The organism is Micromonospora sp. RV43, assembly GCF_001029515.1.
Taxonomy (GTDB): domain Bacteria; phylum Actinomycetota; class Actinomycetes; order Mycobacteriales; family Micromonosporaceae; genus Micromonospora; species Micromonospora aurantiaca.
In genome coordinates, this window is sequence record NZ_LEKG01000034.1 from 1 (window position 1) to 47,743 (window position 47,743).

At 74.5% G+C, this 47,743-nt stretch carries 11 protein-coding genes; 6 read left to right on the forward strand and 5 right to left on the reverse strand.

Annotated elements, in window-relative coordinates; genetic code table 11:
- Together ABD52_RS11415 and ABD52_RS11420 are read right to left on the reverse strand one after the other, a co-directional pair.
- Positions 1-2,377, reverse strand: a 2,377-nt coding sequence (locus ABD52_RS11415; protein ID WP_047891786.1) for an amino acid adenylation domain-containing protein, incomplete at its 3' end; no start/stop codon positions are given.
- Positions 2,378-2,504: 127 nt separating this feature from the next.
- A complete protein-coding gene (locus tag ABD52_RS11420; protein ID WP_304413818.1) occupies positions 2,505-6,113 on the reverse strand; it encodes an amino acid adenylation domain-containing protein in 3,609 nt (1,202 codons plus the stop codon).
- A gap of 896 nt (positions 6,114-7,009) precedes the next feature.
- On the opposite strand from ABD52_RS11420, the gene ABD52_RS11425 reads away from it, so the two are divergent.
- A complete protein-coding gene (locus ABD52_RS11425) occupies positions 7,010-8,200 on the forward strand; it encodes a hypothetical protein (RefSeq protein ID WP_047891788.1) in 1,191 nt (396 codons plus the stop codon).
- Positions 8,201-8,300: 100 nt separating this feature from the next.
- Here the strand turns inward: ABD52_RS11425 and ABD52_RS11430 are convergent, their stop codons facing one another.
- The gene (locus ABD52_RS11430; RefSeq protein ID WP_047891789.1) at positions 8,301-9,341 is read right to left on the reverse strand and encodes a 3-dehydroquinate synthase; all 1,041 of its coding nucleotides are present in this window, start codon (positions 9,339-9,341) and stop codon (positions 8,301-8,303) included.
- On the reverse strand, positions 9,322-10,155 hold the full coding sequence (locus ABD52_RS11435; RefSeq protein ID WP_225319709.1) for a hypothetical protein: 834 nt from the start codon (positions 10,153-10,155) through the stop codon (positions 9,322-9,324). Before ABD52_RS11435 ends, ABD52_RS11430 begins: the two co-directional genes overlap by 20 nt.
- Before the next feature lie 225 nt (positions 10,156-10,380).
- Here ABD52_RS11435 and ABD52_RS11440 point away from each other — a divergent pair, with 225 nt between their 5' ends.
- From ABD52_RS11440 to ABD52_RS11450, 3 genes are all read left to right on the forward strand, one after another.
- Positions 10,381-25,221 (forward strand): type I polyketide synthase, encoded by a 14,841-nt coding sequence (locus ABD52_RS11440; RefSeq protein WP_047891791.1) that lies wholly within the window; start codon positions 10,381-10,383, stop codon positions 25,219-25,221.
- 70 nt (positions 25,222-25,291) lie between these two features.
- On the forward strand, positions 25,292-26,854 hold the full coding sequence (locus tag ABD52_RS11445) for a bifunctional 3-(3-hydroxy-phenyl)propionate/3-hydroxycinnamic acid hydroxylase (RefSeq protein WP_047891792.1): 1,563 nt from the start codon (positions 25,292-25,294) through the stop codon (positions 26,852-26,854).
- Positions 26,855-26,883: 29 nt separating this feature from the next.
- A complete protein-coding gene (locus ABD52_RS11450) occupies positions 26,884-27,771 on the forward strand; it encodes a class I SAM-dependent methyltransferase (RefSeq protein ID WP_013285627.1) in 888 nt (295 codons plus the stop codon).
- A 67-nt stretch (positions 27,772-27,838) separates the two neighbouring features.
- On the opposite strand, the gene ABD52_RS11455 is transcribed toward ABD52_RS11450, so the two are convergent.
- Positions 27,839-28,600, reverse strand: coding sequence for a thioesterase II family protein (locus tag ABD52_RS11455; RefSeq protein ID WP_047891793.1), 762 nt, complete (start codon positions 28,598-28,600; stop codon positions 27,839-27,841).
- Positions 28,601-28,886: 286 nt separating this feature from the next.
- Here ABD52_RS11455 and ABD52_RS11460 point away from each other — a divergent pair, with 286 nt between their 5' ends.
- Together ABD52_RS11460 and ABD52_RS11465 are read left to right on the forward strand one after the other, a co-directional pair.
- Entirely contained in the window at positions 28,887-34,481 is a 5,595-nt protein-coding gene (locus tag ABD52_RS11460; protein WP_047891794.1) for a type I polyketide synthase, read from the forward strand.
- A 44-nt stretch (positions 34,482-34,525) separates the two neighbouring features.
- On the forward strand, positions 34,526-47,743 hold a 13,218-nt coding region (locus ABD52_RS11465), incomplete at its 3' end, for a type I polyketide synthase (RefSeq protein WP_053065364.1).

The following is a 47,743-nucleotide window of genomic DNA, read 5'->3' on the forward strand; positions in this document are numbered from 1 at the left end:
GGGCGGTGGCGAGCCAGCGGGCCAGCCCCTGCGGGGTGGGGGTGCGGTGGATCTGCGAGACGGGCACGGCGACGTCGGCGGCCTCGTCGAGGGCGACAGCGACGGCGGCGGACTGCAGGGAGGTGCCGCCGAGGTGGAAGAACCCGTCGAGTGCCCCGACCCGGTCCAGTCCGAGCACCGTCGCGAAGATCCCCGCGACGAGGTGTTCGGAGTCGGTGGCCGGTTCGGTGTATGGCACGTCGAGATCGGGACGGCGCGAGCCCGGCTCCGGTAGCGCCCGTCGGTCGATCTTGCCGGTGCCGCCGGTGGGGAACCGGTCCAGGACCATGATCACGGCGGGAACCATGTAGGGCGGGAGCACGGCGGCGGCGTGTGCCCGCAGGTCCGCGGTGACGGGGACGCGGCCGTCGCGTCCGGTGACGTAGCCGACGAGCCGGGCGGTGCCCTGGTCCTCGCGACGGGTGACGACGGCGGTGCCGACGTCCGGGTGCTGCTCGAGAGTCGCTTCGATCTCACCGAGTTCGATGCGGATGCCGTTGACCTTGACCTGGTGGTCCATCCGGCCGAGGATCTCCAGCGCTCCGGCGGCGTTCCACCGGCCGAGGTCGCCGGTGCGGTAGGCGGTCCCGCCGCCGTACGGGTCGGTGACGAACCGCTGGGCGGTCAGTTCGGGGCGGTTGAGGTAACCGTCGGCGACGCCGGCGCCGGTGATGAGGATCTCGCCGGGGACGCCCATGGGGACGAGGTCGAGATTGGCGTCGACGACGCGGATCTGCCGGTTGGGCATGGGCCGGCCGATGGGCACGTACGCGCCGGGCCAGCCCTTGGACGCGTCGAACCAGGTGCAGGCGACGGAGGCCTCCGCGGGCCCGTACGCGTTGATCAGGCGGGCACCGGCGGCCGTCCAGCGTTGCGCCATGCGGGGCGGAATGGGTTCCCCGGCGAGGGTCACGCACGTCAGGCTGGGGCAGTCGGCGGGATCGACGGCGGCGAGGTTCGTGGGTGGGCAGAACGCGTGGGTGGCCTGCTCCTTGGCGATCAGCTCCGTCAACCGGCGGGCGTCGAGCAGGTCGTCGCGGGAGCTGACGACGACGCGGGCGCCGGAGGTCAGCGCGGTGTAGATCTCGCCGAGGGCCACGTCGAAGACCGGGGAGCAGGAATGGAGCATGCGGCTGTCCGGGCCGACCGCGCACTCCTCCCGCATCCAGGTGACGAAGTTCGTCAGGTGCTCGTGGGTCAGCACGACACCCTTCGGTGTCCCGGTCGAGCCGGACGTGTAGATCACGAACGCCGGCCGGGACGGGGCCACCACCGGCAGGTCGGCCGCCTCGGCCGCCGCCAGGGTGGGCCAGTCGACATCGAGGGAGACGACCCGTACGCCGTCAGGTCTGGGGACACGCGGGGCGACCTCGCCGACGGTGAGGACGACCCGAGCGCCGTGGTCGGCCAGCAGCATCCGCATCCGGTCCGCCGGCCAGGACACGTCCATCGGCGTGTACGCCGCCCCGGCGCGCAGCACCGCCAGGGTGGCGACGAGGGTCCACATGCTGCGGTCCAACGCCAGCGACACCACGTCCCCGGGCCGTACGCCCATCGACCGTAGCTGCGCGGCCAGCGCCCCCGAGCGACGGGCCAGCTCCGCGTACGTCAGCACCTCCCCGGCGGCGACTCCGGCCACCGCGTCCGGCGTGCGTCGCGCCCACTCGAGCACCAGCTCGTGCAGCGGCTCACCCGGCACCGGGCGGGCCGGGCCCCGGCCCCACGCGAGCAGCCGCTCGCGCTCGGTCGCGCCCAGCAGCGGCAGCGCGCCCAGCGGCACCCCGGGTTCGCGGACCCCGGCCGACAGCAACGACACGGTCTGGTCCACCAGACCCCGCACCCAGTCCGCCGAGAAGCCGTCGGCTGCGTAGTCCACCCGGATCGCCGACCCGTCCCCCGCGACGGTCACCACGATGTCCACGTCCACCACGTCCGGCCCCACCTCGGCCACCGGGGCGTCCACCAGCCCGACCACCACCGGCCCCGCCGCGCCCGTGTCACGCGTGACCGGGCCGGTCAGCGCCGCGGCCACCCGCGACGTCAGCTCGCCGAAGCCCGGTTCATCCGCGACGTCGACCCGCAGCACGCCGCCCGACGACAGACCGACCGCCACCTCGGCCTGGCCGGTGTACCGGGCCAGCACCCCCAGCAGACCGGCCAGCAGCACCGCGCCGGGGGAGCGCGCCCCCGCCGGGACGGGTAGGTCGACCGGCCGGTACGCGGAGGCCGCCCGGGCCGGCCACGCGGCCGGCCGGCGCAGGTCCCCCATCAGGTCGAGGATCTCGAAGCCGGGCCCAGCGACATCCGTGGCCTGCGCACCGACGATTCCGACAGACATTGAGCCAGCCTCCGATCAGGGCCGGCGCCACCCAGAGGGGTGCGCCGGAGGGGACAACCACGAACTCTCGGGACAACGGGCCGCGTGCCACGCGACGACGAGCGGTCCGGTACGCAAAGGCGGACGGTCAGCCGGTGGTGGGTGTACCCGCCGGCCCGTCTTCGAGGAAGCGCAGCATGTGATGGTTCAGCTCCTCGGCGAAGCTGTACGGCAGGTAGTCGGTGCGGATGGTGACGCGCAGGAGAGCATGGTCGACGCGGGGCAGCACCTCGACCGTGAGCCCGTTGGGCACCTCCCGGGCGTACGGGTCGACGACCTCCTCGGCCCGGCAGCCGGGCAGCCCCAGCGGCACCACCACGTTGTCCTGGAACACGAACGTCGGCAGGCTCGCGACCACCTCGCCGGAGAGCCCGGCGGCGGGATCGTCGGCGGTCTCCGCGAAGGGAACGTCCTGGGCCCGCATGAGATCGCGGATCGTCTCGTCGACCCGCAGGACCAGCTTGTCGTCCTGCGGCCCGTCGAAGCGCACCCGCACGCAGTTGAGGTTGAGCCGGGTGGTGAACGCGGAGTCGAGGACGCGGCTGCCGCGCTTGGCCACCACCATCAGCAGGGCGATGTCGTCCTGCTGATGGATGGCGCGCAGCGCCGAGGCGAAGGCCGCCACGAAGTAGCTGGAGCGGCTGAAGCGGTGGTCGCGGGCGGCCCGGTCCCAGCGGTCGAGCACCTCGGGGGTGACGGTGACGGTGTGGCCCGCCTTCGGTCCCCAGGCGAGGGCCTGTTCCAGGGGCGCGGTAGCCGGGCCCCTGCCTTGGCGGGGCAGGTCGCGTAGTTGTTCGCGCCAGTAGGTTCGTTGGGTTTGCAGGTCGGCGGCGTCGCGTAGGCGGGTGTATTCGTCGTGGGACTGGTGCAGTGTGGGTGCGGGGTGTTTCCAGGTGGGTGTGTGGCCGGCTTGTCGTGCGGTGTAGGCGTGGCTGAGGTCTCGTACGAGTAGTCCGTATGACCAGCCGTCGAAGGCGATGTGGTGGATGCCGATGCCGAACAGGATTCGGTTGGTGGTTTTGTTTCGGATCAGGGCGGCGCGCCAGTTGCGGCCCTGGGTGTAGTCGAGTGGTTGCTGTACTGCTTCGGCGAGTTGGTCGAGGGCGTCGTGTTCGGTGGCGGCGTCGGCGAGTAGCCGTAGCTGGGGCATGCCGGGGTTGGGTGGGATGATTGCTGTTGGTGGGTCGGTGCGCCGGTAGCGGGCGTGCAGGGCCTGGTGGCGGTGGTGTAGGTCGCCGAGGGCGGCCATCAGGGCCCGTAGGTCCAGTTCACCCTCGATCCACCAGGTGACCGGGACGACGACCTCCAGCGGCGACATCAGGCACTTCGCCACCTGCTGCGCGAGCGGGACCGGTCCCGGGCGCTGCCGGGTCTGTCCGGCGGTCGAGCCGGTGTCCGTACGGCGGGGGGCGGTGGCGAGCCACCGGGCCAGCTCGTGCGGGGTGGGGGTGCGGTGGATCTGCGAGACGGGCACGACCACGTCGGCGGCCTCGTCGATGCCTGTGGCGACGGCTGCGGACTGCAACGACGTGCCGCCGAGGTGGAAGAAGCTGTCGCGGGCGCCGACCCGCTCGATGCCGAGCACGCTCGCGAACACCTCCGCGACGAGGCGCTCGCCCTCGGTGGCCGGCTCGACGTACGGCACACCGAGGTCGGGGCGTTGGGCGTCGGGTGCGGGAAGGGCATTCCGGTCGATCTTGCCGGTGCCGCCGAGAGGGAAGCGGTCGAGGGTGACGACGGCGGCGGGGACCATGTAGCTGGGCAGGTGGGCCGTGGCGTGGTCGCGCAGGTCGCCGGTGGCCGGGGTGCGGCCGTCGCGCCCGGTGACGTACGCGACGAGTCGGGCCACGCCCCGGTCCTCGCGGCGGACGACGACGGCGTTCTCCACCTCCGGGTGCTGGGCGAGGATGCTCTCGATCTCGCCCAGCTCGATGCGGATGCCGTTGACCTTCACCTGGTGGTCCATCCGGCCGAGGATCTCCAGTGCGCCGGCGCTGTTCCATCTCCCCAGGTCGCCGCTGCGGTAGGCGAGCCCGCCGCCGTACGGGTCGGTGACGAACCGCTGGGCGGTCAGTTCGGGACGGTTGAGGTAACCGTCGGCGACGCCGAAGCCGGCGATCAGGATCTCCCCGGGAACCCCGACCGGCATGAGGTCGAGGTTCGCGTCGACGACGCGGACCTGCCGGTTCGGCATCGGCCAGCCGATCGGTACGTACGCGCCACCCCACCCGGCCGACGCGTCGAACCAGGTGCACGCCACGGCGATCTCGGCCGGCCCGTACGCGTTGACCACCCGCGTGCCCGCCGTCAGCCACCGCTGGGCCAACCGCGGCGGGACGGCCTCGCCGCCGAAGATGATGCAGCGGAGGCCGGGACAGGCGGCCGGGTCGAGCGGGGCGATGTTGGTGGCCGGGCCGAACGTGTGCGTGACGCCGTGGCTGTTGACCAAATCGGTGAGCCGGCGCGCGTCGAGCAGATCGTCGCGCGGGCACACGACGACGCAACCCCCGCCGGTGAGCGCGGCGAACATCTCCCCGAACGCGGCGTCGAAGACCGGTGCCGCCGAGTGCAGCATCCGGCTGCCGGGGCCGATGGCGCACTCGTCGGTCATCCACGCCAGGAAGTTCGTCAGCCTCTCGTGCGACAGCACCACGCCCTTCGGCGTGCCTGTCGAACCCGACGTGTAGATGACGAACGCCGGAGCGTCCACCGGCACCACAGGCAGATCCGTCGCCGCACGGGCCGGTACCGCAGGCCAGCCGTCGTCCAGCGCCACCACCGTGACCCCGTCCCCGGCGGGGATCCGGGGCGCTACCGCACCGACCGTCAACACCACCCGCGCGCCGTGGTCGGCCAGCAGCACCCGCATCCGCTCCGCGGGCCACGACACGTCCATCGGCGTGTACGCGGCACCCGCCCGCAGCACGCCCATCGCGGCCACCAGCGACCACAACCCGCGCTCCAGCGCCACGGACACCACGTCACCGGCACGGACACCCACCGACCGCAGGTACGCCGCCAGCAGTCCTGACCGGCGATCCAGTTCCCCGTACGTCAGCACCTCGTCACCCGCGACACCCGCCACCGCCTCCGGCGACCGTTGCGCCCAGCCCAGCACGAGCTCGTGGATCGGCTCACCCGGGATCTCCCGCACCGGGCCGCGTCCCCACGTCAGCAACCGCTCCCGTTCCGCGGCGTCCAGCAACGGCAACCTCGACAGGGCTACCTGCGGCGCCGCCGTCCCGGCGGAGACGAGCACGACGACCTGATCCACGAGTCCCTGTACGAACTGCGCGGAGAATCCCTCCACCGCGTAGTCCACCCGCAGCACGGACCCGTCCGCCGCCACGCGTACCACCATGTCGACGTCCACCGCGGCCGGTCCCGTCTCCGCCACCGGGCCGTCGGCCAACTCCACCGCCACCGGGTCCGGCCGGTCCGGAACCGCCACCGCCACCGGCGCCGTCCACGCCAGTCCCACCCGCGCCGCCAACTCCCCGAATCCCGGGTCGCCCGAGACGTCCACCCGCACCACCACCCCGCCGGCCGGGGCCAGCCCGAGCACCACCTCGTCCTGGCCGGTCCAGCGGGCCAGGACCGCCACGAGCCCCGCCACCACGACGTGCCCGGCCGGTGTCACGCGCGACGGCCAGGCGGGCAGTACCCGGTGCACCGAGGCCGCCCGCGCGGGCCACACCGCCGGCCTCCGCAGGTCCCCCACGAGCTCCAGAGCAACCGCGCCGTCCGCGGCCTGGGCGCCATCGAACCCGACAGACAACAGCTCGACCTCCGATCGAAAGGGGACGACCGAAAGGCGCAGGGCCGCGACGATCGGTCAGCCGGGATGCCGCACGCCGGACGGCGGGGGTGGCGCGAGGCGCGTTGACGGGCGGCACCGCTCGCGGGCCACCCGATCCGGTGCGCTGAGAGTGGGAACGACGAGCCGATGGGGCCCGACCATACGAAGCGCTGTGGAGTGGCGTACACCCCTAGAGATCGGCACGTCGACCCCTAGCACATCAGCCGGAGATCTCCTCCCCGGGCAGGCCTGGGACGTGTCGGCGATGCCCGCCGGCCGCGTCGAGGCCGGTCCGGCGATGTGAGCTGGCAGGGGGCGTGGCCGTCCGGATCCGGGCACTCGACAGCGCGGGCTGCGACAGCGCCGTCCGGCGACTCCAGCCCTTCTGAAGAACAGCTTTTCGGTCAGCCCGAGTCGATGGCCCCGCTAGGAGTATCGGCGGCCTCGGCGGCGAAAGAGCCGTTCGCGTTCGCCTGTCTGGCCCATCCCGGGGCAATGCATAGTGACTATGATCTTTCGATCATGACGCCTGTCGGGGGCTGGAAACTCAGCCGCTGACCGGCGGTGTGCACCTCGCCGCCGCAACGCTGGCCATAAGCCAGCCGGCTTCCCGGCCGGTCCAGCTCACGACCGTCCGGTCGGTGCACGCGGCACGCCCGGCTCTCGCGGCCGAGCGGCCGGATCAGGACCGGGAGCGCACCCCTTCGGCCACGTTCTCCGCTGTTCGTGGCCGTGGCGCACCCGTTTCACCGCCACCCCGAGGCCCGCACCGGGCCGGCATGTCAGGAGACTAAATGCAGGTGCCCATCCAGGTACAGGTGTTCGCACACGACGGGGTGGTCCTGGCCCGGCCGCCCGACCCGTCGGCCACCGCCGACAGCCCCTATCTCGCCGGCGCGGGCGCCGCTCTCTACAACGGCCTGGACATGATCACGGGTCTGCACCTGACCCTTCCGCACCAGTCGGCGGCGATCTGCAGCACCGGCTCCAGCGCGGACAAGTCGCTGCGTCTGCTCAGCCGGAGTGGTCTGAAGACGCCCAGCGACCTGCGGGAATTCCGTTCCGGCGCGCAGGCGGTGCGGTACGCGCGGGAAGCCGTCGAGCGGGGCGAGATGCTGGAGTTCCAGTTTCCTCCGCATGACCCGCGACTGCGGGCCGCTCGCGCCCGGGTGCCCGCAGATCTGCTCGCCCGCCTCAACAACAAGACCGTGCTGGAGACTCTGGTCGCGCCGGAGTATCTGCCCCGCCGGCAGGTCGCCACCCCCGCCGAAGTGCGCCGTATCGTGGCGCGCGACCGCCGGCCGGCGGTCATCAAACCGGCCGGGGTCGAGGTGTCCAGCGGAATTGCGATCTTCACCCGTCGGTTGCGGGACCGGCGGAACCGTTCCCTGTTCAACCAGTTGGAACAGGTGAGCGAGCAGTGGATCGTCGAAGAGGAGGTGCCCTTCCAGACCATCTGGGGTATCCAGTTCGGCGTGACCGACAGCGGAGCGGTGCACTACTTCGGTTCGTCCGTACACCTGCCGCAGCCCACCTCGACGTGGGTCGGTTGTGTGATGGACGACGACCAGCCCCCGGAGGAGCTGGTCGAAGCGCTGACCGTAGGGGTCCGGAAGGCCAGTGAGCTCGGGTACCGGGGCTACTGCTCCTTCGACGCCGGGATCGGCCGCGACGGCGCCCTGCGGGTCATCGACCCGAACTTCCGGGTCAGCGGGGCCACCACCTCGCTGCTGCACCGCGGTTCGCTGATGGACCAGCATCCATGCGCCATGACCACGTTCTTCTCACTGGCCCCCGGCGTCGACGCCGAACCGATCCTCGCACCGTTCATCGACCGGGGGCAGTTCGTCGTGTTCATGCATCACGACCCGGCGGAGACGGACAACGGCCCGCTGCCGGCGACCATTGTCGGCATGGTCGGGGCCGCGGACCGGTACGCCTGCGGTGTGCTGGTGGCGCAGATCCAGCGGGCCCTGGGTAGCTGACGCGCCGATCCGGGGCTCGGCTCCGGCGGCTCGTCATCCGTTCGCCGGCCCGGCCGTCCCGCGACGCCGGCCGGCGAACGGGCACCGGGCGGTGTCGGCCTCACATGCCGGCGAGTGCGGTACGCACAGCGGCCTCGGGGACGTGGGTGACCAGCTCGACTCCGACCGGTCCGTCCAGGACGAAGGACAGGCCCGAGGTGGCCTTCTTGTCCCGGCGCATCAGCGCGATCAGCTCGTCGTGGTCGACGCCGGCGGGCAGCGTGGTGTCGAGTCCGTAGCCCGCCACCACGTCGTGGTGCTCGGCCACCCGCTCGGCCGGTACCCGGCCGAGGACGCCGGCCAGCCGGCCCGCGAAGACCGTGCCGACGCCGACCGCCTCGCCGTGGCGCAGGCCGAAGTCGGTGGCCCGCTCCAACGCGTGCCCGAGCGTGTGGCCGTAGTTGAGGATGTGCCGCAGGCCGGAGTCCCGCTCGTCCGCGGCCACCACCCGGGCCTTCAACGCCACTGACGCGGCGATCTGCTCCGCCACCGGCCGGTCACGCAGATCGCCGGCGCCGATGAAGTGCGCCCGGGCGATCTCCCCGTACCCGTTGCGCCACTCCCGCTGCGGCAGCGTCCCCAGGTGCTCGGTGTCGCAGAGCACAGCCCGGGGCTGCCAGTACACGCCCACGAGGTTCTTGCCCTGCGGAAGGTTGACGGCGGTCTTCCCACCGACGCTGGCGTCCACCTGGGCCAGCAGCGAGGTCGGCAAGTGGATCACCGGGACGCCCCGGTGGTACAGACCGGCGGCCAGCCCGACCACGTCCGTGGTGGTGCCGCCGCCGCAGGAGACCACCGCGTCCGTCCGGGTCAGCCCGAACTCGGCGAACGCTCGGCAGAGCTGTTCCACAGTGGTCAGGTTCTTGTCGTGCTCGCCGTCGCGGGCCGGCACCACCCGGTGCGGCACGCCCGGGTCGGGCGTCCACTCCGGTGGCCGGGCCGAGACCACCACGACCCGTCGGGCGCCGGTCCGCGCCACCTCCGCCGGGAGCCGGTGGCGCACGCCGGGACCGATCAGCACCGGGTACGACCGTTCCCCGAGCGCCACCTCGACGTGGGCCGGCTCGCCGGCGGCGGGACGGTCAGGTACCGGCGCGTGCATGTGGTTGCTGCCTCCTCTGCGGAACGCGGACCGGCGCGGTCGCGGCCGGGCGGCCCCGCACCATCGACAGGCGCAGCGCCAGCGCGGCCAGCGAGTCGACCTCCGGCCGGATGCCCCACCGATCGTGGGTGAGCTGCGCGTGGTGCGCCAGCAGGAAACCGGACGGCGCGGTCGGGTGGTCGTGGCCCACCACGTCGGTCACCCGGTCCAGGTAGCGCTGCCACGCCACTGCCACATCCCCGCCCAGCGGTAGGTCACCGGCCGACAGGACGATCTTCTCCGCCCCGTCGTCGGCCTGCGCGGCCAGGTCCCGCCGCTGTGCGCCGGTGAGCCGCTGGCTGCGCTCCTGCCAGTGCAGGAAGAGGAACGCCAGGCGGTCGGCCGCCGGCATCAGCCCGGTCAGGTGTCGCAGGTGCGCCACGGCCAGCGGCAGCTCGCCGCCGGCCAGCCAGGGCACGTCCCCGCCGAGCAGGGTGAGGGCCAGTTCGCTGCCCGCGAACGCGAGCGGGCCGCCCCGGGCAGGGTCGCGCACGACGCGCTGGTCGCTGGCGAGGGACGCTCCCGGGTCGTACGCGAGCAGCCCCGCCCGTACCGCGTCGAGCGCGGCGGGGACGGCATGGAAGCCGAGGCTCAGACGCTCGGCGGGGGAGCCCTCCGGGTCGAAGAACCAGTTCATGCCGGGATCGGCCCGGCGGGCGGCGGCGACCAGACCGGTCAGGACGGTGCCGACCAGCTCGGTCAGCCGCGTGCCCGGGCAGCCGTCGGCCGGTACGGCCGAACGGGCGAACAACCAGCAGCGTTCCAACGACGGCACCTCGGCTGACGGGCGGGTGGAGCACGGGGACTCGACGGTCTGCGGGGTCGCCCCATCATCGGCCCGCAGGCCCGCTCCACCACCCGATCGGCGCTCCGAACTGGGGACGACTTAGGGGGTGACAGGGGTAGGACGTCGGCAGGGTGCTCGGAAGACTTGGGCCGCTACGGCGAGCGAGGTCTACGCCGCGGATGAGGAGTCTCGCCGACGGATGGATGTGGTGACATGCTTCGGAGCGACCTGATCCAGCCGTTGTCCGATCTGATCGAGGCGCACGCCGCCAGGTTGGGGAACAAGGTCGCATTCCGCGACGACCGCCGGGCGGTCGGATACGCCGACCTGGCGGCGCGGACCCGTCGGCTGGCCGGTCACCTGGCGGCAGCCGGGGTCGCCCGGGGCGACCGGGTGGCCTTCTGCCTCGGCAACCGCGTGGAGACGGTGGAGACCTGGCTGGCCGTCACGCGGGCCGCCGCGGTCGGCGTGCCGGTGAACCCGCACAGCACCGACGCGGAACTGGCCCATCTGCTGGACGACTCCGGTGCGGTGCTGGTGGTCACCGACCCGCGCCACCTCGACCAGATGCTGCGGCTGCGTACCTCCCGGCCGGCCCTGCGGATCGTGGTCACCGGGGACAGCCCGGTTCCGGACGAGGTCGTCGCCTGGCGCGACCTGGTCGATACCGAGCCGGCCGTGGGCGCCCGCGACGACCTGGGCCTCGACGAGGTGGCCTGGATGCTCTACACCTCCGGCACCACCGGCCGGCCCAAGGGTGTGCTCTCCACCCAGCGCACCTGCCTCTGGTCGGTCGCCGCCTGCTACGTGCCGATCCCCGGGCTCACCGCCGTCGACCGGGTGGTCTGGCCACTGCCGCTGTTTCACAGCCTCTCCCACATCGGGTGCGTGCTCAGCGTGACGGCGGTCGGGGCCACGGCCCGGCTCATCGACGGCTTCTCCGCCGACGACGTGCTGCGCGCGGTCGACGAGGACGAGGCCACAGTGCTCGCCGGTGTACCGGCCATGTACCACCACCTGGTCACCGCCGCCCGGGAGACCGGCTTCCGCGCCCCGGCCCTGCGGGTCTGCCTGGTCGGCGGGGCGATCACCACCGGCGCGCTGCGGCGGGCGTTCGACGAGGTCTTCGACGCGCCGCTGCTCGACGCGTACGGCAGCACGGAGACCTGCGGCTCGATCGCCGTCACCCGGCCGGAGCAGCCCCGGGCCGAGGGCTCCTGTGGGCGCGCGGTGCCTGGCGTCGAGGTGCGCCTGGTCAGCCCGCAGACGGGTCTGGACGTGCCGACCGGCGCCGAGGGGGAGGTCTGGGTCAGCGGTCCGAGCGTCATGCTCGGCTACCACAACCTGCCGGCGGTCACCGCCGCCGCACTGCGCGACGGCTGGTACCGCACCGGCGACCTGGCCCGCCGCGACGCCGACGGCAACATCTTCGTCACCGGCCGCCACCAGGAGCTGATCATCCGGGGCGGGGAGAAGATCCACCCGGCCGAGGTGGAGGAGGTGCTGCGCGCGGTGCCCGGCGTCGCCGACGTGGCGGTGACCGGCCGGCCGCATGAGGTGCTCGGCGAGGTGCCGGTGGCGTTCGTGGTGCCGGGGCCGGAGGGCTTCGACCCCGCCGCGGGGTTCGCAGCCTGCCGGGAGAGGCTCAGCTACCACAAGGTTCCCGAAGCGCTGTACGAGATCGGGCAGGTGCCCCGCACCCCGTCCGGCAAGGTCACCCGCCGGCTCCTGTCCGACGGGCCGGCGCGGCTGCGGGCGGTCAACGGCAGCCACCACGAGGCGCTCAGCCTGCTCGCCTGGCGACCGCTGGACCTGGCCGCCGTACCGCAGGTGGCGGCGCCCGTCCCGGCGGCCGCGCAGGACGCCGCCGGCCCGGCCCGCCGCTGGGCGCTTGTCGGCGCCGGGAGCGAGCCGCTGGTGGAGCCGCTGCGCGCGGCGTCGCCGGGGGAGCGGTTCCGGGCCCACCGGGACCTGGTCACCCTGCGGGCGGCCCCCGACGCCCCCGACGTGACGGTGCTGCTGGCCGGGCCGGCCGACGCCGACGCGGCGGATCTCGCCGGCCGGCTGCGTGGCTGGCTCGACGACGACGGCTTCGCCGGCACCCGGCTGGTGCTCTTGACCGGCCCGGCCAGCGACGGGGCGACCCGGCCCGGCGCGCACGGCCTGTCCGGCGACGCGGCCACCGGGGCAGGCGACGCCGCCGGGTGGGCCGGGCCGGATCCGGCGGCCGGTGCCGTCTGGGCGGTCGGGCGCAGCCTGCAGGCCGCATACCCGGACCGGATCGTGCTGGTCGACCACGACGCTTCGGCCCGCTCGCTCGCCCTGCTGCCCGCCGTCGTGGACGCCGGTGCCGCGCAGGTCGCCCTGCGGGGCGGGGCAGCCCGGCACGCGGCCCTCGTGCCCGCACCGGCGACCGCGCCGGCACGGCCGGCGACCGTGGCCGACCCGGAGCGCCCGGTGCTGGTCACCGGTGCCGACGGACCGACCGGCGCCGCGCTGGCCCGGCACCTCGTCGCCGCGCACCGCGTCCGCCGGCTGCGGCTGCTGTCCACCGGCGCGACGCCCGCCCCGGCCGTGGCGGACCTGGCCGCCGAACTCACCGCCACCGGTGCGGAAGCCGTCGTGCTGCCCGCCGAGCGGGTGGGCGACGAGGCGTTCGGCGCGGTCTTCCTCGGCCCGTGCGGCGACGACCTGGCCGACGCCGAGGGCGCCGCCCGGCTGCTCCGGCTCGCCGCGACGCTGGACGCGGCGAGCCGGCACCCGGGGGCGACGTTCACCGTCCTCGTGCCGTCCGCCCTGCTGCTGGGCGCCGCGGGCCCGGAGCGGGCCGCCTCGGCCGTCGGGGCCCTGCACGCCCTGGTCGCCCGCCGTCGGGCCGCCGGTCATCCGGCCCGGCTCGTCGGCACGACCGGGCCCGCCGAGGGCGGGTCGTTGCCCGGCGTCCCGGCGGCGACCGGACCCGGAGCGGGCACCGTGCCGGCGGCCGTGCGCGCCGACCTCGCCGCGTTCGACGTGGCCCACGACGGCAACGACCTGGTCGTGCTCGCCCGCCCGGCGGGCCACGTCGACGCCGCCCACCCGGCCTGGCGTGGGCCCGTCGCGGAGCCCGGCGACGCCACGGACGACCGGGACGCCGCCGAGCTGCGCCGCCGGCTGGCCGGGCTCACCACCGCCGAGGGGGACCGGCTCCTGCTCGACCTGGTCCGCACCGCCACCGCCCAGGTGGCCGGGCTGCCCGGCCCGGCCGCGGTCCGCCCCGGCCGCGCGTTCAAGGAACTCGGCTTCACCTCGGTCGCCGCGGTCGCCCTGCGCGACCGGCTGGCCCGGGCCACCGGGGTACGGCTCTCCGCCACTGTCGCGTTCGACCGGCCCAGCCCGCAGGCCCTCGCCCGGCACCTCGCCGCCCGCCTGCGGGGTGCCGCCGCGCAGGCCGCTCCCACGACGGACCCGGCGGCGGTGCCGTCCACGGGCGACGACCCGGTGGTCGTCGTGGCCATGGCCTGCCGGCTCCCCGGCGGCGTCGCCTCCCCCGAGGAGCTGTGGGATCTGGTCGACCAGGGCCGGGAAGGACTCACGGAGTTCCCCACGGACCGGGGCTGGGACCTGGCGAACCTCTTCTCCGACGACCCCGACCGCCCCGGCACCTCGTACGCCCGGGTCGGTGGCTTCCTCACCGGCGCCGCGGAGTTCGACGCCACCCTGTTCGCGATCAGCCCGCGCGAGGCGCTCGCCATGGACCCGCAGCAGCGGCTGCTGCTGGAGACCGCCTGGGAGCTGTTCGAGCGGGCCGGCATCGACCCCACCTCGCTGCGTGGCAGCGCCACGGGCGTCTTCACCGGCGTCATGCACCACGACTACGCCGCGAACCTGCGCCAGGCGCCGCCCGGCACCGAGGGCTACCTCGGCGTCGGCACCGCCGGCAGCGTCGTCTCCGGCCGGGTCGCCTACGCGCTGGGGCTGGAGGGGCCGGCGGTCACCGTCGACACGGCGTGCTCCTCGTCGCTGGTGGCGCTGCACCTGGCGGCCCAGGCGCTGCGCGCCGGGGACTGCTCCCTCGCCGTGGCCGGCGGCGTGGCGGTGATGGGTACCCCGCAGGCGTTCGTGGAGTTCAGCCGGCAGCGCGGGCTCGCCCCGGACGGCCGGTGCAAGGCGTTCGCCGACGGCGCCGACGGCACCGGCTGGTCCGAGGGCGTCGCGGTGCTGCTGCTGGAACGGCTCTCCGACGCCCGCCGGCACGGGCACCCCGTCCTCGCCGTGCTGCGGGCCTCCGCCGTCAACTCCGACGGCGCATCCAACGGGCTGACCGCCCCCAACGGGCCCGCCCAGGAGCGGGTCATCCGCCGGGCGCTGGAGGCGGCCGGGCTCTCCGCCGCCGACGTGGACGTGGTCGAGGCCCACGGCACCGGCACGTCGCTCGGCGACCCCATCGAGGCCCAGGCGCTGCTCGCCACGTACGGAGTGGGACGCGGCGACGCGGAACCGCTGCGGCTGGGGTCGCTGAAGTCCAACCTCGGCCACACCCAGGCCGCCGCCGGTGCCGCCGGGGTGATCAAGATGGTGCTCGCCATGCGGCACGGGACGCTGCCGCGCACCCTGCACGTGGACGCCCCGACGTCCGAGGTGGACTGGTCGGCCGGCGCGGTCGAGGTGCTCACCGAGGCCCGCTCGTGGCCCGACGTACGCCGGCCCCGCCGAGCCGGCATCTCGTCGTTCGGCATCAGCGGCACCAACGCGCACGTCATCGTCGAGGCGCCCGCCGACCCGCCGGCCACCGCCGAGGACGCCGCCGGGCCGCCGTCGCCCGGCACCGTCCGGCCGCCCGTGCCGTGGCTGCTCTCGGCGGCCTCCGACGAGGCGCTGCGTGGTCAGGCGGCCCGTTTGCTGGCGTGGTTCGACGGGCCGGGGGCGCACGCCGACCCGGTCGACGTCGGGCACGCCCTCGCCACCACGCGCGCGGCCCTCGAACACCGGGCCGTGGTGTTGGTCGGCGACGCGGAGTCCGCCCGGACGGGGCTCGGTGCGCTGGTCCGCAGCGGCCCGGACCCGGACCTGCCGAGCGTGTCGACCGGCCGGGTCGTCGACGGCCGACTCGGCCTGCTCTTCGGCGGGCAGGGCGGCCAGCGCCCCGGCATGGGCCGCGAGCTGTGCGCGGCGTACCCCGTCTTCGCCACCGCCTTCGACGCCGCCTGCGCCGAACTCGATCGCTGCCTGGCCGGCCACGCCCCGTACCCCGTCGCGGACGTCGTCCTCGCCGCCGAGGGCACCGAACCGGCCGGCCTGCTCGACGAGACCCTGTACACCCAGCCCGGGCTGTTCGCCTTCGAGGTGGCGCTCTACCGCCTCCTGGAGTCCTGGGGTGTGAGCCCCGATGCGGTGCTCGGCCACTCCGTCGGCGAGCTGGCCGCCGCGCACGTCGCCGGGGTGTTCTCCCTCGCCGATGCGGCGGCGCTGGTCGCCGCCCGTGCCCGGCTGATGCAGCAGCTGCCCGCCGGGGGCGCGATGGTCGCCGTCGAGGCCGACGAGGCCGAGGTAGCCGCGTACCTCACCGACCGGGTGGGCCTGGCCGCCGTCAACGGCCCCACCAGCGTCGTCCTCTCCGGCGACACCGACGCGGTGCTGGCCGTCGCGGACACGCTGCGCGCGGCCGGGCGCCGCACCAGCCGGCTGCGGGTGTCGCACGCGTTCCACTCGCCGCGCATGGACCCGATGCTCGACGAGTTCCGCGCGGTGGCCGCCGGCCTCACGTACCGCACCCCGCACCTGCCGGTGGTGTCCAACCTGACCGGTCACCCCGTCGACCCGGCTCGTCTCTGCTCGCCCGAGCACTGGGTGGCGCACGTGCGGGGCACCGTCCGCTTCCACGACGGGGTACGGGCCCTGCACGGGCAAGGCGTCACCACCTTCCTGGAGATCGGCCCGGCCGGCGTACTCACCGCCATGGCCCAGGACTGCCTCGTCGCCGAGGCCGACGAACTGGCCTTCGTCCCCGCCGTACGGGGCACCGCCGGGGAGGCCGAGGCGCTGCTCGCCGCCGTGGCGCGGCTGTACGTGCGGGGCGTCGCCGTGGACCGTGCCGTCCTCGCCGGCCCCGGCCCGCACCGCCGCGTCGACCTGCCCACGTACGCCTTCCAGCGCCGGCACTACTGGCTGCCCGCTCCCACCGGTGTCGGCGGTCCCGGCGGCGCCGGGCTGGCCGACGTCGGGCACCCGCTGCTCGGCGGGCTGCTGGCGGTCGCCGGCACCGCGCAGGTGGTCTGCACCGGGCAGGTGTCAACGGCCACCTCACCGTGGCTGGCCGCACCCGGCGACGGCACGGCCCCGCTGCTGCCCGCCTCCGCCCTGCTGGACATGTTCGCCCACCTCGGCGACCAGCTCGGCGCCCCGAGCGTGCGGCGGCTGCACATCCCCGAGCCGGTGCCGCTGCCCACCGAGGCGACCCTCGACGTGCAGATCGGTGTCGGCGCGCCGGACGGGCACGGACACCGGGTGGCGCACTGCCACGTCCGGGCCGGCGAAGGGCTGCCCTGGCGTGAGGTCGCCGAGGCCGTGCTCGCGCCCGTCGACCCGGGGAGCGGTCGGGGTGCCTTCGCCCCCGTCTGGCCGCCCACCGGGGCCCGGCCGGTGGATCTGAGCGCACCACAGCACCGCGCGCTGGCCGGGGAGCTGGTCCGGGGCGCCTGGGTCACCGCCGACCGGCTCTTCGTCGACGTACGCCTGCCGGAGGACGCCCGCGACCCGGACGCCGAGCGGTACGGCGTGCACCCGCTGGTGCTGGAGGCGGCGCTGCGCCTGCTCCCGCTCGCCGACTTCGCGCCCGTCGCCGACGCCGGGCCCACCGCTCGGCTGCTGCCCACCGAGTGGGCGGGCGTGCGCCGCCACGCCGTCGGAGCGCACGCGCTGCGTGTCTGCCTGGCCCCCGGCGGGGCGGACGCGGTGACGCTGAGCGCCGTCGACGACGCGGGCAGGCCCGTGCTCGATGCCGACCGGGTGGTGCTGCGGGCGGTGGACCTGCCGCCCGCCGGCCCGCCGACGACGGCGGCCACCCCCGCCGGACTGTATGTCGTCGACTGGCTGCCCGCGGCGTTCCCGGCGACCCCGGCGCCCTCCTGGACGATCGCCGACGACACGCCCCCGGACGGGCCGTTGCCGCCGCTGCTCGTGCTGCGGGTCGGCGACGGCGAGCCGGGCCGGCCGGTGCCCGACCGGGCGCACGCCGTGAGCCTCGCCGTGCTGGGCGTCCTCCAGACCTGGCTGGCCGACCCCCGCGCGGAGACCACCCGCCTGGCCCTCGCCCTGCGCGACGGCGACCCGGTGCACGCCCCGGTGGCCGGGCTGCTCCGCGTCGCCCAGGCCGAGCAACCCGACCGCTTCCTCCTGCTCAGCCTCGACACCACCGACGACGCCGCCGTCCGCTCGGCGCTGGCCGCCGCCGAGGACGAACCCGAGGTGGCCGTCCGCGACGGGCGTGCGCTGCTGCCCCGCCTCCGCCCCGTGGCGCAGACCCCGGCCGGCACGCCGCGGGCGGCTCTGGCCGGTGGCACCGTACTCGTCACCGGCGGCACCGGCGGGATCGGCCGGCAGGTCGCCACCCACCTCGCCACTGCGCACGGCGTCACCGAACTGGTGCTCGTCAGCCGCAGCGGCCGGTCCGGCGACTGGACGACAGCGCTGACCGACGCCGGCGTCACAGTCCGGGTGGTCGCGGCCGACGTCGCCGACCGGGCGGCGCTCGCCGAGGTGATCGCCCCACTGGCCGGCCGGCTCGTCGCCGTCGTGCACGCAGCCGGGGCCACCGATGACGCCCTGATCACCGACCTCGATCCCGCCCGCTGGGCACGGGCTCTGCGCTCCAAGGTGCACGGTGCCTGGCACCTGCACGAACTCACCGCCGGCCTCGACCTGGCCGCGTTCGTGCTCTTCTCCTCGGCCGCCGCCACCTTCGGCAGCCCCGGCCAGGGCAACTACGCCGCCGGCAACGCGTTCCTCGACGCGCTCGCCGCGCACCGCCGTGCCCAGGGCCTGCCGGGCAGCGCCCTGGCCTGGGGGCTGTGGGCCGCCCGGGACGGGATGGCGGGCCGGCTCAGCCCGGCCGACCTGGCCCGGCTCGCCCGCGGCGGCACCCGCCCCCTCGACACGGCTGCCGGACTGGCGCTGTTCGACGCCGCCCTGGACGTGGACCGGCCGGCGCTCGTGCCGATCGGGCTCGACCTGGCTGCCGTACGGACCTCCGGCGAGGTGCCCGCCCTGCTGCGGGCACTGCTGCCCCCGCCGCCCCGCCGGGCGGTCAACGCCGCCTCCGCGCCCGCCGCCGCTAAGGGCTTCGCCGACCGGCTGGCCGAACTCGCCGAGCCCGAGCGCGCCGAGCTGCTGCTGGACCTCGTCCGTACCCGGTGCGCCACAGTGGTCGGGCACGCCGGCCCCGAGCAGGTCGAGCCGCGCCGCCCGTTCAAGGACCTCGGCTTCGACTCGCTGATGGCAGTGGAGCTGAGCAACCGGCTCACCGCCGTCACCGGTGTCCGGCTCGCCCCGCACGCCGTGTTCAACCACCCCACTCCCGAGCTGCTCGCCGCGCACCTGCACGCCCGGCTGCTCGGCACCGCGGCCACCGGGGTCACCGACGCGAGCACCGTCGCCCTGGACGAGCCGGTCGCCGTCGTCGCGATGGCCTGCCGTTTCCCTGGCGGTATCGGCTCCCCGGAGGAGCTGTGGCGGCTGCTCGACGCGGGCGCCGACGTCATCGGCGACCTGCCCGACGACCGGGGCTGGCCGCTGGCCGACCTCTACGACCCGGTGCCCGGCACGCCCGGCCGGTCGTACGTGCGTTCCGGTGGGTTCCTCACCGGCATCGCCGACTTCGACGCCGAGTTCTTCGGCATCAGCCCCCGCGAGGCCCTCGCCATGGACCCGCAACACCGGCTGCTGCTGGAGACCTCCTGGGAGGCGCTGGAGCGCGGCGGCATCGACCCGGCCACCCTGCGGGGCAGCCGGACCGGTGTCTTCGCCGGCACCCACGGGCAGGACTACGCCGGCCGGGTCGCCCCCGGCGTCGTCTCCGACGACGGCGAGGTCACCGCCGACGAGGGGCACCTGCTCACCGGCACCGCCGGCAGCGTCCTCTCCGGCCGGGTCGCCTACGCGCTCGGGCTGGAGGGACCAGCCATCACCGTGGACACCGCCTGCTCCGCCTCCCTGGTGGCGCTGCACCTGGCCGTGCAGGCGCTGCGCCAGGGCGACTGCGACCTGGCCCTGGCCGGTGGCGTGTCCGTGATGGCCACCCCGGCCGGGCTGACCGGTTTCAGCCGCCAGCGGGGCCTCGCCGCCGACGGGCGGTGCAAGGCGTTCGCCGAGGACGCCGACGGCTTCGGCATGTCCGAGGGCGTGGGGATGCTGGTGGTCGAGCGGCTCTCCGACGCCCGCCGCCGGGGCCACCCGGTCCTGGCCGTCGTACGCGGCTCGGCGGTCAACTCCGACGGCGCGTCCAATGGGCTGACCGCCCCGAACGGGCCGTCGCAGGAACGGGTCATCAAGGCCGCGCTCGCCGCCGCCGGGCTGACCGCCGCCGAGGTGGACGTGGTGGAGGCCCACGGCACCGGCACGTCGCTCGGCGACCCCATCGAGGCCGAGGCGATCCTCGCCACGTACGGGCAGCGTCCGCCCGGCGCACCGCCGGTGCTGCTCGGCTCGGTCAAGTCCAACCTCGGGCACACCCAGGCCGCGGCCGGCGTCGCCGGCGTGCTCAAGATGGTCATGGCGATGCGTCACGGCGTCCTGCCGCGCACCCTGCACGCCGAGCGCCGCAGCTCGCGGATCGACTGGGACTCGGGCGCGGTGGAGCTGCTCACCGAGGCCCGCCCGTGGCCGGCGGCGGACCGGCCGGTGCGCGCCGGCGTCTCGTCGTTCGGCATCAGCGGCACCAACGCCCACGTGATCGTCGAGTCGGTCGCCGAAACGATGCCGGAGGCCGCCGGATCCGAGCCGCCGCAGGAGCGTGCGCTGCCATGGCTGCTGTCGGCGCGTACCCCGCAGGCGCTCATCGGCCAGGCGCGCCGGCTGCGGGCGGACCTCGCCGCCCGGCCCGGCCGGCGGCCCCTCGACGTGGCCTGGTCGCTGGCCACCACCCGAGGCACCTTCGACTCCCGGGCGGTGCTGGTCGCCGCTTCGGCGCAGCGGGCCGCCGACGCCCTCGACGCGCTCGTCGAGGGCCGGCCCGACCCGGCGGTCACGCGCGGCGAGGCCCGTCCCGCGGGCCGCTGCGTCTTCGTCTTCCCCGGGCAGGGCGCACAGTGGCTCGGCATGGGGTTGGACCTGCTCGACCAGGCCCCCGTGTTCGCCGAACGCATGGCGGCCTGCGACGCGGCGCTGCGACCGTACCTGGACTGGTCGCTGGTGGACGTGCTGCGCCAGGCGCCCGGCGCGCCCGGCCTCGACGAGGTCGACGTCGTGCAGCCCGCCCTGTTCGCGATGATGGTGTCGCTGGCCGAGCTGTGGCGCTCGTACGGTGTGCAGCCGGCCGCCGTGGTCGGCCACTCCCAGGGCGAGATCGCTGCCGCCTGCGTCGCGGGGGTGCTGTCCCTGCCCGACGCGGCCCGGGTGGTGGCGCTGCGCAGCCGCGCGCTGCGGGCTCTGGCCGGGCACGGGGCGATGGCCTCCGTCGCGCTGCCCGCCGACACGGTCCGCGACCGGATCGCCCGTTTCGGCGAGCGGATCTCGGTCGCCGCCGTGAACGGGCCGGCCGCCGTCGTGGTGTCCGGCGAGCCGGAGGCGGTCGAGGAACTGCTCGCCGAGTTGGCCGGCGAGCAGACCCGGGTGCGTCGGATCGCCGTCGACTACGCCTCCCACTCCGCCCAGGTGGAACGCATCCGCGACGAGCTGGCCGAGGTGCTGGCCGGCATCACCCCCGGTCCGGCCGCCGTGCCGCTGTTCTCCACCACCGACCTGCGCTGGCTCGACGGCGAGGAGATGGGGCCCGACTACTGGTACCGCAACCTGCGCCGGCCCGTCGAGCTGGAACGGGCGATCCGCTCGCTGGCCGCCGAGGGCCACGACGCGTACGTCGAGTGCAGCCCGCACCCGGTGCTCACCGTCGGCGTCGAGGAGACCCTCGCCGACCACGACGGCGATGCCGTGGTGGTCGGCTCGGTGCAACGCGACCAGGGCGGCCTTGAGCGGTTCCTGCTCTCCCTGGCCCAGCTCCACGTGTCCGGGGTCGCGGTGGACTGGCGGCCCGCACTGGCCGGCGGCCGGCGCGTCGACCTGCCCACGTACGCGTTCGCCCACCGCCGCTACTGGCCCCGGCCGATCTCCGGCCCCGGCGACGTCGGCGCCGCCGGTCTGGACACCGCCGGTCATCCGCTGCTCGGCGCGTCGGTCGTGCTGGCCGAGACGAGGGGCCACCTGTTCACCGGGCGGCTGTCGGCCGACGCGCAGCCGTGGCTGGCCGATCACCGGGTCACCGGCAGCGTGCTGGTGCCCGGCACCGGCCTGGTGGAGTTCTGCCTGCGCGCCGGCGACGAGGTCGGCCACCCGTTCCTCGACGAGATGGTCATCGAGGCGCCGCTGACCCTGCCCGCCGGCGGAGCGACGCAGGTTCAGGTGGTGGTCGGCGCGGGCGCCGGCGACGGACGCCGCCCGGTGACCGTGCACTCCCGGCCCGCCGACGCGCCGGCGGGACAGCCGTGGACCCGGCACGCCAGCGCCACCCTCCGCGCCGATCAGCCCGCGGTGTCTCCGCAGCTCACCGTCTGGCCGCCGCCCGACACCCGGCCCGTGGACCTGACCGGCTTCTACGCCGGCCTGGAAGCCGACGGGTACGAGTACGGGCCGGCGTTCCAGGGCCTGCGCGCGGTGTGGACCAGCGGCGATGAGGTCTACGCCGAGGTGGAGCTGCCGGCGGCCCAGCGGGTCGACGCCGACCGGTACGGCCTGCATCCCGCCCTGTTCGACGCCGCCCTGCACGCCGCGCACTTCGGCGGGCTCGCCGGGGCCGGGGCCGGCCAGCTCCTGCTGCCGTTCGCCTGGAGCGGCGTGAGCCTGCACGCCACCGGGGCGACCGCCCTGCGGGTACGGCTGAACCGGGTCGGGCCGCACGCCATCGCGCTGACCGTCGCCGATCCGACCGGCGCCCCGGTGGCCGAGGTGGCCGCCCTGACGATGCGCCCGATCTCCGCCACCGAGCTGGCCGTCGCCGACGACCGCGCCACCCGCGACGCCCTGTTCCGCGTCGACTGGACGCCGCTGCCGCCCGTCGAGTCGGCCACTCCGGTCGACGCCGTGACCGTCGCCCCCGGTCTGGACGGGTTCCCGCTGCACCATGGGTTGGACGGGCTCGCCGACGCCGTGGACGCGGGACTGGCTCTGCCCGCGGCGGTGCTCGTGCCGCTCGACGCGGACCCCGCGCAGCCCGCCGCCCGCGCGGCACGCCATGCCGCCGTACAGGCCCTCGACCTGGTCCGGCGTTGGCTCACCGAGCCCCGCTGGGCGGCGTCGCGGCTGCTGCTGGTGACCCGAGGCGCGGTGGCCGTGCACCACGCCGGCGAGGTGACCGACCCGGCCGCCGCGGCGGCGTGGGGTCTGGTGCGCTCCGCCCAGTCGGAGAACCCGGGCCAGATCGTCGTCGTCGACGTCGACCACGACGGGATCGGCCCCGATGAGGTGGCCGCCCTGCTGGCGGCGGACGAGCCGCAGGCCGCGATCCGGGTCGGCGCGGCGTACGTGCCGCGGTTGGCGCGGGCCGGGTCGGCCGGTGAGCTGCCCGCACCACCCGCCGCCGCGTGGCGGCTGGACGCGCCGGTGCGGGGCAGCCTGGAGAACCTCACTCTGGTCGCCACCGACGCCGCCGACGCCGCGCTCGGCCCCCGCGAGGTCCGGGTACGCGTCCGCGCCGCCGGCCTCAACTTCCGCGACGTGCTCAACGCACTCGGCCTCTACCCTGGCGACGCGGGACCGCTCGGCGGCGAGGGCGCCGGCGAGGTCGTCGAGGTGGGCGCCGAGGTGACCGACCTGCGGCCCGGCGACCACGTGTTCGGGGTCTTCGTGGGCTGCTTCGGGCCCGTCGCGGTCACCGACCGCCGCCTGCTGGCCCCGATGCCGGTCGGCTGGTCGTATGTGGAGGCCGCCTCCGTGCCGGTGGTCTTCCTGACCGCCTACCACGGGCTGATCAACCTGGCCGGGCTCACCCGCGGCGAGTCGGTGCTGGTGCACGCGGCGGCCGGTGGCGTCGGCATGGCCGCCGTGCAGCTCGCCCGCCACCTCGGGGCCGAGGTGTACGCCACCGCCAGTCCCGGCAAGTGGGGCGCCCTGCGCGCGCTCGGTCTCGACGACGAACACCTGGCCTCGTCCCGGACCCTCGACTTCGAGACCCGCTTCGCCGCCACCACCGGCGGCCGGGGTGTCGACGTCGTCCTGGACTCGCTGGCCCGCGAGTTCGTCGACGCCTCGCTGCGGCTGCTGCCGCGCGGCGGGCGGTTCGTCGAGATGGGCAAGACCGACATCCGCGATGCCGACCGCGTCGCCGCCGACCACCCGGGGGTGGCCTACACCGCCTTCGACCTGACCTTGGAGGAGCCCGACGAGGTGCAGCGCATGCTCGTCGTGCTGCTGGAGCTCTTCGAACGCGGGGTACTCACCCCGCTGCCCACCCAGGTGTGGGACGTCCGCCAGGCACCGGAGGCGTTCCGGCACGTCAGCCAGGCCCGGCACGTCGGCAAGGTGGTGCTCACCATGCCCCGGGAGTGGGATCCCGACGGCACGGTGCTGCTGACCGGAGGTACCGGAACCCTGGGCCGGCTGGTCGCCCGGCGGCTGGTCGAGACGCACGGCGTCCGGCGGCTGCTGCTGGTCAGCCGCCGCGGCGAGCGGGCCCCCGGTGCGGCCGAGGCGGTCGACGAGCTGCGGGCCCTGGGTGCCGAGGCCACGGTGGTGGCAGCCGACGTGTCCGACCGGGACGACCTCGCCGGGGTGCTGGCGGCGGTACCGGATCGGCACCCGCTGACCGCCGTCGTGCACCTCGCCGGAGTGCTCGACGACGGGGTGGTCACCGCCCTCACCCCGCAGCGCGTCGACACGGTCTTCGCGCCGAAGCTCGACGCCGCGTGGCACCTCCACGAGCTCACCCGTCACCTCGACCTCGCCGGGTTCGTGCTCTTCTCCTCCGGCGCCGGCGTCTTCGGCGTACCCGGTCAGGCGAACTACGCCGCGGCGAACGCGTTCCTCGACGCGCTCGCCCTGGCCCGCCGCGCCGAGGGGCTGCCGGGCCGGTCGTTCGCCTGGGGGCTGTGGGAGCAGGCCAGTGAGATGACCGCCAAGCTGGACCGCACCGATCCCCGGATCACCGCCCGCGACGGGCAGCTCGCCATCCCGTCCGAGCTGGGGATGGCCCTGTTCGACGCGGGCCTGCGGCTGGCCGAGCCGGTGCTGGTGCCGACGAGGATCGACGTCGCCGCGCTCGGCGAGCGGGTCGAGCGGCCACCGGCGCTGCTGCGTGGGCTGCTGCGCCGGGAGCGGCCGACCGCGCGGGCGGCCACCCCGACCGGCGGCGGGCGTACGCTCGCCGACCAGCTGGCGGCGCTGGACGGGCCTGAGCGCCACACCCTGGTGGTCGACCTGGTACGCGAGCAGGCGGCGAGCGTGCTCGGGCACGGCAGCCGGGCGGCGGTGGCCCCGGGCCGGGCGTTCAGTCAGATCGGCTTCGACTCGCTGACCGCCGTCGAGCTGCGCAACCGGCTGACCACGGCCACCGGCCTTCGCCTGCCGGCCACGCTGATCTTCGACTACCCGGACCCTAACGAGCTGGCCACGTACCTGGTGTCCGAGCTGGCGCCGGACACCGGACCGGCGGTCCCGCCGGTCCTCGCGGACCTGGAGAACCTGGAGCGCTCGCTGACCGAGGCCACTGTGGAACCGGAGCTGCACGACCAGATCGGGTCCCGCCTGGAGGTGCTGATCGCCAAGTGGCGGACGATGCGCGCCGGCTCGGGCGGCGATCCCGACCTCGACCTCGAACTGGCCAGCGACGACGACCTGTTCGACCTCATCGACTCCGAACTCGGTATCTGATGGCCGTCCGGCCGCCCCGCACGCCACAAGCCGACCCCGTGTCCGACCGACCCCCGAGGAACCGATACCGATGCTGACGACCGACGTCCTGATCGTGGGCTACGGCCCCGTCGGTGAGATGCTCACGATCCTGCTGGCGCAGCGAGGGCTCACCGTCACGGCGGTCGAGCGGTGGGCCACCCCGTACAACTTCCCCCGCGCGGTGTCGTACGACGGGGAGGCGAGCCGTGTCCTGGCCGCCGCCGGCGTCGCCGACCGCCTCGGCCCGGTGGTGGAGTCGTCGGGCGAGTACACCTTCAAGAACGGCTTCGGCCGGACCCTGCTGCACGTCAAGGTCACCGGCGACGGGCCGATGGGCTGGCCCGACTCGGTCTCCTTCTACCAGCCGGGACTGGAGGCGCTGCTCGCCGAGCGGGGCGCGGAGTTGCCGGGTGTCACGGTGCTGCGCCCGTACCAGGTGACGGGCCTGGTCGAGCACGCCGACGGGGTCGAGGTGACCATCGCCGGCCCGGACGGCGAGGAGGTCCGCGCGGCCCGCTGGGTCATCGGCTGCGACGGGGCCAACAGCTTCGTGCGGGAGCACCTGGGCAGCGGCGTCACCGACCTCGGCTTCACGTACGACTGGCTGGTCTGCGACGTGGTCCCGCACGAGGCCCGCGAGTTCAAGCCGAACAACCTGCAGGTCTGCGACCCGGCGCGGCCCCGCACGGCCGTGTCGGCCGGCCCGGGACACCGGCGGTGGGAGTTCATGCGGGTGCCGGGGGAGAGCCGGGAGGAGTTCGAGAGCGCCGAGAGTGTGTGGCGGCTGCTCGGCCTCTTCGACATCACCCCGGACAACGCCACCCTGGAGCGGTACGGCGTCTACACCACCCAGGCATGCTCGGCCGAGCGCTGGCGTTCCGGGCGGATCCTGCTCGCCGGCGACGCGGCGCACGTGATGCCGCCGTTCATGGGGCAGGGGATGAGTTCGGGCTTCCGCGACGCCCTCAACCTCGCCTGGAAGCTCGACCTGGTGCACCGCGGCCTGGCCGACGAGGCTCTGCTGGACACCTACCAGGAGGAGCGCTGCGCGCACGTGCAGCACGCCATCCGGATGTCCATCGACTCGGGCACTGTGATCTGCGAGACCGACCGCGCCGCCGCGGCCGGCCGCGACGCCGCGATGCTCGCCGAGCTGCGCCGGCGTACCGCCCGCCCGCGCACCCGGTCCCTGCTGGAGCCCCTGTCCGGCGGGGTCCGGCACAGCGGCTGCGAGGCCGCCGGCGCCCCGATGCCGCAGGGTCGCGTCGAGGTCGACGGCCGCGCCGGGCTCTTCGACGAGGTCGTCGGCACCGGCTTCGTCCTGCTCTGCGCCGAGGACCCCGACGACCTGCTCGACGCCGACGCCCGGGCCTTCCTGGACGCGCTCGGCGCGCGGGTCGTCCGGATCGTTCCCGCCGGTGCGCCCGCACCCGGATCCGGCGCCGCGCCGACCGCCTTCGACCTCGACGACGTGTACCTGGCCCACCTCAAGCGGTACGACGCGGTGGCGGTCCTCGTCCGGCCCGACTTCTACGTCTTCGGCACCGCCGCCGACCCGGCCGCTGTGCCCGCGCTCGTCGAGGATCTGCGCCGGCAGATCCGGCGCGGCTGATCGGCATCCACCCACCGGAAGGAACCGACATGTTCGAGAACCTGAAGATCGCCGGCCGGGCGATCCGCACGGTCTTCACCGCCGACCCCATCACCCGGGTCCGGCGCTTCTACGAGATCCAGTCACCCGACGTGGAGTTCGCGGCCCGCCGTACCCACTACATGAACGTGGGCTACTGGTCCGACGGGGTCACCGACATCGACACGGCCGCCGACGCGCTGGCCGACAAGCTGGCCGACGCCGCCGGGCTCAAGCCGGACGACACCGTGCTCGACGTCGGCTTCGGCTACGGGGACCAGGACTTCAAGTGGCTGCGCGAGCGCCAGGTCGCCAAGGTGTACGGCCTGAACATCACCCCGCATCACGTCGAGGCGGCGCAGCGCCGGGCGCAGGAGGAGGGGCTCGCCGACCGGACCGACTTCCGGCTCGGCAGCGCCACCGAACTGCCCTTCGAGGACAACACCTTCGACCGGGTCGTCGCCCTGGAGTCCGCCTTCCACTTCTACCCGCGCAGCGCGTTCTTCGCCGAGGCGCTGCGGGTGCTGCGCCCGGGCGGCGTGCTCGCCACTGCCGACATCATCCCGGTCAGCGGCGACGTCGTCCGCGCGGCCATCCAGTCCGGCCCGCTGAGTTTCGTCAAGTTCAGCATTCCCAAGGAGAACTGGCACGACCGGGACACGTACCGGCAGGAGCTGGTCGAGGCCGGCTTCGCCAACCCGGAGGTCCGCTCGATCAAGGACCGGACGTGGGAGGGCTGGCGGGCGTACATGGCCGAGCGGACCAATGACCCCGCGTTCCGGGCCGTCGTCAAGCCGGCCGTCCGCAAGAGCATGGCGGCCCACTGGAAGAACCAGGACCTCATGAAGCGTGAGCTGGCGCAGCTCGACTACGTGATCGCGGTCGGCCACAAGCGGTGACAGCGCGTACCGAGGGGCCCGTCCACCGGTCGTCACGACCGGTGGACGGGCCCCCGTCGGCGTGAGATCAGACCGCCGGTGCCGCGCTCAGGGTTGCCGAGACGGCCCGCAGGATCGCCGGCTGGTGCTCGGCCAGGAAGAAGTGCCCGCCCGGGTAGACCTTCAGGTCGAACGCTCCAGTGGTGTGGTCCGACCACGCCCGAGCCTCGTCGACAGTCGTCTTCGGGTCGTCGTCGCCGGTGAGGACGGTGATCGGGCAGCTCAGCGGCGGCCCCGGCCGGTAGGTGTACCGCTCGGCGGCCCGGTAGTCGTTGCGGATCGCCGGTAACGCGGCGCGCAGCATCTCCGGATCCCCGAGGACGGCGGAGTTGGTGCCGCTCAGCTTCCGGACGTCGGCCAGCAGCCCCTCGTCGTCGAGCAGGTGCACCGTCTCGTGCCGTGACTTCGACGGCGCCCGGCGCCCGGACGCGAACAGATGCGCGACGCTGCCGCCGTCCTGCTCGATGAGCCGGGCGAGTTCGAAGCCGAGGCTGGCCCCCATGCTGTGCCCGAAGATGGCCAGCGGCTCGTCCCGCCAGGGCCGCAGCACGGTGAACACCTCGCGCGCGAGGTCGTGGATGTCGCCGATGCACTTCTCGTGGCGCCGGTCCTGCCGCCCCGGGTACTGGATCGACAGCACCTCCACGGCGGGGGAGAGAGCGCGGGACACCGGGAAGTAGAAGCTTGCCGACCCGCCGGCGTGGGGCAGGCACACCAGGCGCCTCGCGCCGCCCGGGGCGGGGTGGAAGCGTCGCACCCACAAGCCGTTGTCGGTCTCTGGCGTGGTCATCCTCTGGTGGTCCTTCCGGCGGCTGCGGTTGCCGACCGGATCGGGCGTGGACCCGGTCGAGGCGACGCTAGTGCGGCGGGTCGGGACCGGACACCCCTAGCTGGTCGGTTGCCTGGTTAGGGGTTGTCCGCGCTCGCGCGTAACCAATAACTTCTCCCGGCAGATGGGGATCTGCGTGGCTCTCGGCCGAGCGAGCCGAACGACAGATACAGGTGTCGCCTGAGACTTCTGCGCATTCGTACCGTCGCTTACGTCGAGTCTCCGCCGTGAATCGCGATGGGCTGGGTTGATGGACACCGAAGAGAAGCTCCGGGAGTACCTGAAGAGAGTCACCGCCGACCTGCGGCGGACCCGGCAACGGCTCCGGGACGTCGAGGCCGACGCGCAGCAGCCCATCGCGATCGTCGGTATCGGCTGCCGGTTCCCCGGCGGGGTGCGCACGGCCGAGGAACTGTGGGATCTCGTCGCGTCCGGCGGTGACGCGATCGCCTCCTTCCCCACCGACCGTGGCTGGGATCTCGACGCGCTCTACGACCCGGAGCGGTCCCGGCCGGGCACCTCCTCGGTCCGCGAGGGCGGATTCGTGGCCGACGCCGCCGAGTTCGACTCCCGGCTGTTCGAGGTCTCGCCGCGTGAGGCGCTCGCCATGGACCCGCAGCAGCGGCTGCTGCTGGAGACCTCGTGGGAGGCCGTCGAGTCGGCGGGAATCGACCCCACCAGCCTGAAGAACGCCCGGGCCGGAGTCTTCGCCGGCATGACCCACAGCGGGTACGCGCATCCGCCGGAGACCCCGCCGGCGGGTGTGGAGGACTACCTCGGTCTCGGCAACGCGGGCAGCATCGCCTCGGGTCGGGTGGCGTATTCGTTCGGGTTCGAGGGTCCGGCGGTGACTGTGGACACGGCGTGTTCGTCGTCGCTTGTGGCGTTGCATCTGGCGGTGCAGGCGCTGCGGTCGGGGGAGTGCGATCTCGCGCTGGCCGGCGGCGTCACGGTCATGCCCACCCCTGCAGTGTTCATCGATTTCACCAGGCAGGGAAACCTGTCCCCGGTGGCCCGGTGCCGGGCGTTCGCCGACGCGGCGGACGGCACAGCGCTCGCCGAGGGTGTCGGGATGTTGCTGGTGCAGCGGTTGTCGGATGCGCGGCGTGAGGGGCGTCGGGTCCTTGCGGTGGTGCGGGGCACGGCGGTGAATCAGGACGGTGCGTCGAATGGTTTGACGGCGCCGAACGGTCCGTCGCAGCAGCGGGTGATCCGGCAGGCGCTCGCCAACGCGGGGTTGGGTGTGGCGGACGTCGACGTGGTGGAGGCGCACGGTACGGGTACGACGTTGGGTGATCCGATCGAGGCGCAGGCGTTGCTGGCGACGTACGGGCAGGGCCGGGATGTGCCGTTGTTGTTGGGGTCGGTGAAGTCGAACATCGGTCACACGCAGGCCGCTGCCGGGGTGGCTGGGATCATCAAGATGATTTTGGCGATGCGGTATGGGGTGGTGCCGGCGTCGTTGCATGTGGATGTGCCGTCGTCGCATGTGGACTGGTCGTCGGGTGCGGTGGAGTTGGTGACCGAGTCGCGGCAGTGGCCGGGCGTGGGGCGTCCTCGGCGTGCGGGTGTGTCGTCGTTCGGTATCTCGGGGACGAACGCGCACGTGATCCTGGAGCAGCCGGAGGCTGAAGCCGTCGCCGAGGTGGCGGCGGAGCCGGAGTCTTCCCCGGCATCTGCCGGGGGCGCTTCCGTGGCTTTGCCGGTGCCGTGGGTGGTGTCGGGTCGTTCGGAGCGGGGTTTGTCGGGTCAGGCCGGGCGGTTGGCGTCGTTCGTGCGTGGTCGTGGTCTGTCGCCGGTGGATGTGTCGTGGTCGTTGGTGACGTCGCGGGCGGCGTTGGAACATCGCGCGGTGGTGTGGGGTTCGTCGGTGGACGAGTTGGTTGCTGGTCTGTCGGCGGTGGCCGAGGGCCGGTCGGCGGGTGTGGTGTCGGCGGGTCGTCGGGCGGTGTTGTTCACGGGTCAGGGTTCGCAGCGTGCGGGTATGGGCCGGGAGCTGTACGAGACGTTTCCGGTGTTCGCGTCGGCGTTCGACGAGGTGTGCGCCTGTTTCGATGGTGTGTTGCCGCGTGCGTTGCGGGATGTGGTGTTCGCGCAGGCGGGGTCGGATGAGGCTGCCCTGGTGGATCAGACCGTCTTTGCCCAGGCTGGTCTGTTCGCGGTCGAGGTGGCGTTGTGGGAGTTGCTGTCGTCGTGGGGTGTGCGGGCGGATTTTGTGGCGGGTCATTCGATCGGTGAGGTGACGGCCGCGTATGTGGCGGGGATGCTCTCCCTCGCGGATGCGTGTGTGCTGGTGGCGGCGCGGGGCCGGTTGATGCAGGCCCTGCCCAGCGGTGGGGTGATGGCGGCGGTGGGCGCGTCGGAGGAGGCTGTCGCCGAGCTGATCGGCGTGACCGGTGCGGGCGTGGATATCGCGGCGGTGAACGGTCCGGCGTCGGTGGTGGTGTCGGGTGCCGCCGGCGAGGTCGCTTCGGTGGTGGCGGCCTCGCGTGAGCGGGGTTGGCGGGTCAAGGAGTTGTCGGTCAGTCACGCGTTTCATTCGCGGTTGATGGATCCGATGTCGGATGAGTTCCGGTCGGTGGTGTCCGGGTTGGATTGGCGGGTGCCGCGGGTGCCGGTCGTGTCGAACGTGACGGGCGCGGTGGCGGAGGCGGACGAGCTCACCGACCCGGGCTACTGGGTCCGGCACGTACGCCAGCCCGTGCGGTTCGCCGACGCGGTGCGCACGCTCCACCAGCAGGACGTCGTGCAGTTCCTCGAGATCGGCCCCGACGCCGTACTCACCGCCATGGCGCAGGACTGTGTGGAGGCGGCCGGCGACGTGCGGTACGTCGCCACGATGCGTGCCGGCCACTCCGAGGCCGACACGCTGCGCGCCGCCCTCGCCGAGTGGTACGTCACCGGCGGCCACGTCGACTGGACCGGATACCTCACCGCCCTCGACGGGTCCGGCCCCGAGCGGGCGGCCGGGGCACGTCCCCGCACCATCGCCCTGCCCACGTACGCCTTCGACCATCAGCGCTACTGGCTCAACACCACTACGGGGGCTGAGGCGGCGCCCGGGCTCGGCGTCCGCCCCGTCGACCACACGCTGCTCGACGCCGCCGTACGCGTGGCCGACGACGACGTACGGGTCTTCGGCACCGAACTCTCCGTACTGACACACCCGTGGCTCGCCGAACATGTCGTCTGGGACTCGGTGGTGGTGCCCGGCGCCGCCCTGGTCGAGATGGTCCTGCACGCGGGCGCGCAGGTCGGCTGCGACACCCTCGACGAGCTGACCCTCCAGGCCCCGCTGGCGCTCGCCGAGGACGGCACCCGGGCGATGCAGGTGAAGCTGGGCGCGGTGGACGAGGACGGTCGCCGGACGGTCACCATCCACTCCCGAGCCGCCGCCGACGCGGACGGCGAGTGGGACCGTCACGCGGCGGGCATCCTCGCCCCGGCCGTACCGCAGCCCGACAGGTCCGATCCGGCGCCGTGGCCGCCCAGCGCCGCCACCGCCGTCGCAGTCGACGGCATCTACACCGAACTGTCCCGTCTGGGCGTCGAGTACGGTCCGCTCTTCCGTGGCCTGCGCGCCGTCTGGCGCACCGACGACGAGGTGTGCGCCGAGGTGGCGGTGCCCGACGGCACCGAGGTCGCCGGCTTCGGCCTGCATCCCGCCCTGCTGGACGCGGCGCTGCACATCGTCGGTCTGCTCGACTCCGACGGGGAGGATGCCTCCGGCGTACGCCTGCCCTTCGCCTGGACCGGCGTCACCCTCTCGGCGGTCGGCGCGACCGCGCTGCGGGTACGCGCCCGGCGCAGCGGCGGCGGCGTGACCCTGACCCTGACCGACCCGGCCGGCGCACCCGTCGCCCGGATAGACTCCCTGGTCTCTCGCCCCGTCACCGCCGACCAGGTGCGCGCCGGTGACTCCGCCGCCGACTCGCTGTACGCCGTCAGCTGGCAGAGCGTGCGGCCGGGCACCCCGGCGACCGTTCGGGTGGTGCTCCTCGGCGACGCACCGTCCGACCTGTCCGAGATCGCCAGGTACAGGCTCGCCGAGCTGGCGGAGGCGGTCGACTCCGGCCGGATCGACCCCGAACTGGTGCTGCTCGCCGCGTACGCCGACGACGAGCACGCCCCGGTCCCCGCCGCGACGCGCAGCCGGCTCACCGCAGTGCTGACCGCCGTCCAGGGCTGGCTCGCCGACGACCGGCTGGCGGCGCGGCGGCTGGTCGTGCTGACCCGCGGGGCCGTCTCCGCCGGCGACACCTGCCGTGCGGGCGACCTGCCCGGCGCGGCGGTCTGGGGCCTGCTGCGTTCGGCCCAGGCCGAGCACCCCGACCGCTTCGTGCTCGTGGACCTCGACGAGGCGCGGCAGCCGGAGTCCTGCACGGTGGACCTGGTGGCCCGTGCGGTCGCCACCGGCGAACCCCAACTGGCGGTCCGGGACGAGCAGGTCCTGACGCCCCGGCTCGCGCCAGCCGTCCTCGAACCGGTCCCGGCCGCCGTCCTCGACCCCGACGGGACGGTCCTGGTCACCGGAGCCACCGGCGCCCTCGGCGGTCTGCTGGCCCGGCACCTGGTCAGTACGCACAAGGTGCGCCATCTGCTGCTGGTCAGCCGCCGCGGAACCGACGCCCCCGGCGCCGCGGAGCTGCTCGCCGAGCTGACCGCGCTGGGTGCGCAGGCCCGCCTGGTCGCCGCCGATGTGGCGGACCGGGACCGCCTGGCCGCGGTGCTGGACGACGTTCCCGCCGAGCACCCGCTCACCGGCGTGGTGCACGCCGCCGGCGTCCTCGACGACGCGGTGATCTCGGCGCTGACCCCCGGCCGGCTGTCAGCCGTCCTCTCCGCCAAGGCCGACGCCGCCTGGCACCTGCACGAGCTGACCCGATCGCGGCCGCTGGCGATGTTCGTCCTCTTCTCGTCGGTCGCCGGCGTCCTCGGCGGCCCCGGGCAGGGCAACTACGCCGCCGCGAACGCGTTCCTCGACGGCCTCGCCGGGCACCGGCACGCCTCCGGCCTCGCCGCCACGTCCCTGGCCTGGGGCCTCTGGGCCGCGGACAGCGGCATGACGGGCGCACTCGACGCCGCCCAGCGGCAGCGGATGAGCCGCAACGGCCTCAGCCCGCTCGACACCGGCCAGGCGCTGCGCCTCTTCGACGCCGGCCTGCACGGTGGACGCCCCCACCTGGTGCCGGCGCTGCTCGACCTCGCCGCGCTGCGCCGCCAGGCCGACGCCGGCCAGCTCCCGGCGCCGCTGCGCGGCCTGGTCCGGGCCCGGCGACGCGTCGTCGAGGGCGGTGGCGACGGCGGTCCGTCCTTCGCGCAGCGCCTCGCCGGCACGCCCGAGGCGGAACGCGGCCGGCTGGTGGAGGAACTGGTCAAGGCGCAGGTCATCGAGGTGCTCGGCTACCCGCCGGCCACCGTCGTACCGTCCGGGCAGACGTTCACCGGCCTCGGCTTCGACTCGCTGACGGCCGTGGAGCTGCGCAATCGGCTGACCGCCCTCACCGGCATCCGGCTGCCGGCGAGCCTGATCTTCGACTGCCCCACGCCCGCCGCCCTCGCCGACTTCTTGCTGGTCGACGCCGTCCCGCCGGAGCCCGAACCGGGCCTGCTCGCCGAGCTGGACCGGCTGGAGGCCGCATTCGCCGCGACCGCGCCGGAAGAGCTGGAGCGGCTGGCCGCCGACGACGAGACGCGTACCGCCGTGGCGGTCCGCCTCCGGACGCTGGTCACCCGGTGGAGCGACGCCACCGCCCGGCCCGACGACGTCAGCCAGGCCCTCGATGACGCCTCGGACGACGAGCTGTTCGACTTCATCGATCAGAAGTTCGGCCGATCCTGAGCACGAGTCCGCCGCTTGCCCCTTAGCGACAGGTGATCAACCCGATGGCGAACGAAGCCAAGCTCCGCGAGTACCTCAAGCGCGTCACCGCTGACCTGCACGAGACCAGCGAACGCCTGCGGGCAGTCGACGAGCAGAATCACGAGCCGATCGCGATCGTGGGGATGGGCTGCCGCTACCCGGGCGGGGTGCGGACTCCGGAGGCGCTGTGGCGGCTGGTCGAGTCCGGCGTCGACGCCGTCACACCCTTCCCGGCGGACCGGGGCTGGGACGTGGAGAACCTCTACGACCCCGACCCGGACGCGCACGGCAAGTCGTACACCCGCGAGGGCGGATTCCTGCACGACGCCGGCGAGTTCGACGGCGGGTTCTTCGGCATCTCGCCCCGCGAGGCGCTGGCCATGGACCCGCAGCAGCGCCTCCTGCTGGAGGTCGCCTGGGAGACGGTCGAGCGGGCCGGCCTCGCCGTGGACTCGCTCAAGGGCAGCCGCACCGGCGTCTTCACGGGCGTCATGTACCACGACTACGTCTCCCGGCTCAACGGCGTACCGCAGGAGGTGGAGGCGTTCGTCGGCACGGGCAACCACGGCAGCGTCGTCTCCGGCCGGATCTCGTACACCTTCGGGTTCGAGGGCCCGGCCGTCACCGTCGACACCGCCTGCTCGTCCTCACTGGTGGCGCTGCACCTCGCCGTGCAGGCGCTGCGCTCCGGCGAGTGCATTCTCGCGTTGGCCGGCGGCGTCACCGTCATGTCCAGCCCCGACACGTTCATCGGCTTCAGCCGGCAGCGCGGCCTGTCCCCGGACGGGCGGTGCAAGTCCTTCGCGGCCACCGCCGACGGCACCGGCTGGAGCGAGGGTGCCGGGCTGCTGCTGCTGGAGCGGCTCTCCGACGCCCAGCGCAACGGCCACCGGGTGCTCGCCGTGGTGCGCGGCAGCGCGGTCAACCAGGACGGCGCGTCCAACGGCCTCACCGCGCCGCACGGCCCGTCGCAGCAACGCGTGATCCGCCAGGCCCTCGCCAACGCCCGGCTCGCCCCGGCTGACGTGGACGCCGTCGAGGCCCACGGTACCGGCACCCGCCTCGGCGACCCCATCGAGGCGCAGGCCCTGCTCGCCACGTACGGCCGGGACCGGGCCGACGACCAGCCCCTGTGGCTCGGGTCGATCAAGTCGAACCTCGGGCACACCCAGGCCGCCGCCGGCGTCGCCGGCGTCATCAAGATGGTCATGGCGATGCGTCACGGCGTCCTGCCGCGCACCCTGCACGTCGACGAGCCGTCCCCGCACGTCGACTGGTCGGCCGGCGCGGTGAGCCTGCTCCGCGAGCCGCGCCCATGGCCGAGCGCGACGAGGCCCATGCGCGCCGGCGTCTCCTCGTTCGGCGTCAGTGGCACCAACGCCCACGTCATCGTCGAGGCCGCCCCGCCCGCGCCGCAGCCGGCCACCGACGCCGTCACCGGCCCCGACCCGCTGCCGTGGGTCGTCTCCGCGCGCAGCGCCGCAGCGCTCGGTGCTCAGGCCGACCGGCTGCGCTCCTGGCTCGCCGAGCACCCCGATGCCACGCCGGCCGCCGTGGGCCGGGCCCTGGCCACCGGCCGGTCCGTCCTGGAACACCGGGCCGTGCTGCTCGGTGCCGACCGGGACGAGCTGCTCGCCGGGCTCGGCGCGCTGGCCGACGGGGTCCCGGCGGCGTCCGTGCGGCGCGGGGTCGCCGGCCCCACCCGCGTCGCGGTGCTCTGCACCGGCCAGGGCGCCCAGCGCGTCGGCATGGGCCAGCGGTTGTACGCCGCCTTCCCGGCCTTCGCCGAGGCCTTCGACGCCGCCTGCGCGGAGCTCGACAAGCACCTCGACCGGCCGCTGCGCGGCGTGCTCGACGGCCCCGCCGACGTTCTCGACCGCACCGGGTACGCCCAGGCGGCGCTCTTCGCCGTCGAGGTCGCCGCCTACCGGCTCGTCGAGTCCTGGGGTGTCGTGCCGGACTTCGTGGCCGGGCACTCGGTCGGCGAGGTGGCCGCCGCGCACATCGCCGGCGTCCTGTCGCTGCCCGACGCCGCCCGCCTGGTGGCCGCCCGGGGCACCCTGATGCAGGCGCTGCCCACCGGTGGCGCCATGGTGTCGATCCGTGCCACCGAGGCGGAGGTGCACGCGCACCTGGCCACCGTCGCCGGGACGGCCGGCGCCCGGCTGGCCGCCGTCAACGGCCCGGAGTCCGTCGTCGTCTCCGGCGACGAGGACGCCGTGCTGGCGGTCGCCGCGCACTTCGCGGCCCTCGGCCGCAGCACCAGGCGGCTGCGGGTCAGCCACGCGTTCCACTCCGCCCGCATGGACCCGATGCTCGACGCGTTCGGCGACGTGCTCGGGCAACTGGCCTTCGCCGCGCCCCGCATCCCCGTGGTCTCCACGGTGACCGGAGCGGTGCTCGACCCCGAAGAGGTGTGCTCCCCGGCGTACTGGCTGCGCAACGTCCGCGACACGGTCCGCTTCGACGCCGCCGTGACCGCCCTGCGTGAGCTGGGTGTGGGCGCGTACGTCGAGGTGGGACCGGGCGGGGTGCTCTGCGCGCTCACCCAGGAGATCGTCGGTGCGGACCAGGCGGTCTGCGTCCCCGTGCTGCGCGCCGAGCACGACGAGGCGACGAGCGCCCTGGCCGCCGCGGCCACCCTGTGGACCCGGGGCGTGCCGGTGAACTGGGCGGCCCTGTTCGCCGGCCCGCCCGTGCCGGTCGACCTGCCCACGTACGCGTTCCAGCGCGAACGCTACTGGCTGCTGCCCCTGCCGCAGCCCGCCGACGTGACCGCCGCCGGGCTGACCCCGACCGGCCACCCGCTGCTCGGCGCGGTGTTCCGCTCGGCCGACGGCGACGAGGTGACGCTCACCGGCAGGTTGTCCGTGGAGACCCAGCCCTGGCTGGCCGACCACGCCCTGCGCGACGTCGTGCTCCTGCCCGGCACCGGGTTCGTGGAGCTGGCGCTGCAGGCCGGCGCGGAGGTCGGCGCCGAACGGCTCGCCGAGCTGACCCTCCAGGCGCCGCTGGTGCTGCCCGAGACCGGCGGCGTCGACGTGCAGGTCGCCGCCGAACGCGCCGGTGGCGGAGCGTGGCAGCTCACCGTCCACGCCCGCCGCGCCGGCACCGACGACATCTGGGTGCGACACGCCACCGGCCTGCTCACCCCGGAGCCGGATGAGGACATCGGCACGCCGGCGCAGTGGCCGCCGAGCGACGCCACCTCCCTGGACGTGTCGGAGCTGACCGGGCGGGCGGCGCGGGCCGGTTTCGCGTACGGCCCGGCCTTCTCCGGGCTGCGCGCCGCCTGGCGGGTCGGCACCGACGTGTACGCCGAGGTGGCGCTGCCCGACCCGGAGGCCGGCGACGCCGGTGGGTACGGGCTGCACCCGGCGCTGCTCGACGCCGCCGTGCAGGCGGTCGGGTTCGGCATCGTCGACCCCGGCGAGGCCCGGATGCCGTTCGCCTGGTCCGACGTGACCCTGTCCGCCCACGGTGCCGACACGCTGCGGGTACGGCTGACCCCCACCGGTGCGGACACGGTGTCCATGCTGGTCGCCGACGCGACCGGTGCGCCCGTCGCCCGGATCGGCTCCCTGGTGCTGCGGCCCCTGCCGGCGGGGGAGCTCACCGCCGGCGGATCCCCGTGGCGCCGCGCGCTGTTCCGCCTCGACTGGCCCCGGCACGCCGGCGGCGTGGGCGCGCCCGACCGCACGACCTGGGCGGTGCTCGGCGACCGCCCCGCGCCGCTGCCGGCCGGCGTGACCGCCGACCGGCACGCCGAGCTCGCCGCGCTCTGCGACGCGGGGGTGCCCGACGTCGTGCTGTACCAGGCGGCCGGCGCTGCCGCGACCGGCCCCGGCCCGGTCCACGACCTGCTCGCCGAGGTCCTCGCCGTGCTCCAGGGCTGGCTCGCCGCCGAGCGCCACACCGGCGGATCCCGGCTGGTGGTCCTCACCCGCGGCGCCGTCGCCGTGGACGCCGACGCCGACGTGGCCGACCTGGCCGGCGCCGCCGTGTGGGGCCTGCTCCGGTCCGCCCAGGCCGAACACCCCGGCCGGTTCCTCGTCGTCGACCTCGACGACGAGGAGAGCTCCGCCTCCGCCCTCGCCGGCCTGCTGTCGGCCGACGAGCCGCAAGCGGCGGTGCGCGACGGCGTGGTCCGGGTGCCCCGGCTCGTCGCCGCCCCGGAACCCGACGCGCCGGCGCCGGCGCTGGACCCGGACGGCACGGTGCTGGTCACCGGCGGCACCGGTGCCCTGGGCGCGCTCGTCGCCCGCCACCTCGTCACCCGGCACGGGGTCCGCCACCTGGTGCTGACCAACAGGCGCGGGCCCGCCGCGGCCGGCGCCGCCGACCTGCTCGCCGATCTCGCCGACCTGGGCGCCACCGCGACGGTCGAGGCGTGCGACGCCGCCGACCCCGACGCCCTCGCCGCGCTGCTGGACCGGATCGACCCGGCGCACCCGCTCACCGGCGTGGTGCACACCGCGGGCGTGCTGGCCGACCGCACCCTGACCTCGCTCACCCCCGAGGCCCTCGACGAGGTGCTCCGGCCGAAGGTGGACGCCGCCGCGCACCTGCACGAGCTGACCGCCGCCCACGGCCTCGCGCTCTTCGTCACCTACTCGTCGGCGGCGGGCGTGACCGGCAGCCCCGGCCAGGCCAACTACGCGGCGGCCAACGCCTTCCTGGACGCGCTCGCCCACCGGCGGCGGGCCGCGGGCCTCCCCGCGCACTCGCTGGCCTGGGGCCCGTGGGCCGAGTCGGGCGGCGGCATGACAGCCGGCCTCGACCGGGCCGACACCGACCGGCTGGCCCGCGCGGGCGTACGGCCGCTTCCCGAGGCGGACGGCCTGGCGCTCCTCGACGCCGCGCTGCTCACCGGCCTGCCCGCGACGGTGCCGATGGTGCTGGACGGGCCGGCGCTGCGCGCCCAGGCCGAGGCGGGCACCCTGCCGTCGGTCCTGCGCGGCCTGGTCCGGGCGCCCCGGCGTCGCGCCGCGCGCTCCGGCCCGGTGGAGACCGCCGCGCTGACCGAGCGGCTGACCGGGCTCGACCGCGAGGAGCGCGCCGCGGCCCTGCTGCGGCTCGTCCTCGACCAGGTCGCGACGGTCCTGGGGTACGCCGACGCCGCAGCCGTCGAGGCCGGACGCCCGTTCACCGAGCTGGGCTTCGACTCGCTGACCGCCGTCGAGCTGCGCAACCGGCTGGGTGCGGTCACCGGCCTGCGCCTGCCCGCGACCCTGGTCTTCGACCACCCGACCCCGCTCGCCCTCGCCGACCACCTGGACGCCGAGACCGGAACCGGGGCCGACGCTCAGGCGACCCCGGTCGCCGCCGTCGCGGCGCTCGACGAGCCGATCGCGATCGTCGGCATGAGCTGCCGCTACCCCGGCGGCGTGCGCAGCCCCGAGCAGTTGTGGGACCTCCTCGTGGCCGGTGGGGACGGCATCACCGGTTTCCCCGCCGACCGTGGCTGGGACGTCGCCGACCTGTACGACCCGTCCGGCGCGCGCCGGGGCAGCAGCTACGCTCGCGAGGGCGGCTTCCTGGCCGACGCCGGCGACTTCGACGCCACCCTGTTCAAGATCTCGCCGCACGAGGCGCTCGCCATGGACCCGCAGCAGCGGCTGCTGCTGGAGACCGCGTGGGAGGCCATCGAGGACGCCCGGATCGACCCGCTCGCGCTGCGGGGCCGCCCCGTCGGCGTGTTCGCCGGCATGATGTACCACAACCACGCCGCCGGGCTGGCCGACGTTCCGGAGGCCCTCGACGGCTACCTCGGCGTCGGCACCGCCAGCAGCGTGTTGTCGGGCCGGGTGGCGTACTCGTTCGGGTTCGAGGGTCCGGCGGTGACTGTGGACACGGCGTGTTCGTCGTCGCTTGTGGCGTTGCATCTGGCGGTGCAGGCGCTGCGGTCGGGCGAGTGCGACCTCGCGCTGGCCGGTGGTGTCACCGTGATGGCGACGCCCGAGACGTTCATCGACTTCTCCCGCCAGCGGGGCATGGCCCCCGACGGCCGGTGCAAGTCGTTCTCCGACGCGGCGGACGGCACGGGCTGGTCCGAGGGCGTCGGCGTGCTGCTGGTGCAGCGGCTGTCGGACGCGCGGCGCGACGGGCGCCGGGTCCTCGCGGTCGTGCGGGGCACGGCCGTCAACCAGGACGGCGCGTCGAACGGGTTGACGGCGCCGAACGGCCCCTCGCAGCAGCGGGTGATCCGCCAGGCCCTCGCGAACGCCCGGCTGGGCGTCGCCGACGTCGATGTCGTGGAGGCGCACGGCACGGGCACGACGCTGGGCGACCCCATCGAGGCCCAGGCGCTGCTCGCCACGTACGGGCAGGACCGCGACGACCGGGACGCGCTGCTGCTGGGGTCGGTGAAGTCGAACATCGGTCACACGCAGGCCGCCGCCGGGGTGGCGGGCGTCATCAAGATGGTCTTGGCGATGCGGTACGGGACCGTGCCGGCGACGCTGCACGTGGACGAGCCCTCGTCGCATGTGGACTGGTCGTCGGGTGCGGTGGAGCTGGTGACCCAGGCGCGCGAGTGGCCGGGTGCGGGCCGCGCACGCAGGGCTGCCGTGTCGTCGTTCGGCATCTCGGGCACGAACGCGCACGTGATCATCGAACAGGCGGAGCCGGAGCACGTCGCGGCGTCTGCCGCGCCCGTCGGGTTGCCGGTGCCGTGGGTGGTGTCGGGGCGTTCGGAGCGGGGTCTGGTGGGTCAGGCGGCTCGGTTGGCGTCGTTCGTGCGGGAACGGTCCGGCCTTGCGGTGGCGGACGTGTCGTGGTCGTTGGCGACGTCGCGGGCTGCGTTGGAGCATCGGGCGGTGGTGTGGGGCTCGGACGTGGACGAGCTGGCGGCGGGTCTGTTGGCGGTGGCCGAGGGCCGGTTGTCGGGTGTGGTGTCGGCGGGTCGTCGGGCGGTGTTGTTCACGGGTCAGGGTTCGCAGCGTGTGGGCATGGGTCGGGAGCTGTACGACGCGTTTCCGGTGTTCGCGTCGGCGTTCGACGAGGTGTGCGCCCGTTTCGATGGCTTGTTGCCGCGTGCGTTGCGCGAGGTGGTGTTCGCGGAGACGGGTTCGGAGACTGCGGCTCTGTTGGATCAGACCGTGTTCGCGCAGGCGGGGTTGTTCGCGGTCGAGGTGGCGTTGTGGGAGTTGCTCGCGTCGTGGGGTGTGCGGGCGGACTACCTGGCGGGTCACTCGATCGGTGAGGTGACGGCGGCGTACGTGTCCGGGATGTTGTCGTTGGCGGATGCGTGTGTGTTGGTGGCGGCGCGGGGCCGGTTGATGCAGGCCCTGCCCAGCGGTGGGGTGATGGCGGCGGTGGGTGCGCCCGAGTCCGCGGTGCGGGGGATCATCGATGCTGCGGAAGCGGCGGTCGACGTCGCCGCGGTGAACGGTCCGGCGTCGGTGGTGGTGTCGGGTGCCGTCGGCGAGGTGGCTTCGGTGGTGGCGACCGCTCGTGAGCGGGGTTGGCGGGTCAAGGAACTGGCGGTCAGTCACGCGTTCCACTCCCGCCTGATGGAGCCGATGCTGGAGGAGTTCCGGTCGGTGGTGGCGGGGCTCGACTGGCGGGTGCCGCGCGTCGCGGTGGTGTCGAACGTGACGGGTTCCGTGGCGGACCCGTTGGAGCTGGTGGATCCGGAGTACTGGGTGCGGCACGTGCGGCAGCCGGTGCGCTTCGCCGACGGTGTGGTGGCGTTGCGGGCGCTGGGGGTGGACACCTTCCTGGAGGTGGGGCCGGACGCGACGTTGACGGCGATGGTGGCGGAGATCGTCGCGGATGCGGGGGTGCGGCGGGTTCCGGCGTCGCGGCGGGACCAGTCGGAGCTCGCTGCGGTGACGGCGGCGTTGGGGCAGTTGTGGGTGGCGGGTGTGCCGGTCGACTGGGCTGCCTACCACGGTCAGACCGGCGCCCGGCCGGGCGTGGTCGACCTGCCCACGTACGCCTTCGACCATCGACGTTACTGGATCAATGCCGCGACGCGGTCCTACCGTCCCCCCGCCGCCCGGCGTACCGCCGCCGACGAGGACTTCTGGCGGGCGATCGAGGCGGAGGACCTGACGACCCTCGCCGAGAGCCTGGCCGTCGACGCCGACGCCCCGCTCGCGGACGTGCTGCCGGCGCTGTCCACCTGGCGACGCCGCCGGGACGCCGAGGCGGCCCTCGACTCCTGGCGCTACCGGGTGGCCTGGCAGCCGCTCACGGACGACGCCGCCCGCGCCGAGGCGACCGACTTCCTGCTCGTCGTACCGGCCGACGCCGACGCGGCCGTGACGGACTGGGCCGCCGCCCTCGGCGCCGCCGGCGGGCGGATCGTCGAGGTCGACGCCACGTGCGACCGCAAGCGCCTCGCCCACGACCTCGCCGAGGCGTCGACCGGCCGCGACGGGGACGTGCTGCCCGTACTCTCCCTGCTGGCCCTCGACACCCGGCCGTACGCCGGGGCCGCCTCCGTGCCGACGGGCCTCGCCGGCACGGTCGCGCTCGCGCAGGCGCTCGGCGACGCCGGGATCACCGCCCGGCTCTGGATCGCCACCCGCGGCGCGGTCTCCGTCGGATCCCGGGACCGGCACGTCGACCCCGTGCAGGCCATGGCGTGGGGCTTCGGCAGCGTGCTGCGCGCCGAGCACCCGCACCGGTGGGGCGCGCTCGTCGACCTCCCCGAGCAGCCCGACCAGGACGTCGTGCGCATGCTCCGGACGCTGATCGCCGGCACCGGCCAGGAGGACGAGATCGCCCTGCGCGGCACCGGCGGCCACGCCCGCCGGCTCGTTCGTGCGACGTACGGCGACACCGGTGCGCGCGGTTCCTGGACGCCGCGCGGCACGGTGCTGATCACCGGCGGCACCGGGGCACTCGGGGGACACGTCGCCCGCGCGCTGGCCGCCGAAGGAGCCGAACACCTCCTCCTGGTCAGCCGGCGGGGTGGCGAGGCGCCCGGCGCGACCGCCCTCGCCGAGGAACTCGCCGGGCTCGGCACCCGGGTCACCCTCGCGTCCTGCGACGTGGCCGACCGGGCCGCGCTCGCGACGCTGCTCGACTCGATCCCCGCCGAGCTTCCACTGAGCGCGGTCGTGCACACCGCCGCGGCCCTCGACGACAACGTCGTCGACGCCGTGAGTGTCGACCAGCTGGCCACCGCCCTGCGGGCGAAGGTCGACGCCGCGCGCAACCTGGACGAGCTGACCCGGGGCAGCGACCTCTCCGCCTTCGTCCTCTTCTCCTCCCTCGCCGGCCTCATGGGCGCCGCCGGCCAGGCCACGTATGCGCCGGGCAACGCGTTCCTCGACGCCCTGGCGCAGCGCCGCCGCGCCGAGGGGCTGCCGGCGACCTCGCTCGCCTGGGGCCTGTGGGCCGACGGCGGGGTGAGCGCGGGCGACTTCGAACAGCGGCTCAGCCGTACCGGTTTCGGCGCGATGGCGCCGGAGACAGCCGTGCGCGCCTTCAGCCGGGCGCTGGACCGCGACGAGACGTACCTCGTGGTGGCCGACATCGACTGGGCCCGGGTGGCCGTCACCGGTCCTCGGCGCGCCCACCCGCTGGTCCGCGACCTGCTGGCCGAGGCCGGCGCGGCGGTGCCCGCCGACGCCCCAGTGCCGGCGGCCGACCTGCGCCTGCGCCTGGCGGGGATGTCCGGTGCGGAGCAGCTGCGCGCCCTCGGCGAACTCGTGCGTGCCGAGGTCGCGGCCGTGCTCGGCCACGAGTCCGCCGAGCGGGTGGCGCCGGACCGGGCGTTCCAGGACCTCGGCTTCACCTCGCTGGCAGCCGTCGAGCTGCGCAACCGGCTCGACGCGGCGACCGGCCTCGCGCTGCCGACCACGCTCGCCTTCGACTACCCGAACTCCACCGCCCTGGCCGGCCACATCCACGCCGAGCTGCTCGGCGGGCAGGCGCTGCCCGTCCCCGCCGCCACCGGCCCCGTCGTGGGCGACGACCCGATCGTCATCGTCGGCATGGGCTGCCGTTTCCCGGCCGGAGCCGAGTCCCCGGAAGGGCTCTGGGACCTGCTGACGGCCGGTGCCGACGCGATGTCGGACTTCCCGGCCAACCGGCACTGGGACCTGGAGTCGCTGGCCGGCACCGACTCCTACGTCTCGCGCGGGGCGTTCCTGGCCGACGCGGGCGGCTTCGACGCGGAGTTCTTCGGCATCTCGCCGCGGGAGGCGCTCGCCATGGACCCGCAGCAGCGGCTGCTGCTGGAGGTCTCCTGGGAGGCGTTCGAAGACGCCCGGATCGAACCCCTCGCGCTGCGCGGCAGCCGCGTCGGGGTGTTCGCCGGCACCAACGGCCAGGACTACGAGACCGTCGTACGCCAGGCCGGGGAGGCGCTCGCCGGATTCGGCGCGACCGGCGCCTCCGCGAGCGTGTTGTCGGGTCGGGTGGCGTACTCGTTCGGTTTCGAGGGTCCGGCGGTGACTGTGGACACGGCGTGTTCGTCGTCGCTGGTGGCGTTGCACCTGGCGGTGCAGGCCCTGCGTTCCGGCGAGTGCGACCTCGCCCTGGCCGGTGGCGTCACCGTGATGGCCACCCCCGGCGCCTTCATCGAGTTCTCCCGCCAGGGCGGGCTGTCGGCGGACGGCCGCTGCAAGGCCTTCGCCGAGTCTGCGGACGGCACCGCGTGGGGCGAGGGCGTCGGGGTGCTCGTGGTGCAGCGGCTGTCGGACGCGCGGCGTGACGGGCGTCGGGTCCTCGCAGTGGTGCGCGGTTCGGCGGTGAATCAGGATGGTGCGTCGAATGGTTTGACGGCGCCGAATGGTCCGTCGCAGCAGCGGGTGATCCGGCAGGCTCTGGCGTTTGCGGGTTTGTCGGCGGCTGATGTGGATGTGGTGGAGGCGCATGGTACGGGTACGTCGTTGGGTGATCCGATTGAGGCGCAGGCGTTGTTGGCGACGTATGGGCGGGGTCGGGATGTGCCGTTGTTGTTGGGGTCGGTGAAGTCGAACATCGGTCATACGCAGGCCGCTGCGGGGGTGGCGGGCGTCATCAAGATGGTCTTGGCGATGCGGTATGGGGTGGTGCCGGCGTCGTTGCACGTGGATGCGCCGTCGTCGCATGTGGACTGGTCGTCGGGTGCGGTGGAGCTGGTGACCCAGGCGCGTGAGTGGCCGGGCGTGGGGCGTCCTCGGCGTGCGGGTGTGTCGTCGTTCGGTATTTCGGGCACGAACGCGCACGTGATTCTGGAGCAGCCGGAGCCCGAGGCCGTCCCCGAGGTCGCGGCGGAGCCGGAGTCTGCCCCGGCATCTGCCGGGGGCGCTTCCGTGGCTCTGCCGGTGCCGTGGGTGGTGTCGGGTCGTTCGGAGCGAGGTCTGGCGGGTCAGGCCGGGCGGTTGGCGTCGTTCGTGCGTGGTCGTGGCCTGTCGCCGGTGGATGTGTCGTGGTCGTTAACGACGTCGCGGGCCGCGTTGGAGCATCGCGCGGTGGTGTGGGGCTCGTCGGTGGACGAGTTGGTTGCTGGTCTGTCGGCGGTGGCCGAGGGTCGGTTGTCGGGTGTGGTGTCGGCGGGTCGTCGGGCGGTGTTGTTCACGGGTCAGGGTTCGCAGCGCGTGGGTATGGGCCGGGAGCTGTACGACGCGTTTCCGGTGTTCGCGTCGGCGTTCGACGGGGTGTGCGCCTGTTTCGATGGTTTGTTGCCGCGTGCGTTGCGCGAGGTGGTGTTCGCGGAGACGGGTTCGGAGACTGCGGCTCTGTTGGATCAGACCGTGTTCGCGCAGGCGGGTCTGTTCGCGGTCGAGGTGGCGTTGTGGGAGTTGCTCGCGTCGTGGGGTGTGCGGGCCGACTACCTGGCCGGTCACTCGATCGGTGAGGTGACGGCCGCGTACGTGTCCGGGATGCTGTCCCTGGCGGATGCGTGCACCCTGGTGGCGGCGCGGGGCCGGTTGATGCAGGCCCTGCCGGCCGGTGGGGTGATGGCGGCGGTCAGCGCGTCGGAGGAGGCTGTCGCCGAGCTGATCGGCGTGACCGGCGCGGCGGTGGACGTGGCGGCGGTGAACGGTCCGGCGTCGGTGGTGGTGTCGGGTGCCGTCGGCGAGGTGGCTTCGGTGGTGACGACCGCTCGTGAGCGGGGTTGGCGGACGAAGGAACTCTCGGTCAGTCACGCGTTCCACTCGCGGTTGATGGAGCCGATGTTGGAAGAGTTCGCGTCGGTGGTGGCAGGGCTGGACTGGCGGGTGCCGCGGGTGCCGATCGTGTCGAACGTGACCGGCGCGGTCGCGGAGCCGCTGGAGTTGGTTGACCCGGAGTACTGGGTGCGGCATGTGCGGCAGCCCGTGCGGTTCGCCGACGGGGTGGCTGCTCTGCGGTGGCAGGGCGTGGACACGTTCCTGGAGATCGGCCCGGATGCGACGTTGACGGCGATGGTGGCGGAGATCGTCGCTGATGCCGGGGTGCGGTGTGTCGCGGCGTCGCGGCGGGATCAGCCGGAAGTCGGCGTGTTGACGTCGGCGTTGGGGCAGTTGTGGGTGGCGGGTGTGCCGGTGGACTGGGCTGCGTACCACGGCCAGGCCGGTGCCCGGCCGGGCGTGGTCGACCTGCCCACGTACGCCTTCGACCACACCTGGTACTGGCCCGAGGCGGCGCCCGCGGCCCGCCGGGACGCGCACGGCGAAGCTCTCGACGGGCGGTTCTGGGCGGCCGTGGAGTCCGGCGACCCCGACCTGGTCGGCGGCGAGCTGGGCGTCGGCGCGGACGAACCGTTCAGCGCGGTCCTGCCGAAGCTCGCGCAGTGGCGGCGGGCCGCACAGCAGCGGTCGACTGTGGACTCCTGGCGCTACCGCGTGGTCTGGCGGGGCCAGGACGTGACCGGGAACGAGAACCTGACCGGCTCCTGGCTGGTGCTGATGGCCCCCGGCCAGGAGGACCACCCGTTGCTGGCCGGGCTGGCGGAGCGGGGCGCCGAGATGATCCCCGTGGTGCTGGACGAGCTGGACCGGGACGGGATCGCGCGTCGGCTGTCCGCCGCCTCGGCGGCCGCAGGACCGGTCGCCGGGATGATCTCGCTGATGTCGCTGGCCGGCGCCGGTGTCGTCGAGGCACTGGCGGTCGCGCAGGCGCTTGCAGTCACCGAAATCGAGGGTCGGCTGTGGTGGTTGACCAGCGGTGCCGTCTCCGTGGACGACTCCGAGCCTCTGACCGACCTGGACGGTTCTGCGGTGTGGGGTTTGGGTCGGGTGGTGGGTTTGGAGGTGCCGTTGCGGTGGGGTGGTTTGGTGGATTTGCCGGGTGTGTTGGGTGGGGGTGTGTGGGGT

What these genes read in the sequence shown, in the direction of transcription:
- ABD52_RS11425 (WP_047891788.1), top strand. Translation starts at nt 7,010, where the DNA reads ATGCAGGTGCCCATCCAGGTACAGGTGTTCGCACACGACGGGGTGGTC.
- ABD52_RS11430 (WP_047891789.1), bottom strand. Translation starts at nt 9,341, where the DNA reads ATGCACGCGCCGGTACCTGACCGTCCCGCCGCCGGCGAGCCGGCCCAC.
- ABD52_RS11440 (WP_047891791.1), top strand. Translation starts at nt 10,381, where the DNA reads ATGCTTCGGAGCGACCTGATCCAGCCGTTGTCCGATCTGATCGAGGCG.
- ABD52_RS11445 (WP_047891792.1), top strand. Translation starts at nt 25,292, where the DNA reads ATGCTGACGACCGACGTCCTGATCGTGGGCTACGGCCCCGTCGGTGAG.
- ABD52_RS11450 (WP_013285627.1), top strand. Translation starts at nt 26,884, where the DNA reads ATGTTCGAGAACCTGAAGATCGCCGGCCGGGCGATCCGCACGGTCTTC.
- ABD52_RS11455 (WP_047891793.1), bottom strand. Translation starts at nt 28,600, where the DNA reads ATGACCACGCCAGAGACCGACAACGGCTTGTGGGTGCGACGCTTCCAC.